Annotated in this window: 45 protein-coding genes and 1 tRNA gene (1 of these 46 running past the window's edge); 19 read left to right on the top strand and 27 right to left on the bottom strand. The window is 72.8% G+C overall.

Annotation, left to right across the window (positions count from 1 at the left end; genetic code table 11):
* Both Q4A22_RS09000 and Q4A22_RS08995 read left to right on the top strand, forming a co-directional pair.
* On the top strand, window positions 1–1,627 hold the 3' portion of the coding sequence (locus Q4A22_RS09000) for a biotin carboxylase N-terminal domain-containing protein (RefSeq protein ID WP_303178745.1). 179 nt of this gene lie to the left of the window's left edge; only the last 1,627 of its 1,806 coding nucleotides appear in the window; its start codon lies off the left edge, out of view; its stop codon occupies window positions 1,625–1,627.
* Between the two features lie 237 nt (window positions 1,628–1,864).
* Entirely contained in the window at window positions 1,865–3,274 is a 1,410-nt protein-coding gene (locus Q4A22_RS08995) for an MFS transporter (protein ID WP_303178743.1), read from the top strand.
* Window positions 3,275–3,375: 101 nt separating this feature from the next.
* Here the strand turns inward: Q4A22_RS08995 and Q4A22_RS08990 are convergent, their stop codons facing one another.
* Complete coding sequence (locus Q4A22_RS08990) at window positions 3,376–4,800, bottom strand: NAD(P)H-quinone dehydrogenase (RefSeq protein WP_303178798.1); 1,425 nt, start codon at window positions 4,798–4,800, stop codon at window positions 3,376–3,378.
* Window positions 4,801–4,873: 73 nt separating this feature from the next.
* Here Q4A22_RS08990 and Q4A22_RS08985 point away from each other — a divergent pair, with 73 nt between their 5' ends.
* Window positions 4,874–5,689, top strand: coding sequence for a purine-nucleoside phosphorylase (locus tag Q4A22_RS08985; protein WP_303178740.1), 816 nt, complete (start codon window positions 4,874–4,876; stop codon window positions 5,687–5,689).
* 136 nt (window positions 5,690–5,825) lie between these two features.
* A complete protein-coding gene (locus Q4A22_RS08980) occupies window positions 5,826–6,260 on the top strand; it encodes a hypothetical protein (protein ID WP_303178737.1) in 435 nt (144 codons plus the stop codon).
* Window positions 6,261–6,444: 184 nt separating this feature from the next.
* On the opposite strand, the gene Q4A22_RS08975 is transcribed toward Q4A22_RS08980, so the two are convergent.
* From Q4A22_RS08975 to mfd, 4 genes are all read right to left on the bottom strand, one after another.
* Window positions 6,445–6,624, bottom strand: a complete 180-nt coding sequence (locus tag Q4A22_RS08975; RefSeq protein WP_303178735.1) for a hypothetical protein — start codon at window positions 6,622–6,624, stop codon at window positions 6,445–6,447.
* Window positions 6,625–7,460: 836 nt separating this feature from the next.
* Window positions 7,461–8,936 (bottom strand): sugar nucleotide-binding protein, encoded by a 1,476-nt coding sequence (locus tag Q4A22_RS08970; RefSeq protein ID WP_303178732.1) that lies wholly within the window; start codon window positions 8,934–8,936, stop codon window positions 7,461–7,463.
* Complete coding sequence (gene rfbB / locus Q4A22_RS08965) at window positions 8,933–9,931, bottom strand: dTDP-glucose 4,6-dehydratase (protein WP_303178730.1); 999 nt, start codon at window positions 9,929–9,931, stop codon at window positions 8,933–8,935. Before rfbB ends, Q4A22_RS08970 begins: the two co-directional genes overlap by 4 nt.
* A gap of 196 nt (window positions 9,932–10,127) precedes the next feature.
* Window positions 10,128–13,919, bottom strand: coding sequence for a transcription-repair coupling factor (gene mfd / locus Q4A22_RS08960; protein ID WP_303178728.1), 3,792 nt, complete (start codon window positions 13,917–13,919; stop codon window positions 10,128–10,130).
* A gap of 173 nt (window positions 13,920–14,092) precedes the next feature.
* Here mfd and Q4A22_RS08955 point away from each other — a divergent pair, with 173 nt between their 5' ends.
* Window positions 14,093–14,932, top strand: coding sequence for a uroporphyrinogen-III synthase (locus Q4A22_RS08955; RefSeq protein WP_303178727.1), 840 nt, complete (start codon window positions 14,093–14,095; stop codon window positions 14,930–14,932).
* Here Q4A22_RS08955 and Q4A22_RS08950 read toward each other — a convergent pair.
* Both Q4A22_RS08950 and Q4A22_RS08945 read right to left on the bottom strand, forming a co-directional pair.
* Window positions 14,905–15,672: a sirohydrochlorin chelatase gene (locus tag Q4A22_RS08950; RefSeq protein ID WP_303178724.1), complete on the bottom strand. Its 768-nt coding sequence runs from the start codon at window positions 15,670–15,672 to the stop codon at window positions 14,905–14,907. The genes Q4A22_RS08955 and Q4A22_RS08950 overlap by 28 nt on opposite strands.
* A 52-nt stretch (window positions 15,673–15,724) precedes the next feature.
* Window positions 15,725–16,762 (bottom strand): glycosyltransferase family A protein, encoded by a 1,038-nt coding sequence (locus Q4A22_RS08945; RefSeq protein ID WP_303178720.1) that lies wholly within the window; start codon window positions 16,760–16,762, stop codon window positions 15,725–15,727.
* A gap of 268 nt (window positions 16,763–17,030) precedes the next feature.
* On the opposite strand from Q4A22_RS08945, the gene Q4A22_RS08940 reads away from it, so the two are divergent.
* From Q4A22_RS08940 to Q4A22_RS08925, 4 genes are read left to right on the top strand one after another with little or no spacing between them, the layout of a single operon-like run.
* A complete protein-coding gene (locus tag Q4A22_RS08940) occupies window positions 17,031–17,699 on the top strand; it encodes a YveK family protein (RefSeq protein WP_303178718.1) in 669 nt (222 codons plus the stop codon).
* Window positions 17,696–18,991, top strand: coding sequence for a glycosyltransferase (locus Q4A22_RS08935; RefSeq protein WP_303178717.1), 1,296 nt, complete (start codon window positions 17,696–17,698; stop codon window positions 18,989–18,991). Before Q4A22_RS08940 ends, Q4A22_RS08935 begins: the two co-directional genes overlap by 4 nt.
* A complete protein-coding gene (locus Q4A22_RS08930; RefSeq protein ID WP_303178715.1) occupies window positions 18,988–20,376 on the top strand; it encodes a hypothetical protein in 1,389 nt (462 codons plus the stop codon). Before Q4A22_RS08935 ends, Q4A22_RS08930 begins: the two co-directional genes overlap by 4 nt.
* A 41-nt stretch (window positions 20,377–20,417) precedes the next feature.
* Window positions 20,418–21,503, top strand: a complete 1,086-nt coding sequence (locus Q4A22_RS08925; RefSeq protein ID WP_303178713.1) for a glycosyltransferase — start codon at window positions 20,418–20,420, stop codon at window positions 21,501–21,503.
* Between the two features lie 112 nt (window positions 21,504–21,615).
* Here the strand turns inward: Q4A22_RS08925 and Q4A22_RS08920 are convergent, their stop codons facing one another.
* The 3 genes from Q4A22_RS08920 to Q4A22_RS08910 are packed head-to-tail and all read right to left on the bottom strand — an operon-like array spanning window position 21,616 to window position 26,571.
* Window positions 21,616–23,232 (bottom strand): lipopolysaccharide biosynthesis protein, encoded by a 1,617-nt coding sequence (locus tag Q4A22_RS08920; protein ID WP_303178712.1) that lies wholly within the window; start codon window positions 23,230–23,232, stop codon window positions 21,616–21,618.
* 7 nt (window positions 23,233–23,239) lie between these two features.
* On the bottom strand, window positions 23,240–25,090 hold the full coding sequence (locus Q4A22_RS08915; protein WP_303178711.1) for a hypothetical protein: 1,851 nt from the start codon (window positions 25,088–25,090) through the stop codon (window positions 23,240–23,242).
* 35 nt (window positions 25,091–25,125) lie between these two features.
* Window positions 25,126–26,571, bottom strand: coding sequence for a glycosyltransferase (locus Q4A22_RS08910; protein ID WP_303178710.1), 1,446 nt, complete (start codon window positions 26,569–26,571; stop codon window positions 25,126–25,128).
* Between the two features lie 370 nt (window positions 26,572–26,941).
* Between Q4A22_RS08910 and Q4A22_RS08905 the strand changes: the two genes are divergently transcribed.
* The gene (locus tag Q4A22_RS08905; protein WP_303178709.1) at window positions 26,942–27,442 is read left to right on the top strand and encodes a DUF2505 domain-containing protein; all 501 of its coding nucleotides are present in this window, start codon (window positions 26,942–26,944) and stop codon (window positions 27,440–27,442) included.
* Between the two features lie 110 nt (window positions 27,443–27,552).
* A complete protein-coding gene (nhaA, locus tag Q4A22_RS08900; RefSeq protein WP_303178707.1) occupies window positions 27,553–28,848 on the top strand; it encodes a Na+/H+ antiporter NhaA in 1,296 nt (431 codons plus the stop codon).
* Window positions 28,849–29,023: 175 nt separating this feature from the next.
* On the opposite strand, the gene pth is transcribed toward nhaA, so the two are convergent.
* Window positions 29,024–29,611 carry an aminoacyl-tRNA hydrolase gene (gene pth, locus Q4A22_RS08895; protein WP_303178705.1) on the bottom strand — a complete coding sequence of 196 codons (588 nt, stop codon included), beginning with the start codon at window positions 29,609–29,611 and terminating at the stop codon, window positions 29,024–29,026.
* Between the two features lie 181 nt (window positions 29,612–29,792).
* On the bottom strand, window positions 29,793–30,437 hold the full coding sequence (locus Q4A22_RS08890; RefSeq protein ID WP_303178703.1) for a 50S ribosomal protein L25/general stress protein Ctc: 645 nt from the start codon (window positions 30,435–30,437) through the stop codon (window positions 29,793–29,795).
* 571 nt (window positions 30,438–31,008) lie between these two features.
* On the opposite strand from Q4A22_RS08890, the gene Q4A22_RS08885 reads away from it, so the two are divergent.
* Window positions 31,009–32,487, top strand: a complete 1,479-nt coding sequence (locus Q4A22_RS08885; RefSeq protein WP_303178701.1) for a sugar transferase — start codon at window positions 31,009–31,011, stop codon at window positions 32,485–32,487.
* A 352-nt stretch (window positions 32,488–32,839) separates the two neighbouring features.
* The gene (locus tag Q4A22_RS08880; RefSeq protein WP_303178699.1) at window positions 32,840–34,510 is read left to right on the top strand and encodes a GH25 family lysozyme; all 1,671 of its coding nucleotides are present in this window, start codon (window positions 32,840–32,842) and stop codon (window positions 34,508–34,510) included.
* 194 nt (window positions 34,511–34,704) lie between these two features.
* On the opposite strand, the gene Q4A22_RS08875 is transcribed toward Q4A22_RS08880, so the two are convergent.
* From Q4A22_RS08875 to Q4A22_RS08860, 4 genes are all read right to left on the bottom strand, one after another.
* Window positions 34,705–35,685 carry a ribose-phosphate diphosphokinase gene (locus Q4A22_RS08875; protein WP_303178698.1) on the bottom strand — a complete coding sequence of 327 codons (981 nt, stop codon included), beginning with the start codon at window positions 35,683–35,685 and terminating at the stop codon, window positions 34,705–34,707.
* Between the two features lie 56 nt (window positions 35,686–35,741).
* Window positions 35,742–37,217, bottom strand: coding sequence for a bifunctional UDP-N-acetylglucosamine diphosphorylase/glucosamine-1-phosphate N-acetyltransferase GlmU (gene glmU / locus Q4A22_RS08870; RefSeq protein WP_303178696.1), 1,476 nt, complete (start codon window positions 37,215–37,217; stop codon window positions 35,742–35,744).
* Window positions 37,218–37,281: 64 nt separating this feature from the next.
* A tRNA-Gln gene (locus Q4A22_RS08865) sits at window positions 37,282–37,353 on the bottom strand.
* A gap of 72 nt (window positions 37,354–37,425) precedes the next feature.
* On the bottom strand, window positions 37,426–38,154 hold the full coding sequence (locus Q4A22_RS08860; protein WP_303178695.1) for a hypothetical protein: 729 nt from the start codon (window positions 38,152–38,154) through the stop codon (window positions 37,426–37,428).
* A gap of 170 nt (window positions 38,155–38,324) precedes the next feature.
* On the opposite strand from Q4A22_RS08860, the gene Q4A22_RS08855 reads away from it, so the two are divergent.
* Complete coding sequence (locus Q4A22_RS08855) at window positions 38,325–40,205, top strand: ABC-F family ATP-binding cassette domain-containing protein (RefSeq protein ID WP_303178694.1); 1,881 nt, start codon at window positions 38,325–38,327, stop codon at window positions 40,203–40,205.
* Between the two features lie 9 nt (window positions 40,206–40,214).
* On the opposite strand, the gene Q4A22_RS08850 is transcribed toward Q4A22_RS08855, so the two are convergent.
* The 6 genes from Q4A22_RS08850 to Q4A22_RS08825 form a co-directional block, all read right to left on the bottom strand.
* Window positions 40,215–41,258, bottom strand: a complete 1,044-nt coding sequence (locus Q4A22_RS08850) for a GTP-binding protein (RefSeq protein WP_303178692.1) — start codon at window positions 41,256–41,258, stop codon at window positions 40,215–40,217.
* Between the two features lie 145 nt (window positions 41,259–41,403).
* Window positions 41,404–42,042: a diguanylate cyclase gene (locus tag Q4A22_RS08845; RefSeq protein WP_303178691.1), complete on the bottom strand. Its 639-nt coding sequence runs from the start codon at window positions 42,040–42,042 to the stop codon at window positions 41,404–41,406.
* Between the two features lie 55 nt (window positions 42,043–42,097).
* On the bottom strand, window positions 42,098–42,412 hold the full coding sequence (locus tag Q4A22_RS08840; protein ID WP_303178690.1) for an antibiotic biosynthesis monooxygenase: 315 nt from the start codon (window positions 42,410–42,412) through the stop codon (window positions 42,098–42,100).
* A gap of 36 nt (window positions 42,413–42,448) precedes the next feature.
* On the bottom strand, window positions 42,449–43,528 hold the full coding sequence (locus tag Q4A22_RS08835; RefSeq protein ID WP_303178687.1) for a 4-(cytidine 5'-diphospho)-2-C-methyl-D-erythritol kinase: 1,080 nt from the start codon (window positions 43,526–43,528) through the stop codon (window positions 42,449–42,451).
* Entirely contained in the window at window positions 43,525–44,442 is a 918-nt protein-coding gene (gene rsmA, locus Q4A22_RS08830; protein ID WP_303178685.1) for a 16S rRNA (adenine(1518)-N(6)/adenine(1519)-N(6))-dimethyltransferase RsmA, read from the bottom strand. The genes Q4A22_RS08835 and rsmA overlap by 4 nt, the downstream gene beginning before the upstream one ends.
* 54 nt (window positions 44,443–44,496) lie before the next feature.
* The gene (locus Q4A22_RS08825) at window positions 44,497–45,498 is read right to left on the bottom strand and encodes a TatD family hydrolase (protein WP_303178683.1); all 1,002 of its coding nucleotides are present in this window, start codon (window positions 45,496–45,498) and stop codon (window positions 44,497–44,499) included.
* Between the two features lie 158 nt (window positions 45,499–45,656).
* Here Q4A22_RS08825 and Q4A22_RS08820 point away from each other — a divergent pair, with 158 nt between their 5' ends.
* Genes Q4A22_RS08820 through Q4A22_RS08810 form a run of 3 tightly spaced genes read left to right on the top strand, consistent with a single transcriptional unit; the run spans window position 45,657 to window position 50,598 of the window.
* Window positions 45,657–46,607, top strand: a complete 951-nt coding sequence (locus Q4A22_RS08820) for a MoxR family ATPase (protein ID WP_303178796.1) — start codon at window positions 45,657–45,659, stop codon at window positions 46,605–46,607.
* Window positions 46,604–48,013, top strand: a complete 1,410-nt coding sequence (locus tag Q4A22_RS08815; protein WP_303178682.1) for a DUF58 domain-containing protein — start codon at window positions 46,604–46,606, stop codon at window positions 48,011–48,013. Before Q4A22_RS08820 ends, Q4A22_RS08815 begins: the two co-directional genes overlap by 4 nt.
* Entirely contained in the window at window positions 48,010–50,598 is a 2,589-nt protein-coding gene (locus Q4A22_RS08810; protein ID WP_303178680.1) for a DUF3488 and transglutaminase-like domain-containing protein, read from the top strand. Before Q4A22_RS08815 ends, Q4A22_RS08810 begins: the two co-directional genes overlap by 4 nt.
* Before the next feature lie 146 nt (window positions 50,599–50,744).
* On the opposite strand, the gene rsmI is transcribed toward Q4A22_RS08810, so the two are convergent.
* Window positions 50,745–51,632, bottom strand: a complete 888-nt coding sequence (rsmI, locus tag Q4A22_RS08805; RefSeq protein ID WP_303178679.1) for a 16S rRNA (cytidine(1402)-2'-O)-methyltransferase — start codon at window positions 51,630–51,632, stop codon at window positions 50,745–50,747.
* Window positions 51,633–51,753: 121 nt separating this feature from the next.
* Between rsmI and Q4A22_RS08800 the strand changes: the two genes are divergently transcribed.
* Window positions 51,754–53,379 carry a dolichyl-phosphate-mannose--protein mannosyltransferase gene (locus tag Q4A22_RS08800; RefSeq protein ID WP_303178678.1) on the top strand — a complete coding sequence of 542 codons (1,626 nt, stop codon included), beginning with the start codon at window positions 51,754–51,756 and terminating at the stop codon, window positions 53,377–53,379.
* On the opposite strand, the gene Q4A22_RS08795 is transcribed toward Q4A22_RS08800, so the two are convergent.
* The 4 genes from Q4A22_RS08795 to Q4A22_RS08780 are packed head-to-tail and all read right to left on the bottom strand — an operon-like array spanning window position 53,363 to window position 56,615.
* The gene (locus Q4A22_RS08795) at window positions 53,363–54,070 is read right to left on the bottom strand and encodes a TIGR01906 family membrane protein (protein ID WP_303178676.1); all 708 of its coding nucleotides are present in this window, start codon (window positions 54,068–54,070) and stop codon (window positions 53,363–53,365) included. The genes Q4A22_RS08800 and Q4A22_RS08795 overlap by 17 nt on opposite strands.
* Before the next feature lie 8 nt (window positions 54,071–54,078).
* A complete protein-coding gene (locus Q4A22_RS08790) occupies window positions 54,079–55,332 on the bottom strand; it encodes an Ig-like domain-containing protein (RefSeq protein WP_303178675.1) in 1,254 nt (417 codons plus the stop codon).
* A 54-nt stretch (window positions 55,333–55,386) separates the two neighbouring features.
* Window positions 55,387–56,040, bottom strand: a complete 654-nt coding sequence (locus tag Q4A22_RS11850; RefSeq protein WP_368410627.1) for a DUF3499 family protein — start codon at window positions 56,038–56,040, stop codon at window positions 55,387–55,389.
* Between the two features lie 5 nt (window positions 56,041–56,045).
* Complete coding sequence (locus Q4A22_RS08780) at window positions 56,046–56,615, bottom strand: WhiB family transcriptional regulator (RefSeq protein ID WP_303178673.1); 570 nt, start codon at window positions 56,613–56,615, stop codon at window positions 56,046–56,048.
* 232 nt (window positions 56,616–56,847) lie between these two features.
* On the opposite strand from Q4A22_RS08780, the gene Q4A22_RS08775 reads away from it, so the two are divergent.
* Complete coding sequence (locus tag Q4A22_RS08775; RefSeq protein ID WP_303178672.1) at window positions 56,848–57,561, top strand: TIGR03089 family protein; 714 nt, start codon at window positions 56,848–56,850, stop codon at window positions 57,559–57,561.
* Window positions 57,562–57,671 lie beyond the last annotated feature (110 nt).

Here is a 57,671-nt window from a genome sequence, read left to right as displayed (position 1 = left end):
CGAGGCCTACTCCCTGGGCGGGACCACCGCCGCGGACTCCTACCTGCGCATCGACAAGGTGCTCGACGCCGCCCGCCGCTCCGGCGCGGACTCCGTGCACCCCGGCTACGGCTTCCTGTCCGAGAACGCGGAGTTCGCCGCGGCCGTGATCGCCGCCGGGCTCACCTGGATCGGTCCCCCGCCCGCGGCCATCGCCCAGCTCGGTGACAAGGTGGCGGCCCGCCACATCGCGGAACGCGTGGACGCACCCCAGGTCCCCGGCACCGCGGACCCGGTGAGCTCCGCACAGGAGGTCCTGGACTTCGCGGACCAGTACGGGCTGCCCATCGCCATCAAGGCGGCGTTCGGCGGCGGCGGGCGCGGCATCAAGGTGGTGCGCGAGCGCGAGGCCATCCCGGAGCTCTACGAGTCCGCCGTGCGCGAGGCCACCGCGGCGTTCGGTCGCGGCGAGTGCTTCGTGGAGCGCTTCCTGGATGCGCCCCGCCACGTGGAGACCCAGTGCCTCGCGGACCGCTTCGGCAACGTGGTGGTGGTCTCCACGCGGGACTGCTCCCTGCAGCGGCGCAACCAGAAGCTCGTGGAGGAGGCCCCCGCGCCGTTCCTCACCGAGGAGCAGAACCACCGGCTGTACGAGTCCTCCAAGGCGATCCTGCGAGAGGCCGCGTACCAGGGCGCCGGCACGTGCGAGTTCCTGGTGGGCCAGGACGGCACCATCTCCTTCCTGGAGGTCAACACCCGGCTGCAGGTGGAGCACCCCGTCTCGGAGGAGGTCTCCGGCCTGGACCTGGTCCGCGAGCAGTTCCGCATCGCCCGCGGCGAGGCCCTGGGCTACGACGACCCGCAGATCCACGGCCACAGCTTCGAGTTCCGCATCAACGGCGAGGACGCCGGGCGCAACTTCATGCCCTCCCCCGGAACCCTCACCACGTTCACCATGCCCTCGGGCCCCGGCGTGCGCGTGGACTCCGGCGTGGAGGCCGGCGAGACCGTGGGCGGCAGCTTCGACTCCATGCTGGCCAAGCTCGTGGTCACCGGAGCCACCCGCACGCAGGCCCTGGAGCGCTCCCGCCGGGCCCTGCAGGAGATGACCGTCGAGGGCATGCCCACCGTGGTCCCGTTCCACCGCGCCGTGGTCTCGGACCCCGCGTTCGCCACCCCGGACGACACCCCGTTCACCGTGCACACCCGGTGGATCGAGACCGAGTTCGACAACCGGATCGAACCGTTCTCCGCCGCCCCCGAGCCCGCCGGGGACGAGCCCGAGCGGCAGAGCGTGGTGGTGGAGGTGGGCGGCAAGCGCCTCGAGGTGGTGCTGCCCCAGCTCGCGGGGGCGGCCCGTCCGGCCGCCGCGGCCACCAAGCCCCGCAAGCAGCGCTCCGCGCGCGGCGGCTCCGCGGCACGCGGCGCCTCCGGGGACTCCCTGACCTCTCCCATGCAGGGCACCATCGTGAAGATCGCCGCCGCGAACGGGGACCACGTCTCCGAGGGCGACCTGGTCGTCGTGCTCGAGGCCATGAAGATGGAGCAGCCCCTGACCGCCCACAAGTCCGGTGTCCTGCAGGGCCTGGACGTCTCCGAGGGGGACACCGTCTCCGCGGGCACCGTGCTGGCGAGCATCACCTCCTGAGCCCTCGCCCCCACTCCCCTCACCGCGGACGCCGTAGACGCTGAGGACACCGCAGGGCGCCCAGAGGCCCCGGAGCACCGACCCCGGTCGGAAGGCTCCGGGGCCTCTGCCGTGCCGTGGGCGCCCCGTTCTCGGGGCGTCACGGTGTCTCACGAAATGAGACGGGAAGTTCACCATGTGGTCAGACCCCTCCTATCGTTGAGAAGTTCTCTTATCCGTCGTCCTGTGAGGTGCACCATGTCCACGCCCGCATCCGCCGCGGAAGCCGCTCCGCCCGCGGCAGTCCCCCGCGTCCCCCGGAGCCGGGTGATTCTGGCATCCCTGGTGGGCACGACGATCGAGTTCTACGACTTCTACGTCTACGCCACCGCTGCCGTGGCCGTGTTCCCCGCCCTGTTCTTCACGGGCAACGACGACACCGCCAAGCTGCTGGCCTCCATGGCCACGTTCGCCGCGGCGTTCTTCGGCCGGCCCATCGGCTCCGTGATCTTCGGCCACTACGGTGACCGGATCGGGCGCAAGGCCACCCTGATCGGCGCCCTGCTCACCATGGGCATCGCCACGTTCCTGATCGGCGTGCTCCCCACGTACTACCAGATCGGAATCTGGGCTCCGCTGGTCCTCACCCTCCTGCGCTTCTGCCAGGGCGTGGGCCTGGGCGGCGAGTGGTCCGGGGCGTCCCTGCTGGCCACCGAGTACGCGGAGGAGGGCAAGCGGGCACGCGCGGCCATGTGGCCGCAGCTGGGTGCCCCGTTCGGGTTCATCCTGGCCAACGGCTTCTTCCTGCTGCTCACGGTGCTCATGCAGTTCGGCACCGCGGGCCAGGGCCTCGGCACAGACCACCCCTTCCTGGTGTGGGGCTGGCGGATCCCGTTCCTGGCCTCCGTGGTGATCGTGCTCCTGGGCCTGTGGGTGCGCGTGAAGCTCGAGGAGACCCCGGTCTTCAAGCAGGCCGAGCAGCGCGGCGAGAAGGTCCAGGCACCGGTGCTCGCCGTGTTCAAAACCTCGTGGGTGCAGATCGTCCAGGGCACGTTCATCATGCTGGCCACCTACGTGCTCTTCTACCTGATGACCGCGTGGGTGCTCTCCTACGGCATCGGCAAGCCCGCCGCCGGCGGTCTGGGCATCCAGTACCGCACGTTCCTGGTGCTGCAGCTGCTCGCCGTCCTGCTGTTCGCCGCCATGGTCCCGGTCTCCGGGTGGCTCGCGGACCGCTTCGGGCGCCGCTCCTCGCAACTGGTGATCACCGCGGCGATCCTGGTCTTCGGTCTCGCATTCGGCCTCATCATGGACCCCGCGCTCGTGGGCACGGGTGAGAGCGCCTCCCTGGTCCGGGTGCTGGTCTTCCTCACCGTGGGCATGACGCTCATGGGCCTGACCTTCGGCTCGATGTCCGCGATCCTGCCCGAGCTGTTCCCCACCAACGTGCGCTACACCGGCTCCGGGATCGCCTACAACGTGGCGTCCATCCTGGGCGCGGCCATCACCCCGTTCATCGCCGTGAAACTCAATGCGAGCTTCGGCGTGGGCTCGGTGGGCCTGTACCTGTCCTTCGCCGCCGTCATCACGCTCGTGGCCCTGTGGTTCTCCCCCGAGACCCGCCACGTGGACATGCACACCGTGGGCTCCCGCCCGCTCGCGGACTGAGCCGGTCCCGCCCGCGCACGACGACGCCGCGGTGACCTCCCGTGCGGAGGGTCACCGCGGCGTCGTCGTGCCCGCGGCCCGCAGGCCGGGGCGCCCGCCGGTCAGCGGTGCACGTGCAGCCGGCGCGCGGCCTCCGCGATGGTGCCGGAGAGGGAGGGGTACACGGCGAAGGTGTCCGAGAGGTCGTCCACGCCCAGGCGGTGGGTGACCGCGAGCGCGATCGGGAAGATCAGCTCGGAGGCCCGCGGGCCCACCACCACGCCGCCCATCACGGTGCCGCTGCCGCGGCGGGCGAAGATCTTCACGAAGCCGTCCTCCACGGCCATCATCTTGGCGCGGGGGTTGGTGGAGAGGTCCATGGTCATCCCGGTGAACATGGTGGGGTCCGCCTCCACGTCCGCCTGGCTGATGCCCACGGAGGCGATCTCCGGGGAGGTGAAGATGTTCGAGGCCACCTCGTCCGTGCGCAGCGGGTGCACGGTGTCACCCAGGATGTGGGCCACGGCGATGCGGCCCTGCATGGCGGCCACGGACGCCAGCGGGAGCACGCCCGTGCAGTCACCGGCGGCGTAGATGCCGGGCGCGGTGGTGCGCGAGACGGTGTCCACGCGGATGTGGCCGCTCTCGCTCATGGCCACACCGGCCTCCTCGAGACCCATGTCCGCGGTGTTGGGGATGGAGCCCACGGCCAGCAGGCAGTGCGAGCCGCGGATCTTGCGGCCGTCCGAGAGGGTGACGCGCACGCCGTCGCCGGTGTTCTCCACGGCGTCCGCGCGGGAGCGGGAGAGCACCCGCAGGCCGCGGCGCTCGAACACGTTCTCCAGCACCCGGGCCGCGTCCGAGTCCGAGCCCGGCAGCACCTGGTCGCGCGAGGAGATCAGGGTGACGTCCGAGCCCAGGCCGTTGTACGCGGAGGCGAACTCCGCGCCGGTGACGCCGGAGCCCACCACGATCAGCTTCTCGGGGATCTCGGTGAGCTGGTAGATCTGCTTCCAGTTGAAGATCCGCTCACCGTCCGGCTTGGCGGTCTCCAGCTCGCGCGGGTGCGCGCCCACGGCCAGGAGCACCACGTCCGCCGCGAGCTCGTAGGGCTCGTCGTCGGAGGGCTCCACGACCACCGTGTGGCGGTCCACCAGCCGCCCCCGGCCCGGCACCACGCGGACACCCACGCGCTCCAGGCCGCGCTTGATGTCCCGGGACTGTGTGGCGGCCAGGCGCAGCAGCCGCACGTTGACGGTGTCCAGGTCCACGCGGAGGTTGTTCAGCTCCTCGGTGGCGTCGAGGTCGTCACCCACGTGCACGCCCAGGTCGTGGGCGGACGCGAAGCGGTTCATGGTGTCCGCGGAGGCGATGAGCGTCTTGGACGGGACCACGTCCGTGAGCACGGCGGACCCGCCCATGCCCTGCTCCTCCACCACGGTGACGTCCGCCCCGAGCGACGCCGCCACGAGAGCGGCCTCGTAGCCACCGGGGCCGCCGCCGATGATCACGAGCTTCTGGTCCGCGAATTCCCTCTGCACAGTCATGTCAGCCATGCGGCCCAGCTTAGCCGGGCGCACCCACACGCAGCGCTCGCGCGAGCTGTCCTACAGTGGGGCCATGACCACCACGGCAGAGACCACGGACCCCTTCGAGACGGCCCGCCGCGCCGCGGACACCCTGCGCGAGCGCACCGGGGTGGCGGAGCACCGGATCGCCCTGACACTGGGCTCCGGCTGGGGCGGGGCCGCGGACCTGCTCGGCGAGACCGTGGCCGAGGTCCCCGCCCAGGAGATCCCCGGGTTCTCCCGTCCCGCTCTGGAGGGCCACGGCGGCACGCTGCGCTCCCTGCGGCTCGCGGACGGCACCCACGCCCTGGTGATCGGGGCGCGCACCCACTTCTACGAGGGCAAGGGTGTGCGGGCGGTTGCCCACGGGGTGCGCACCGCCGCGGCGGCCGGGGCACGGACCATGATCCTCACCAACGGCTGCGGCGGACTGAACCCGGAGTGGGGCCCCGGCACCCCGGTGCTGATCGGCGACCACCTCAACCTCACCGCCCGCTCCCCCCTGGAGGGCGCCACGTTCGTGGACCTCACGGACCTCTACTCCCAGCGGCTGCGGGACGTGGCACGCGCGGTGGACCCCTCCCTGGACGAGGGCGTCTACGCCCAGTTCCCCGGTCCCCACTACGAGACCCCCGCCGAGGTGCGGATGGCCAGGGTGCTGGGGGCGGACCTCGTGGGCATGTCCACCGCACTGGAGGCGATCGCCGCGCGGCACGCGGGGCTGGAGGTCCTGGGGATGTCCCTGGTGACCAACCTCGCGGCCGGGATCGGCGGGGAGCCCCTCTCCCACCAGGAGGTGCTGGAGGCCGGCCGCGCCGCCGGCCCGCGCATCTCCCGGCTGCTCGCGGAGATCGTGGCCCGCCTGTGAACCGCACCTGCACCGGGTCCGTCGCGCGGGCCGCACGACGGTCCGACGACGGAATGTCACCAAGTGCCGGTGCAACCCACTAGACTGGCACCACGACAGTACTGGGCCCGCCACGGCGGTCTGAAAGGGTGAACTCATGGTCAGAAGAGCAGAAGCCGAGACGCACGCGAGCCGTCAGCACTCCGCCGGACACACCGCGGAGGACGGCAGCCACGCCGCGCGGGGCGAGCACACCAGCCGCAGCGCGCACCAGTCGCACGGCCGCCGGATGCCCCAGTACTCGGGCGAGGGCCAGGTCGTGCAGAACGCCATCCTCTTCGGCGGCGGTCTGATCACCATCCTGGTGAGCCTCTGGCTGTTCAGCTCCTACCCCGAGAACTGGTTGTGGATCTTCCTCGGCATCCTGGCCTACGGTCTGGCCCTGATGGTCCCCACCCTGTTCCTCAACGGCAGCACCGCCACGCACTCCACCGGTGGCACGGAGACCACCCTGGACCTGCCGCGTGACGCCTCCCAGATGGCGCAGCGCGCCGTGGGCTCGGGCGAGCAGAAGCAGGACCGCGCCGTCTGACCCGCACCCCACTCCTCGAAGAGCCCCGCTCCGTCCCCGTGACGGGCGGGGCTCTCGCGCATCTGGCCGACGGGTAATGGCCTGGATTCTCATCTCACGCCGAAACATGGTTCTTATATGCAAGCCGCAGGGGGTCGCCCTCACATTCCCGTACGCGACGGCGGCCTGCTCATGAGCCGCACATCTAGTTCTTTGAACTCCGGTAAATATGCACCAGCGCCGGGGTGACGCCGATGATGAACAGCGCCGGAACTGATAGCTGGACCCAGGTGGGCGTGGCTCCTCCGCCCAGGACAAGCCCAAGGGCGAACGCAGCCACCAGGGGGAAGATGAAGACAAGTTTCGGCGGTTTTTTTGATTCCATCTCTTTTAGTTCTCCTTGCCTCGGTAAGGGAGGGGCCTTGTTCGCCGCACTCAGCGTCAGCAACAACATCGCGGGGAACACATCTCTTTGCTCCGTCGTTGCGTCTCCCAAGGGGTGCGTCTTCTATCCCCCTGACGTTCTGGATTGATCAATTCCCGCCACCAGAGTTTGCACCTGTGCAGCCAAAGTTATGATCCCGCGCATTTAGCATGCATTTCCTACAAATGCCGTGCTTTACGGCAAGTTCAGGAAACGACATGCAAGTTGAAGTAGATCATGAATGGTGCGCCGATCACAATAACAGCACAAATTCCTATCTGATATTTCAGAGAATTTAACCCCATAAATTTTCCACCGTTCTTCTGATGCTCTTTTGGCAGCCCACCCTTCTTCAGAGCAATAGTATTTCGCACAATAACGAATACGGAGAAAATTATGAGGGCTGCAAGAAAAACAATATTTAAGGATTTCAATTTTGATCCCTCAGGAATGGTCGCGGAATGAAGGCTTCATCCCCGTACGAATCTCAGCCTTCGGTGCAGACGGCGGAGTCATGTCCGGCCAGCGGGTCGTTCTCCAGGCGCGCGGTCGTCCCGGCTGCTCGAACATGGGGAGCCTCCCATCAATGGAAATAGCAGTGACCCGAGAGTAGCCCCCACCTGCCTCGAAAACATGAAAATCGATGATATGCATCACTCCGAGATGCCATGTTGCGGCATTTTCGTACCGAGGTGGGGCGGCCTTACACCCGGAGCTTTTGCGCACACTCCATCAGTGGCTCTTGCCTGGACGACCAACGACCGCAGACCCCTCGCAAAGATTTTCTCGTCCGGGAACTACTTCGGCTCTTCCCCCGAAGCGCCAGTGGGGCGTGGCCCCTCGAGCACCGCGACCGCCTCGCGGGCCACTGTGCGACTGTCCCGCGGGGTGAATCCCGCATCCAGGACCGCGGAGATGTCCAGCACGCTGTTCACCGGCCGCGGCGCACCCCAGTCCTGTCCTCCCCCGTACTCGTCGGTGCTCACCGGGGCGACCCGGTCCGGGTCGTAGCCGAGGTCCTCGAAGACCCATCGGGCCACGTCCGCCCACGTGCACGGCTCTCCCGAGCCCGTGAGCTGGTAGGTCCCGTACGGGGCGCCGGAGTCGATCAGGTGCAGCGCTCCCGCCGCGAGGTCCGAGGCTGCGGTGAGTCTCCCGTGCTGGTCGTCCACCACCCGCGGGTCCATGTCTCGAGCGGCCAGCTTCGCCATGGTCGCCACGAAGTTCTTCCCCTGGCCGACCACCCAGCTGGTGCGCAGCAGGTAGTGCCGGGGGCACGCCCGCACCGCGGTCTCCCCGGCGGCCTTCGACTGCCCGTACACGGACAGCGGCGCCACGGGATCCCCCGGGGCGTAGCAGGAGCCGAGCGGCAGGGCGCCGTCGAACACGTAGTCGGTGGAGTAGTGGACCAGGGTGGTCCCGGCACGGGCGCAGGCCGCGGCGAGCGCTCCCACCCCGGTGGCGTTCGCGGCCCACGCGGTGGCGCGACCCCTGGGGGTCTCGGCGTCGTCGACAGCCGTGAAGGCGGCCGCGTTGACCACCGCGCGGTAGCGGCGCAGGGCATCCCCCGAACGGATCTCCCCGGGCCAGGAGGCCGGGTCCGCGAGGTCCAGCTCCGTGCGCGTCCACGCGGTGAACGGCACGCCCCGCTTCGAGAGCAGGGCGGTCAGCGCGAGGCCCACCTGGCCGTGGGCACCCAGCACGAGGACCGGCGCGGGGGCCAGCGGGGCGACGTCGGCGAGCGCGGGGTGCGCACGGTCCTTGGCGGAGAGCTCGGCCTGAGTGAGCGGAACGGGCCACTCGATGCCCAGCTGCGGGGCCCCGAGGTTCACGAAGGAGTACTCCGCCACGGCGTCCGCGGACCAGTGGTCCGTGACCAGGTAGGTGTAGGCGGTGGCGTCCTCCAGCGTCTGGAAGGCGTTGCCCACGCCGCGCGGCACGAACACCGCGGTGCCGGGCGTGACCTCGTGTGTGACCACGGTGCCGAAGCCCGGCCCCTCCCGCAGGTCCACCCAGGCCCCGAAGATCCGGCCGGTGGCCACGGAGACGTACTTGTCCCACGGCTCGGCGTGGATCCCGCGCGTGGTGCCGCGGGAGCCGTTGAACGAGATGTTGTTCTGCACGAAGGAGACATCCGGCAGACCCGCGGCCACGGCCTTGGCACGCTGCCAGTTCTCCTTGAACCACCCGCGGGCGTCCCCGTGGACCGGCAGGTCCACCAGCAGCAGCCCGTCGATCGCGGTGGTCCGCACGGTGACGTCCTGAGCGCTCACTGTCCCGTCCTCTCGTAGGCCGCCTCGGTGGCGGCCTTGACCGGTTCCCACCAGTCGCGGTGCTCGGTGTACCAGGTGATCGTGTCCGCCAGACCGGCGGTGAAGTCCGTGAATTGCGGCTGCCAGCCGAGCTCCGCGCGGGTGCGGGAGCCGTCGATCGCGTAGCGGCGGTCGTGCCCGGCACGGTCCGTCACGTGGTCGAAGGCGTCCTCGGGCTCGCCCATGAGCCGCAGGATCTCCCGCAGCACGGTGAGGTTGTCCCGCTCCCCATCCGCGCCCACCAGGTACGTGCGCCCGGGCTCCCCGGCCTCCAGGATGCGCATCACCGCGGCCGAGTGGTCCGCCACGTGGATCCAGTCCCGCACGTTCGCCCCCGCGCCGTACAGCCGGGGCCGCTGCCCCGTGAGCACGTTGGTGATCTGGCGCGGGATGAACTTCTCCACGTGCTGGAACGGGCCGTAGTTGTTCGAGCAGTTGGACAGCGTCACCTCCAGCCCGAACGAACGCGCCCAGGCGCGCACCAGGTGGTCCGACGCCGCCTTGGTGGCCGAGTACGGACTGGACGGCCGGTAGGGGGTCTCCGCCGTGAAGCGCTGGGGATCGTCCAGGGCCAGGTCCCCGAAGACCTCGTCCGTGGACACGTGGTGGAACCGGGTCCCGTGGCGCCGTGCAGCCTCCAGAAGCGTGTAGGTGCCCACCACGTTGGTGCGCAGGAACGGCTCGGGGTCCCGCAGGGAGTTGTCGTTGTGGGACTCAGCGGCGAAGTGCACCACGGCGTCCGCCGCACCCATGAGGTCGCCGACAACGCCCGCGTCCGCCACGTCCCCTACCACCAGTTCACAGCGGACCGGGTCCGCCTCAGCCAGATTGGCGCGGTTGCCCGCGTAGGTGAGGGCGTCCAGCACCGTGACGGTGTGCTCCGTGTGCGCCAGGACGTGGTGCACGAAGTTGGCGCCGATGAACCCGGCGCCGCCGGTCACGAGGAGGTGTCCCATGATTGTTCATCCTACGGGCACATGGTGGCCCACAATCGACGCACGCCCCGGGACCGGGACGGGGCCCGCGCCGGGCAGGGCCCCATGCCGAGGCGGGCGCGCGCCGGAACCGGATGGGCACCGCACCGGGGAGACCCGCCCGCCGGGGTGACCCCCGTTCGGGGCGGACCTCCCGTGACCGGGGTGCCCGGACCGCTCAGCCCCGCGCGGCGGCGTCGCCCGTTGTGGCCGGGGCGGCGCCCGCCCCGGCCGCACCGGCGGTCTCCGGGACAGGGAAGACCGCGTCCAGCACCTCGCGGGTCCAGGCGAGGATGTCCCCGTCCACGAGGTCCTTGCCGCCGATGCGCGCCGTCTTGGGCTTGGGCACCAGGGCCATGCGGACGTCCGTGCCCGGCACCGGCCGCAGCTGCGCCCCCGGGTACATGCGCGTCAGGCGCATCTCGCGGGACTCGGTGAGCTCGGCGGGTGCGAAGCGGATCATGTTCCCCTGCGTGGCCACGTCCGTGAGCCCGGCCGCGCGCGCCCGGATCCGCAGCCGCGCCACGTCCAGCAGGTTCTGCACCGGGGTGGGCATGGGGCCGTAGCGGTCCGTGAGCTCCTCCCCGGCCTCCGCGACGGCCTCCTCCGTGGCGGCGTTCGCGATGGTGCGGTAGGCCTCCAGGCGCAGCCGCTCGCCGGGGACGTAGTCGTGGGGCAGGTGGGCGTTGACCGGCAGCTCGATCTTCATCTCCGCCGGGCCGGTCTCCTGGTCCCCGCGGTACTCGGCCACGGCCTCCCCCACCAGGCGCAGGTACATGTCGAAGCCCACCCCGGCGATGTGCCCGGACTGCTCACCGCCCAGCAGGTTGCCCGCGCCGCGGATCTCGAGGTCCTTCATGGCCAGCTGCATGCCGGAGCCCAGCTCGTTGTGCGCGGCCACGGCCTTGAGCCGCTCCAGGGCGGTCTCGCTGAGCGGCTTCTCCGCGGGGTACAAGAAGTACGCGTACGCGCGCTCCCGCCCGCGGCCCACGCGCCCGCGCAGCTGGTGCAGCTGGGAGAGCCCGTAGCGGTCCGCGTGGTCCACGATCAGCGTGTTGGCGTTCGCGATGTCCAGGCCGGTCTCCACGATGGTGGTGCAGATCAGCACGTCGAACTTGCGCTCCCAGAAGTCCACGATGATCTGCTCCAGCCGGGACTCGCCCATCTGCCCGTGGGCCACGGCGATCCGCGCCTCAGGGACGAGCTGCGCGAGCTCCTTGGCGCGGGCCTCGATGGTGGAGACCCGGTTGTGGATGAAGAACACCTGGCCCTCGCGCATGAGCTCGCGGCGCACGGCGGCGGAGACCTGCTTGTCCGTGTAGGGCCCCACGTAGGTGAGCACGGGGTGGCGCTCCTCCGGCGGGGTGGCCAGCGTGGAGGTCTCCCGGATGCCCGTCATGGACATCTCCAGGGTGCGCGGGATCGGGGTGGCGGACATGGCCAGCACGTCCACGTCCGTGCGCATGGCCTTGAGCTTCTCCTTGTGCTCCACGCCGAAGCGCTGCTCCTCGTCGATGATCACCAGACCCAGGTTCTTGAACTGCATCTCCTTGCCGAGCAGCCGGTGGGTGCCGATCACCACGTCCACCGCGCCCGTGCGCAGCCCCTCCATGGTGGCCTTGGACTCCTTGGCGCTCTGGAAGCGGGAGAGCGTGGCCAGGCGCACGGGGAAGCCGGAGAAGCGCTCCGCGAAGGTCTCCGTGTGCTGCTGCGCGAGCAGGGTGGTGGGCACGAGCACCGCCACTTGCTTGCCGTCCTGCACGGCCTTGAACGCGGCGCGCACCGCCACCTCGGTCTTGCCGTAGCCCACGTCCCCGGAGATCAGCCGGTCCATGGGGATGGGCCGCTCCATGTCCGCCTTGACCTCGTCGATGGTGGTGAGCTGGTCCGGGGTCTCGATGTACGGGAACGCCTGCTCCAGCTCCCGCTGCCACGGGGTGTCCGGGCCGAAGGCGTGGCCCTTGGACGCCATGCGGGCGGAGTACAGCCGGATCAGCTCGTTGGCGATCTCCTTGACGGCCTTCTTGGCGCTGCGCTTGGTCTTGTTCCAGTCCGCACCGCCCATCTTGGACAGCGACGGCGCCTCCCCGCCCACGTACGAGCTCACCTGGTCGAGCTGGTCCGTGGGCACGAACAGCCGGTCCCGGGGCCCGTTGCGCTTGGAGGGCGCGTACTCCAGCACGAGGTACTCGCGCACGGGCTTGGGCTGGCCCGGGCGGATCATGGCCCCGGCGATGGGCCGCTGCACGAGCTCCACGAACTGTCCGATGCCGTGCTGCTCGTGGACCACGTAGTCGCCCTTCTGCAGGGACAGGGGGTCCACCTGGTTGCGCTTGCGCCGCTGCGGAAGCTTGCGCTCCGCGCGGGTGTCGTAGGTGGTGGAGCGGCCCAGCACGTCCGCCTCCGTGAGCAGCGCGGTGCGGGTGGCCTCCAGCACGAAGCCGCGGCCGGCGCGCGCGGTGGTCAGCTCCACCAGACCGGGCTGCGGCACCTCGGTGATCGTCTCGAACCGGGACGCGGGGACCTCGGCGCCCTGCAGCAGCTCCGTGAGCCGCTGCAGCGGCCCGGGCCCGTCCGTGACCAGCACGATCCGCCAGTCCTCGCGCGCCCGCTCCCCCAGGAAGGCCAGCACGGCGGGGACGTCCCCGGAGAACCGGGTGGGTTCGCGCGCGGTCACCGTGAGGGTGTCCGCGTCCGTGTCCGCGAGGCGGACCTCCTCGTCGGAGGTCTCGGCGTCCACCTGGGAGGCGGTCACGGCATTGACGTTCAGCCCGGTGACGGACCACCAGCCCACGGAGCGCTCCAGTGCGAGCTCCCGCACATCCGCCACGGTGTGGAAGGAGCCCGCGGCGAGGGTGCGTGAGGCGCCGTCGTCCGCGTCCAGGGCGGCGTCCAGGTCCAGGGGCGCGTCGCTGCCGCCGGAGGCGGAGTCCCACGCGGCCATGAGGAACTCCTCGTTGGTGGCCACGAGGTCGTGGGCGCGGGCCCGGACCTTCTCGGGCTCCAGCACCACGGTCATGGAGCCCTCCGGCAGCAGGGACACCACCTGGACCATCTCGTCCGCGAGCAGCGGGGCCAGGGACTCCATGCCCTCCACGTACTGGCCCCCAGCAATGCGCTCGAGCATCTCCCGTCCCCCGGGCAGCTGGTCCTTGAGCTTGGCGGCCCGGGACTGCACGGACGGCGTGATGAGCAGCTCGCGGCACGGCGGGGCCACGACCACCGAGGGGTGCTCGGCGGTGGTGAGGGTGCGCTGGTCCGCCACCGCGAACCACCGCATCCCGTCCAGCTCGTCCCCGAAGAACTCGGCACGCACGGGGTGCTCCGCCGTGGGCGGGAAGACGTCGATGATCCCGCCGCGCACGGCGAACTCCCCGCGGCGGGTGACCATGTCCACGCGCGAGTACGCGGCGCCCGCGAGGTCCGCCACGAGGCCCTGGAAGTCGTAGTCCTCCCCCGTCCGCAGGACCACCGGCTCCATCTGCCCGAGTCCCGCCACCACGGGCTGCAGCACGGAGCGCACGGGAGCCACGACCACGCGCAGCGGCTGCTCGGACGGGTCCCCGTGCTCCAGCCGGCGCAGCACGCTCAGCCGCTGCCCCACGGTGTCGGAGCGCGGTGACAGCCGCTCGTGGGGCAGGGTCTCCCAGGAGGGGAAGTTCGCGATCTGCTCCGCCGGGAGGTATGCGGCCAGCCCGGCCACCAGCTCCTCGGCCTCACGGCCCGTGGCGGTGACGGCCAGCAGGACGGGCCCGGCGGCGTCGTCCGCGCCGTCCCCGGCGGGCGACGCCGCACCGGCGCCGTCCGCGAGACCCGCGGCGATCTGCGCGAGCACGGGGGCGCGCAGCCCGTCCGTGGCGCTGATGATGGTCTCCGCCGAGCGCTCCGCGAGCGGGCGCCCCGCCTGGGTGCGGATGTTCGCGAAGCCGCGGTCCTCGGCGAGCGCGGTGAGCAGACCGGTCAGGGACATGGGTGGGAGGCTCCTGGGGAGTGGGGTGCGGGTTCCGTGGGCGCGGGGGCCGGGTCCGCCGCCCGCGTGCGCGGGGCGGACCGATCGGGCCCCAGCCTACTCGGGGCCTCGGACACCGCCTTGGACACGCTGCCGAGCGGCGGGCGGGGGCGCGGTGCTCCTACGCTGGGGGCATGAGCGCTCCGCAGAACCCCGTCCTGTCCGGCACCACCGTGGCCGTGACCGCCCACCGCCGCGCCACGGAGCAGGGGGGTGCGTTCGAGCGCCACGGGGCACGCGTGGTCTATGCCCCCGCGCTGAAGCTGACGCCCACGGACGAGGACGACGCCGTCCTGGCCGCCGCGCGCGAGACCGTCGCCGCCGCGCCGGGCACCGTGCTGGTCACCACGGGCTACGGGCTCACACGGTGGCTGTCGGTGGCCGAGGAGCACGGGCTGCGCGAGGAGCTGCTGGCCGCGCTGCGGGCGAGCACGGTGCTGGCCCGCGGCGCGAAGGCCAGGGGGCAGCTGCAGGCCCTGGAGATCCCGTGCGCGTACACGGGCTCCTCCGGGCGCACCGCGGAACTCGTGGACCGGGTGCTCGCCCAGCCCCCGGCACAGGGCCCGGTGACGGTGCAGGTGCACGGGACCACCGACGAGGAGCAGCTCGACCGGCTGCGCGCGGCGGGCCTGGAGCCCCGCGTGGTGGCCCCCTATCAGTGGGCCTCGGCGGACGAGGGCTCCCGCCTGGCCGGTCTGGTGGCGCAGATCGTGGCCGGGGACGTGGACTACGTGACCTTCACGGCGGCACCCGCCGTGGACGCCCTGTTCGACGCCGCCCGCTCGCGCGGTGCGTACGACGCCCTGCTCGCGGCGCTGCGGGACGGCCGGTGCACCCCCGTGGCCATCGGCCCGGTGTGCGTGCAACCCCTGGAGGAGGCGGGCGTCCACGGCGCGGTGGTCCCCGAGCGGTTCCGGCTCGGGGCCATGGTCCGGGCCGTGTGCGATCACGCCGCGGGCGGCGCCTGCCGGTAGTGCTCGGTCACGAGCTCCCCGAGCTCGGGCGGGACCTCCCCGGGATCCACCAGCAGGGGCTGGGCGACCACGTCCGCACCGGCGTCCAGGGTGCGGCCGTGGAAGAAACCCGGCGCCAGGAGGTACGGAGCGAGCAGGACCCGGCCGGCGGCGTCGTCCGCGGAGGGCTCGGGCAGACGCGCGATCTCCGTGCGCGCGGCGGCCACCGCCTGCGGCAGCGTGGGCTCGGCGGCGGAGAGGTAGGCGGTGCTCACGGGGTGGCCCAGCTCCGCCGCGAGCAGCCGCGCCACCGCCTCGCAGTCGCGGCCCGCGCGCGGGTCCGAGGATCCCGCAGAGACCATGACCACGCGGTCGCGCTCCCCCAGCTCCGGCGCGTCCGTGGCACGCAGTGCCTCCGTGAGCCGCCGGGCCAGGACCACCGCCAGCCGACGGTCGGGGCCCAGCGCGGCGGCCACGCGGTGGTCCGGAGAGGCCTTCACCGCGCGCGCCATGTCCACGAACACGTGGTACCCGGCGGAGAGCAGCAGCGGCACCACCACGGCGTCGCGCCCCGCGAGCTCGCGGGTGCGGGAGTCCAGGTCCGGCTCCTGGACGTCCACCCAGGTGTCCACCACGGTGGTGTCCGGCAGTGCGTCCCGCACGGCCGCCACGAGGGCCGCCACGGCACGCTGGCCGCGCGGGTCCCGCGTGCCGTGGGCGCACGCGAGCAGGACGGGTGAGGAGTCCTCGGAGGTGTTCACCCCTCCATTGTGGCCGCTGCCCGGTGTCCCCGCACGCGTCGCCGCACAGGGGTCAGCGGCGCATCGCGTCCGTGTAGCCCACGCTGGCGTCCACGGACCGCTGGCGGGACTCCAGCCACCGCATGCCCCCGGGCAGCCCCGCGATCCTCGCCTTGAGGGTGACCCGCCGCTGGCTGGGCATCATGCGCGCGGCCATCTGCAGGTGGCGCCTCGCGTCCTCCCTGCGGCCCTCCCGCATGGCCTGCTCCGCGTTCGACGCCGCCGCGAGCGGGGAGCCGTTCCGCAGCCGTCGCAGGAGCTTCTCGCGCTCCTCGGGGCTCAGCTCCTTCTCGAAGCGCGCGAGGGTCTTGCGCAGCGCCATCTCCTCCCCCGCGCCCATCCGGTCCCGCTGCGACTGCATGGACCCGCCGGACCAGGCGAGGACCGAGGTGACCTGCTCCACCCGATCGAAGCGCCACCCGCTGTACACGGCGCGCAGCCACAGCTCCCAGTCCTCCACGAACACCTGTTCGGGGTCGAACACCCCCACCTCGTCGAAGAAGCTGCGGGGGAACAGCCCGCTGAGGCTGCCGATGTTGTACTCGAGGATCACGCTGCGTTGCTCCTCGCGGCCGGGCATGCGCTCGCGGTAGACGGGACGGTCCGCGTTGATGCCGGACGGGGTGCACTGCCAGGCGTTGGCGTAGACCACGGTGCGCTCCCCGCCGGGGTTCGCCCGCACCTCGCGGTAGCGGTCCAGGAGGGTCTCCAGGTGGTGCGGAAGGAGCTCGTCGTCCGCGTCCAGGAAGGTCACGAAGTCCCCGCTGACCTCTTTGAGAGCCGTGTTGCGGGCCGCGCCGCAGCCCGCGTTGGGCTGGGAGAGCACGCGCACCACCCGGTCCGGGCGGGAGACGGCCTCGTAGCCCGCCAGCACCTCACGGGTGCGGTCCTGGGACCCGTCGTCCACCACGAAGACCTCCACCCGCGGATGGGTCTGGCGCAGCACGCTGCTGATCGCCTGCCCCACGATGTCCTGACCGTTGTAGACCGCGATCACCACGCTGATCAGCGGTGCGTCCTGTGCTGCGCCCTCGGCCGTGTGCTCTGCCATGTGTCCCCCCGTGCTGCCGGCGTGCCACGCCGGTGTCCGCGCACGGCCTGCTTCGACGGCCGCGCGATGCCTGTCCAAGTGTAGGAACGCCCGGGTGGCGTCCAGCGCCGTTTTCGTCCACACAACGGGGCACGTTTGTCCCGAAAACACCGTTTTCGCCCTCCGGCCCGCGCGCCGCTGACTAGAGTTTTCCCGTCATCACCGGCACAAGGGGGTTGCCGCGTGCATCCGGGCACCACCGGACGATGCGATGTTCAAGGGGAGAGTTGTGAATCTGAGTCAGTATGCGCGCTGCCTGCGGCGCCTGTGGTGGATCGTGGTCCTGACCACCGTCCTCGGCGCCGTGGCCGGCGCCCTCTCGGCCGTGGCCGTGCCGAAGTCCTACGAGTCCCAGGCGCAGGTCTTCGTGAACGTGGCCAACCCGCGCTCGGTCACAGACCTGCAGATGGGTGAGCAGTTCGCGGTGGCACGGGCCGGCTCCTACGCCAAGGTGGCCACCACCAGCTCCGTGCTCCAGCCCGTGGTGGACGAGCTCCACCTCTCGCAGACCCCCGAGCAGCTCGCGCAGTCCGCCGTGACCGCCACGAACGAGCCCAACACGGCCATGATCACCATCACGGCCACCGGCTCCTCCGCGCAGCAGGCCGCAGACATCGCCCAGTCCACCGCGGAGAGCCTGGTGCGCCAGAGCCAGGACCTGGAGACCATTCCTCCCGCCACGGACGGGGGTGCGCCCGCCCGGGTCAAGCTCAACGTGGTCCAGACCGCCGCGGTCTCCCCGGGCCCCGCCGGCCCGTCCCCCGCGGTGAACACCGCTCTCGGGGCACTCGTGGGGCTCATCGCGGGTCTGCTCCTGGTGCTGTGGCGGGGTTCCCGGGCGCGGTCCCAGGCCGCCGGCCACCGCCGCGCCGGGACCGTGGAGGGGGACCACCGATGAGCACCGAGAACCTCGCCAGCAGCACCGTCCGCACCACCGCGCGGGACGTGGTGGTGGTGTGCCCCACCGAGTACGGGGGGCAGCTGGAGCACGCCGCGGACCTCGCACTCGCACTGGACGACAGCCCGGCGGTGCGCCGCGTCACGCTGGTCTCCCGCCGCGGGGCACGGTCCTACCTCGGGTGGGACGAGCAGCACCCCGTGCGCGTGGTCGAGACGGTCCCGCCGCGCCGCACGGGCACGCCGTCCTCCCGGGCCGCCGCGGTGGCCCGGGCCGGGCTGCAGGTCCTGGACCTGCTGCGGGAGCACGTGGCGGTGCGCCGCGCGGCGCAGCAGGCGGGGAGGGACGCCGTCGTCGCCCTGGACTCCACCAAGTACCCGGCTCCCGGGCTGCTGCGGGCGCACCGCACCCAGCGCACGGTCGTCTTCGTGCACAACGCGCAGCCGCACTTCGACCTCGGCTCCGCCTCCGCACGGGAACGCGTGCTCATGTGGCTGGAGCACTCGTGCGCCCGGCACGCCGACCGTGTGGTCACCCACGGTGCCGAGCAGGGGGAGATCGTCCGCGGCTACACCGCCCGGCCCGTGAACGCCGTGGACCTGCCCGTGTCCTCGCGCCTGGACGGTGACCCCGCCGGCGAGAGCTCCCACCGGGAGTCCCCCGCCCACGAGCCGTACGCCCTGTGCCTCGGCGAGGTGCGCGCCAACAAGGGGATCGAGCTGGCCATGGACGCCGCGGGGCACGCCGGAGTGCCGCTGCTGGTGCGCGGTGCGGCGGAGAGCCCCGAGCTCGGCCAGGACCTGCTCCGGCGGGCCGCACAGTACCCGAGCGTGGACTTCGAGGACCGGTTCCTGTCCCGGGACGAGTTCGCCGCCCACCTGCGCGAGGCCGCCGTGATCGTGCTGCCCTACACGCACTTCGACGCCCACTCCGGGGTGCTCGCCAAGGCCATCGGCACCGGCACGCCCGTGGTGGCCTCGGACCTCGCCTCGCTGCGCGCGCAGGCGGGAGACTTCCCCGGCTTCGTGGGGGTGGACGTCCACGACCGTGACGCGTTCGGTGCGGCCCTGCGCGCCGCCTTCGACGCCGCCACGTCCGACGACGCCGCCCGGGTCGCCGGCACACGGGACGCCGGCACGCCGGACCGCGGCGCCGCAGACCCCCACGCCGACTGGTGGCCCTCCGTGGCCGCCGTGCTCGGCACGAACACCGCCACCACGCCGCGGCCCCGCCGGGGCACCGGAGACGGTGCCGCGGCCCACGGGCACCGGGACGCAGCGGACCACTCGTGAGCTCCGCCGCCGCCCCCGCGCCCGCACGCGGTCGCCACGCGGCCGCGGTGCGTAGCTCGGCGTCCGCCTCACGCCGCCGCGAGCGGCGCGCCGGCCTCGCCGGGGCACTGCGCGCCACACCCGGCACCCGCCTGGACCGGGCGCTGTCCGGCGCGCTGCTGGTGCTCTCCGCCCTGCCCTACGCCGCCGTCCCGCTGGGGTCCAACACCAACCTGCCGCTGTCCAGCGTGGTGTCCGTGGTGCTCGTGCTGCGCTGCGCCCGGCACATGCCCGTGATGTGGACCGCCCTGCTCGTGGGCGCGGTGCCGTTCTTCGCCTCGGCCGTGCGCATGTTCCTGACCCCCGAGCCGCTGCAGATCCCCGGGTCCATCACGTGGCTGGTGTTCACCCTCCCGTTCGCGGGCACGGCCGCGGCCGTGATGTTCCTGGGGCCCCGGGCCATCGCCTGGCTCAGCTGGACCGTGCTGCTCTCCGCCGCGTTCACCCTGGTCCAGAAGTACGTGTTCCTGGACGCCCTGGGGGTGATCCCCTTCGAGTCCCTCTACAGCCTCCCCGGCTACGCGAACGTGTCCGACTTCAGCGAGACCTTCCTCACCTACGTGCGACGGCCCTTCGGACTGTTCCCGGAGACCTCCTTCATGGTGGGCTCCCTGTCCCTCATGGCCATGGCCCTGGTGGTCCTGGTGCGCCACCACCGGACCACCATGACCCCGCGGGACGTCCTGTCCCTGGCCCTCGTGCTGTGGGCCGTGGCGATCTCCGGCTCCGGCGCCGCCGTGGTGGTGCTCGGAGTGGTCATGATCGCCGCCGTGGCGCCGTACGCGGTGCGCCGCGCGTGGGCCGCCGTCCTGATCGTGCCGCTCGGCCTCGCGGGCGCCGTGTTCGTGGGCCTGGGCGTGCTCCAGGACCGGCAGGACTCCTTCAACTGGTCCTGGGCGGACCGCGGGTCCTCCCTCACGGCCGGCGTCCGCTACCTGCTCTCGGATCCCGTCACGTTCCTGTGGGGCGTGGGCCGCGGCAACACCAACGCACTGTTCCTGACCGGGCGGATGCCCCTGGGGGACCTGCAGCACTACAACCCGCTGCCGGACATCTACTCCGTGATCGGGCGGGTGCTCCTGGAGAGCGGCATGGTCTTCGGCCTGGCGCTCATGGCGTGGATGGCCGTGCTGTGCCTGCGCTCGGGGGGACGCAACCCCCTGTGGCTCGGGGCGTGCACCCTCCTGGTGTGGCTGGTGGTGGCGGGCGCCACCACCAGCTACGACTCCGCGTTCTGGGTGTGGGGCACCGCCGGTCTGTGCCTGGGCCTCGAGCTCACCAGGGGCGAACGGGCCACCGCCGCCCAGGACGCCCCGCTGCCTGGCACGCCGCCGCCTCCCGCGTGAGCACCGAGAATCCACCGACCGCCACCAGAAAGGACCGCCGCGTGCGCGTTCTCCACATTGTCAACGACGCCGAGACGGGCGGGGCCCAGACGCTCATCGAGCAGCTGCTGCTTGCCCGGCAGCCCGAGGACGAGGCCCACCTGCTCGTGCTCCTCTCCCCCGGCGGCCTCTCCCCGCGGCTCGAGGTGGCCGCCACGAGCACCACCTACGCGGGGATGACCCGCCGTTCCGTGGTGCCCGCCGCCGCCATCCGCGAGATCCGCCGTCTCGTGCGGGAGCTGGGGATCGACGTGGTGCACTCCCACCTGCACCAGTCGGACCTGCTCAACGCGATCACCCCCCACGGCGCGGTGCGCGTCTCCACCCTGCACTCCAGCCTCAACGTGGCCTCGGGCTCGGTGGCCGGCGTGGTCTGGAAGCTCGTGGCCCGGCTGTCCACCCGCCTGGACGCGGTGGTGGCCTGCTCCCGCTCCGCCAAGAACTTCGCCGTGGACTTCGGGTACCGCTTCCCGGCGGACCGGATCCGGCTGATCCACAACGGGACGGTCACCGCGGCGGCCCCCGTGCCGGAGCCCGAGGGCCCTCCCGTGGTGCTGCACCTGGCCCGCTACGCCGAGGCCAAGGACCACCCCGTGCTCTTCCAGGCCTTCGCCCGGGTGCTGCAGACCCACCCGGAGGCGCAGCTGGTGTGCGCGGGGCACCTGGTGGACGACGACAACACCGAGCTCACGGACGAGCTGCACCGCCTCGGCATCCGGGACAGCGTGCGCCTGCTGGGGTCCGTGGGTGACGTGCGGTCGCTGATCCGCTCGGCCCACGCGGTCGTGTTCTCCAGCAACCACGAGGCGCTGCCCATGGCCGGCATCGAGGCCCTGAGCGAGGGGGTCCCCGTGGTCACCACGGACACCGGGGACGCCGAGGTGCTCGCGGTGGAGCGCGAGTCCGTGGTCCCGGTGCGCGACCCGCAGGCGCTCGGGGACGCCGTGAGCCGGTACCTCTCCCTGCCGCGGGAGCGGCGCGCGGACGTGCGGCGGCGCAGCTGGGAGCTGGCGAGGGAGCAGTTCGACGTGCAGCGCACCTCCGAGCGCTACCGCGAGCTCTACCGGGAGCTGCTCGGGGCCCGCTGAGGCCCGCCGCCCGCACCGCGGGCGCACCCACCGAACGACGACGCCGCCCGGGTTCCGGGCGGCGTCGTCGTTGCGTGCGGGGGGTCGGCCCCTGTGCGCGCGCTCTGGCTCCTCAGGAGGTGCGCCCGGCACCTCCCCCGGTGCCGGCGTCCGGCTCCGAGGTGGCGGCGGCTCCCACGGGTGCGAGGCCCACGGTCTCGGCGGCCTCCGCGGCCTCGTCCGGAGCCGCACCGCCCTCGTTGATGGCCCGGTCACGGCGTCGGATGATCCGGAACGCCCCCAGGAACACCGCCCCGAGCACCACGGCGCAGACCGCGATGGTGGGGATGGGGGGCAGGACCCTGCCCAGGGCCGTGAACGCGGCCACCGCGACGGCGGCGCCCGCGGTCATCAGCGCCCAGGTGCGCACGAGCCCGGCGGTGACGCCGCTGGGCTCGGCGCGCTCGCTGAAGAGGACCTGCACCGGCACCGCGAGCAGCAGCGGCCCCACCGAGGCCAGCATCACGAGCTGGAGGTCCCCCGTGGTGGCCGCGAGCCACACGGCGGGAAGGGTCACCACGAGGGTGGCCAGGCTGATCAGGGAGGCGAGCAGGGGGCTGCCCCGCAGGGTGAGCACCAGGTTCGGGACCTGGCCCAGCGCCTCCCCCAGCACGCCCACGACCACCATGGCCAGGGCGGGAGCCGCGAACGCCATCGGATCGCCCAGCCACACGGTGAGCAGCTCCGTGGGGATGGCCAGCAGAGGCACGCTGAGCAGCAGCCCCACCAGCAGGGAGATGGTGGTGGCGGTGCGGATGTGCTCCGCGGCCTGCGCACCCTGCGACTTCTTGATGGGGTACGCGAACGGCAGGGAGATCCAGCTCACCACCAGCCGGGAGCTCTGGAACACCCGCATGAGGGCGCCGAAGGCCGTGGCCGCGTGCAGGCCCAGGGCTGGGCCCACGATGAACAGGGGCAGCTGGTACACGCCCAGCAGGGACAGCGAGCCGATCGAGAGCACCGAGGACATGCGCAGCAGGGGCCGCCCCTGCTCCCGCCACGCGCCCGGCAGCGTCCGGGGCACGCCGAAGCGGCGGTGGACCCCCCAGAAGCAGACCAGCGGCGGGATCAGGATGGAGACGCACTCCACGAGCACCAGCGCGATCAGACCGCCGTGGAGGGGGATCAGCAGGGCATACCCCGCACCCCTGGCGAAGATCGAGACCACCGCGGCCTTGCGCTCGATGTCCGGGCGGTTCAGTGCCCACAGGATGGAGTTGCAGGCACGGCCCAGCACGGAGAAGAACAGGGTGAACCCGGCCGCCAGCAGCAGCGGGACCACCGCGTGGCGATCCTGCTCGGGCACCTTCACGGTGGTCAGGTACAGCGGGAACACCGCGAAGTAGACGGCGGTGAGCGCCACCGCCAGCACCAGGAACACGCCCAGCGCCACTCCCACGAAGCTCCTCCGCCGCTCATGGTGGGCGGCGTCGTCGGGCAGGTCCGTGAGGGTGCGCACGATCCCCGTGCCCAGGCCGAAGTCGGACATCGTGAGCAGCTGGATGGCACCGAAGGTGATGACCCACAGGCCGTAGGAGTCCGACCCCACGATCGCAATCGCGAACGGGTACAGCAGCAGCAGGCCGAAGATGCTCGTGAACCCCGAGATGTAGTTCCACAGGATGTTGGTCCCCACGCGGGACGCGCCGGTCTCGGACGAGGTGGTGGACGCGGCGGACGAATCAGTCATAACCGGTTTACAGGGCCTTCCACTGGGTGAAGAGTTCATCGAGCTGGCGGGCGATCTCGTCCCGCGCGGTGCGGGAGAGGACCGAGTGGTCCACCCCGGCCACGGGCCGGTCCACGATGTGCCGGCCGCGCCGCTGCAGCCGGTTCACCGCCCGGTCCGCGGTGGTCTCGCGGTAGCGTGCCTCGTCCTGCGGGCCGACCAGCAGGACCACGTCCCGGTCCCTGCTCGCCCGGTCCAGGACGTGGTCCGGGATGGACGCCGCGGGGCAGCGTCCCATGAGGTTCCACACGCGCTCCGGGGTGTGGTGGTGCACCAGGGCGGAAGCCGTGCGGCGACCCTGCGTGAGCCCCTCCCGGGTCCACGTCCCGGCGTGGCCGAGCAGCCGTTTCACGGAGGCGGTGGCCGGGTGCGGGCGGGTGCGGGCGGGCTCGGCGCCCCGCGTGTCCGCGGCGGCGGCCCGGGCGCGCAGGGTGGCGTCCCCGTCGTAGCTGTGGCGCAGCTCGTCGAAGAACGCCTGACGCATCCGCCACTCGTTCTGGTTGATGAGGATCAGGGAGCGGGCCGCGATCCCCTCGGGCTCGCGCGCCGCCCGCAGGGTGGCCCACGCCCCCGAGCACAGGACCGTGGCCACCACGTCCGCCGCCGGGAACACCTCCGTGAGCCACTGCGCCTGCTCCCGCAGGGCCTGGGCGTTGAGGTAGCGGTAGGGGTTCGGGTCCCGGTCGGACCACAGCAGCGCGCGGTCCCCGGCGCCGTCGCGGTCCGCCCGCAGGCTCGCCACGCCCTGCCCCGCGAGCCTGCGGGCGGTCTCCGACCACAGCGCGGAGCCGTCCCGCGGCTCGGAGGCACCCGGGGCGAAGAACGTCACCGGCTTTCCCGGCCACGGGGAGATCGGAGCCCGCCCGGCGGCGACGCCGTCGCGGGCCGATTCACCGGACGCGCCCGGCGCGTGGGCCGCAGCCGCGGCGACCGGGCCGGTGAGCACCCCGGGGTACCCGCGCGGGGAGACCTGCACGATCTCCTCGGCGCACGCGACACCCCCCGGGGACTGGAACTCGTTGCGCGTGGGACCGCGGCCGTCACCCGTGAGGGGGTGCAGGGGTGAGCGGGGGAACCGCCACAGCAGGTCCTCGAGGACGTCGTAGTGCACCCGCACGTCGAGCGACTCCACGCCGTACATCACCTTGGCCCGCGGCTGGCTGGTCTCGCGGTAGACCTCCACGTTGGGGGGCAGCTCCCGCATCCTGCGGGGATCCGGCAGCCCGGCCAGACCGGCGGCCTGGTCCTCCGTGAGCCACAGGCCCATGAGGTCCACACCCTCGCCCACGGGGATCTCGGGCAGGGTGGCGCGGCGCAGCCGGGACCACTGGTTGACGAACGTGGCCCCGCCCACGGGCTCCCACGCGATCACGTGGTCGAACTCCTGCGCGATCCCCGCGAGCAGCGCCGCACCCACCCGGTACCCGATCGCGTGGACGGGCAGGTCCTGGACGCCGCACAGCTCACGCGCCTGGGCGGTGGCCGCCAGGATGTCCGAGCGCCACACCCCGGGCAGGTCGTCGGCGGGTGTGAGGGCGTGCGAGTCCCCCACCCCCCGGTAGGCCACACGGGCCACGCAGTAGCCGGCCCCGGCCAGGAGCATGGCCAGCTGGCGCACCGCCCGGTAGCTCTGCACGTGCTCGCGGCCCACCGGCGGCGCGATCACCACCAGCCCGCGGACGCGCCCGTTCTCCGGCGTGTGCACCCACGTGAACGTGGCGTCCGAGCCCATGCCCGTCCAGCACCCCGCGCCCAGCACCCCTGCGGGCCCCGAGCCGGTGGTGGGAACCACCGTCTCCTGCATCTGTGTCATGGTCATTGCTCTCTCCCCAATTCTCTCCCCGTTGCACGGGATCAGTGCGAGTCCGCCCGCTCCACGAGCGGCACCTCGACCCCGTAGATCTCTCCCAGTCGTTGCCGCTGGACCGTGTGGCAGTTCTCCCACAGCGCCGCGCGCGTCCAGCGCGCGATCTCGTCCCTCGTCCGTTCGTCCGTGACCTCGTCCCAGCGTCCGGCGACCTCCTCCGGCGTGTCCACGACGAGCGGCAGCCCCGCGTCGTCGAAGACCCGGATGCGTCGCACGATCACGGGGATGTCGTTGAGCGCGGCCTCGAGCACCGTCAGGGGGAAGCCCTCCCACCTGGCGGTGTGCAGGTACACGTCGGCGCGCCGCAGGTGGCGGCGGACGTCCTCCTGGCCCACCCAGCCCGTCACCTCCACACCGTGCTCGCGCAGCATCTGCGCCACCTGCTCGTCGCCCCCGCCGATCCACAGCGGGGTGATGTCGTGCCCCGCCGCGCGGATGGCCTCCACGGCCTGCACGAAGAACACGGGGTCCTTCTGCGCCGCCAGGCGCCCTGCTCCGGCGACCACGAGCCGCTCGCCCTTCGCGGGCCGTGCCCGCACCTCGCCGTAGGGTTCGGCGATGTTGGGCACGTACACGGTGTGCGGGGCGATGGGCCCCCAGTGGGCCACGTTGTTCTCGGCCTTGGAGCACCCGGCGAGGACGTCCGTGCGCGCGGCGAGCGCTCCTTCGAGCATCCAGTAGGCCAGGCGCACGGGCCGGGAGCGGTCCAGGCGCGAGAAGGACCAGGCGTGGGGCGTGTAGACCTGTTTGATCCCGCCCAGTGAGAGGTCCACGAAACGGTTCCGGACCAGCCGGTGCCCCCTCCCGCCGCTCCGGGGCCCGCCCGCGCGGGGGGCACCGGCGACGGCGGACGGACCGTTCCCGCCGCCGGGCAGACCGGGCTCCTCGGAGCGTTCCCCCGGGCGGACCGCGCGCAGCTGCATGGTGGACGGCGCGGCGCTCAGCAGGTCCCCCTGGCGCTCGGCCCGTGTGGTGGGCGCGTGCGGGGCGTTCAGCGGGGAGAGGGTGTCGCGGCGTCGGCGCGGGAGGTGGCCCACGGCCAGGCGCGCGTACACCCCGGCATAGCTGGAGTGCGAGTGGATGACGTCGGGCTTGACGTCCCGAATGGCCCAGCGGGTGGCCTTGATGTTGGCGAGGTGTCCCCCGGGAAGGGAGCGCACCGATGCAAAATCACCGTCCCAATGGGCGTCCAGGTTCACGGCCTCGGGGCGCAGGTGGCACAGCAGGTGGTGCTCGCACTCGGGGGTGGCACGGGCGTAGTCGCGCACGGCGGCGGCCACGCCGCCGCCGAAGGCCTCGACCACGTGCAGCACCACCCGGCGACGCGCCGTGGGCTCCGGAGCACCGGCCCGCGGGTCCTCCGCGGGGGTGGAACCCCACGTGGTGCGCTGGCCGGACCTCGGTCCGGACAGGCGTAACTGATGCAAAGACATGTTCCCCCAATGGCTGCGCTCCCGCGGTGGCACCCGCGGCACGACGATGGATGTGCGCGTCATCGCGCCCAGGGCGGGATCCCCATCCCGCCGAGCCAGGCCGTACCGCACCCGAGGACGCGGCGGCCGGTGATCAGTCTAGAGAGCCGACCGTGGCGGAACTTGCGTTCAGGCACATGATCCGTGCCCCTTCTTTGGCGGACACTGCCCGTGTGACGCGTCCCCCGCGAAGGCGGTGCCCCCTGCGGCGGGCACCCGGAGGGGTTGGCCCGCTCCCCCCGGGCCCCGCGACTACGATGGGCCCAGCACCCGCAACGGGACCACCACCCGACGGGCACCGACGAACCGGCACCGACCCCCGAGGAGCACCATGTCTGTCAACGCATCCACCACCATCAAGGCCCCCGTGGAGACCGTCGTGAAGACCTTCACGGACGAGGCGTTCGCCCGCCACGTCAGCGAGCTGGCCGGCACGCAGTTCGAGTCCTTCGAGGTCAGCGGGGACACCTCCACCGCCTTCACCGCCACCACCGTGCGCAGCATGGGCTCCGACAAGCTGCCGGACGCCGTGAAGAAGTTCGTGAAGAACGGCGTGAAGTTCACCCAGGTGGACACCTACGACGCCCCGGCCGCGGACGGCTCCCGCGCCGTGCGCTCGGAGATCAAGGCCGCGGGCATCCCCGTGGGCGCCACCGCGCAGCAGAGCATCAGGCCCATGGGCGAGTCCGAGACGTCCGTGGACGTCACCGGCGAGGTCCAGGCCAGCATCCCGCTGGTCGGCAAGAAGATCGCCGCGGCGGCCGAGCCCTACATCGGCAAGGCCCTGACCTTGCAGGCCCGCCAGGCGGAGGCCTGGATCGCCCAGCACTGAGACCGAGCACGGCACACGCGTGGCCGGGCGGCGCCGACGAGCCGCCCGGCCACGCGCCGTTCCACGAACCTCACGGGCCGGACGACCGGCCCAGATGGGAGACACCCGACGTGACCACCGACACGCCGCCATCCACCAAGCCCGGCGCATCCGTCGCCGCGTTCCTGCGCCGGGACACCACCGGCGGCCTGCTGCTGCTGATCGCCATGGTCCTCGCCCTCGTGGTGGCCAACTCCCCGTGGGGGGACGTCTACTTCGGGCTCCGGGACGCCAAGCTGGGCCCCGGGGACGTCCCCGGCCTGGAGCACACCGTGGGCCACTGGGCCTCGGACGGACTGCTGGCCATCTTCTTCTTCCTCACCGGGCTCGAGCTGAAGACCGAGTTCGTGGACGGGGAGCTGCACAACATCCGCAAGGCCGTGCTGCCCGTGGTCGCCGCGTTCGCCGGCGTGCTGGTCCCGGCGCTGATCTTCCTGGCCGTGAACCTGACCACCGGGGCTGAGACAAGCGCGCTGCACGGCTGGGCGATCCCCACGGCCACGGACATCGCGTTCGCGGTCTCCGTGCTGGCGGTGGTGGGCTCGTCCCTGCCCGTGGCCATGCGCACGTTCCTGCTCACCCTGGCGGTCGTGGACGACCTCATCGCCATCGTGATCATCGCGTTCGTCTACACCGAGAGCGTCAAGTTCCCGTTCCTGCTGGGCGCGGCAGTGCTGCTCGCCGTGTTCTGGGTCCTCACGCACCGCTTCATGGGCTTCTTCATGGCCAAGCACTGGGCCGCCTGGGCGATTCTGCTGCCCATCGGCGTGCTCACGTGGTGGCTCGTGTACGAGTCCGGGATCCACGCCACGATCGCCGGCGTGCTGCTGGGCTTCATGGTTCCCGTGCTGAAGCAGACGCCGCGGGTGATCCGCCGCGAGGACCCTCGCCTGGGCCTGGCCCCGGCCCTGGAGCACCGCTTCCGGCCGCTGTCCAACGGCCTGGTGATCCCGGTCTTCGCGTTCTTCTCGGCCGGCGTGGCCGTGGGCGGCTGGGAGGGCATCTCCTCCGCCGCCCGGGACTCCGTGGCCCTGGGCGTGACCGCCGGGCTGGTCTTCGGCAAGCCCATCGGCATCTTCGGTGCGTCCTGGCTCATGGATCGCTTCACGTCCGCGGAGAAGGACAAGGACTACACGTGGGGCGACATGCTGGGGCTCACCCTGCTGGCGGGCATCGGCTTCACTGTGTCGCTGCTGGTGGCCGAGCTCAGCTTCGGCGAGGGCAGCCCCCACGGGGACCACGCCAAGGTGGGCATCCTGTGCGGCTCGCTGATCGCGGCGGTCGTGGGTGGCGTGGTGGTCACCCGCAGCAACCGCAAGTACAAGAAGATGCGCGCGGCCGGCCAGGACCCGGACACCCTCGACTGATCCCCGCCCTCCCGCACGACGACGGCGCCGCCCCCGGTTCTCCGGGTGCGGCGCCGTTCTCGTGGGCCAGCCCCGGGCGAGCCGCCCGGCGTGGTGGGCGGGGGGGGGGCCGGCGCACAGACGGTCGCGCGGCGTGGCGGTCAGATGTCCCGAAGCGCCCGGGGGCGGCGGGGGCTCACCCGGGGTTGCGGGCGTGGAAGTGCTGCTGGGCGGCCAGGAGGTCCTGCTCGGTGAGCATCTCCACGGCGTCCGCGGCGTCCGAGACCAGCAGGGGCAGCTCCTTGGCCTCCGCCCCCGTGAAGCGCCTGAGCACCCAGTCCGCGGTGTCCATCCGCCCCGGGGGTCGGCCCACGCCCACGCGCACCCGCACGTAGTCCTTCCCGCCCATGGCCTTGGTGATGTCGCGCAGCCCGTTGTGCCCGCCCTCGCCGCCGCCGCGCTTGAGCTTCACCGCACCGAAGGGCAGGTCGATGTCGTCGTGGACCACCACGAGCTCCGGCAGCCCCAGCGAGTAGTAGGAGGCCAGCGCGCTCACCGGCCCGCCGGAGAGGTTCATGTAGGTCAGCGGCTGGGCCAGCACGAGCCTCGGAGAGCCCGGCCGCATGCGCGTCTCCGCGACCACCGCGCGGGCCCGGTGCGCGGAGAGCTTCGCCCCCGCGCGGGAGGCCAGCTCCGCCACCACCGCGGCGCCGATGTTGTGCCGGGTCCCCGTGTACTTCTCGCCCGGGTTGCCCAGGCCCACCACCAGGGTGCGATCCGTCATGCCGTGCTCCTCGTCCGCGGCCCTCGTGGAACTCCCCCGGTGGCCGCTCTCGTGTGCTCGTGCCGCGCCGCCCGCGCGGGGCGTGGGCCCCGGGGACGACGACGGCGGTGGGGCGCCTCGCGCACCCACCGCCGCTCGTCGACCGGTCACGTCACGGGAGCGTGCGCGACCGGTGCGGGAATCACTCGTCGTCCGAGGACTCCTCGGCGCTCTCCTCGGAGGACTCGCCCTCGGACTCCTCGCCCTCACCCTCGGACTCGGTCTCGGGCTCCTCGCCGAGGTCCTGCTCGATGGGCTCGGAGACGTTGACCACGAGCAGCTCGGGGTCGGAGACCAGGGTGACGCCGGAGGGCAGCGTGATGTCCTTGGCGTAGACGTGCTCGCCGGGCTCCAAGCCCTCGATGTCCACCTGGGCGTGCTCGGGAACCTTGAGGGCGTCGGCCTCGACGACCAGGACGTTCTCCTCCACGTTGTGGATGGCGGTCGGGGCCACCTCGCCCTCGACGGTCACGGGGATCTCGACCTCGACGCGCTCGCCGCGGCGGACGGTCAGCAGGTCGATGTGGAGGATCTCGGGGCGCACGGCGTGGCGCTGGATCTCCTTGATCATGGCCAGGTGTCCCTCACCGTCCACGTTGATCTCCAGGACGGCGTTCGGGTTGCGGGAGGCCAGCATCATCTCGTGGCCGGGAAGGATCACGTGCAGCGGCTCGGCGCCGTGGCCGTAGATGACCGCGGGGATCTGGTCGTTGGCGCGCACGCGGCGGGCGTAGCCCTTGCCGAAGTCCGTGCGCAGGGTTGCGGGGATGGTGACGATGTCCACCATGGTGGTTCTCCTTCGATCGCGGGTCAGTGTGGTTACCGCCGGACCGTTCGGAGCTGCTGTGCCGGGTCTCCCGCTGCGGGGAGGAGCACCACTCCGGACGGCCTCCGACCGACGTGGTGCGGCACCCCCGTTCGCGCGCCCGCCCGGGACCGGGGTCCACCGGTGCGCGGCGCATCTCAAGGATCCACAAGCCGTCGTCGATAACGGGGCGCTCGCGCGCCCCCTCGCCTTGGCAACCGGGCCACGATACCACGCGGGGGTGCGCGGGCGGCGTCGCCCGCCGGAGGCGCGACCGGCCCCGGGGCGGGCCACGAACCGGGTGACAGGTGACCCCCAACCGGACCACGGGAGGCGCCCGCGGCGGCCGGGACGTGTCCCCAGATTGGTACCAAATCATGCATTTCGACAGGATTGCCGCAGGTGAGGAGGTATCTTGGGGTCTCAGCGGGCGTGAATCTCGGGGGAGATGAACACCGTGGTGCGGGACCGCCTCTGACTCGGTCCACCGCACCCGAGCGGGCGCGTGGGGCGTTCCGCGTCGAACGGTTTTTTGGGGGAAGGTTCGTCGACCGTGTTCAAGCAGGCCACTCACACACACCACCACGCCTCGTGGCGGCGCAGCTACCAGCGGGAGCTGCGCGCCTACGACGCACTCTCGCTGCTCGTGGCCCTGACCATCGCCCAGGCCCTGCGCTTCGGGTGGCTGGAGGGGCTGCTGCACCTGGAGAACCTGCCCGTGCCGTACTGGCTCGTGGGCCTGCTGCTCGCTGTCCTGTGGTGGAGCTGGCTCGAGCTGCGCGGCACCCGCGAGGTGCGGCTGATCGGCAACGGCACGGAGGAGGCCAAGCAGCTGGTCACCGCGTCGCTCACGCTGTTCGCGGCGATCGCCATCGTCTCCTACGCACTGAACGTGCCCACCGCCCGCGGCTACATCCTCTTCGCGCTGCCCCTGGGAACCGTGGCCCTGCTCGTGGGGCGAATGTGGGCGCGGCGGCAGCTCATGCGACGCCGCGCGAACGGGCAGAACATGTCCCGCACCATGGTGGTGGGCCGCTTCCCCGGTGCGGTGGAGCTCGTGGGTGAGCTGCAGAGCCGGCCGGACGCGGGCTTCGACCCCGTGGCCGTGTACATGCCCACCTCCCACCACAGGCTTCCGCAGACCCTGGAGTCCGTGGAGCTGCCCGTCAACGCCCTGGCGGCCCAGGAGCGGCCCAGCGTGCAGGACATCCTCCGGGCGTGCCGGGAGCACGACGTGGAGACCCTCGTGCTGGCCGCCTCCGTGCCGCTGACCACCACGGAGATCCGGCACCTGGGCTGGGCACTCGCGGACGAGCGGATCCGGCTCGTGATGAACACCGGGCTCACGGACGTGGCCGGGCCGCGCATCCACACGCAGCAGCTGGCCGGGCTGCCCCTGATCCACGTGGCCACGCCGCGGTTCACGTGGGCCAAGAAGCTCGTCAAGCGGGTCATCGACATCGTGGGCTCGCTCACCGCGCTGATCCTGCTCTCCCCCGTGATGCTGGTCCTCGCCGTCCTGGTCAAGGCGCACGACGGCGGCCCCGCCCTCTTCGCGCAGGAACGGGTGGGCATCGACGGCACCCGGTTCAGGATGCTCAAGTTCCGCTCCATGTACGTGGACGCGGAGGAGCGCAAGGCCGCCCTCGCGGCCACCAACGAGTCGGAGGGCGGGGTGCTGTTCAAGATGAAGGACGACCCCCGCGTGACCCGGCCCGGCAAGTGGATGCGCCGCTACAGCCTGGACGAGCTGCCCCAGTTCATCAACGTGCTCAACGGCACCATGTCCCTCGTGGGTCCGCGCCCGCCGCTGGCCAGCGAGGTGGACAAGTACGAGCAGCACGTCTACCGCAGGCTCCGGGTGCGCCCGGGGATCACGGGGCTGTGGCAGGTGTCGGGGCGCTCCGACCTGGACTGGAACCAGACCGTGCGCCTGGACCTCTACTACGTGGAGAACTGGTCCCCCGTGCAGGACCTGGTGATCATGCTGCGCACCGTCCGCGCGGTGTTCGCCTCCGACGGTGCCTACTGAGCCGCCGCACAGCGCTCTCCCACGGGCCGCGCACCTCATCGTGAGGTGCGCGGCCCGTTCCGTTCGTGCCCCTCCAGTCCGGGCCTTCTCCAGCCCGCCCCCCTCCCGTCGCACCCCCCAGCTATGGCCCCGGGCTCCCTCCCAGGCGCCCCTCTCCCCTGGTGGAGGTGCTGCGCGGTGCCGCGATATCAAATCGTTTTCTTTCGGAAATTGAACGGAGATCCACGTCAGCACGGGAACAAACCCCTGAAATTCGCCGCGAACACCTACACTTTCCAGTGCGTCCCCCCAGGCTGCTTCCCTTCCCCCGTACGGAGCGGTCTGTTCCCCCCAACGCAGTAAGGCTCCCCGTATGACCTCCCCCCGAAAGACAGTGCTGCCCGCCGCCGTGACCGCGGCCGTGCTGGCGTTCACCACCTTCCTCCCCGCCGTGGCGAGCGACGACCCGCACCAGAACCTCAATCCCCGCAAGGGCGACGTGGTCTCCGTGGAGACGAAGGAGCTCGCCACCGTCGCGGAGGATCCCGAGCTCCCGGCCGCTCCTCCCAGGACCGGCGACAAGAACCCCGGCGCCACCATGGGCCAGAAGATGAAGTCCATGGCGGAGACCACCAAGCTCTCCGCCGCCTCGGAGAAGGAGCTCGCGAAGGTCGAGTCCACCGTCCTGGGCGACGACGCCGCCTCACCCAGCCCGGCGCCGTCGGGCACCGCGTCCGGAAAGGCCACCCCCGGGTCCTCGGAGAGCGCGTCCGCACAGGCCGCCGCCCCGAACGGCGTGGGGCCCGCGGGCTCGATGTCCCTCGTGATCCGCGCGGGCACGTGGCGGCCCGCGGGCATCGCCGGCATGGACGTCTCCGGCTGGCAGGCCGCCGTCAACTGGAGCGCGGAGTACGCGAACGGCGCGCGCTTCGCGTACGTCAAGGCCACCGAGGGCATCGGCTACCGCTCGGAGGCGTTCAACGACCAGTACACCGGCTCCTACGCCGTGGGCATGAACCGCGGGGCCTACCACTTCGCCCTGCCGAGCCAGACCACGGGTGCCGAGCAGGCGGACTTCTTCGTCAACAGCGGCGGCGGGTGGTCCGCGGACGGGCGCACCCTGCCCGGCCTGCTGGACATCGAGTACAACCCGTACGCCTCCCTGGGCGACACCTGCTACAACATGTCCGCCGCGCAGATGAACGCGTGGATCAGATCCTTCTCGGACCGGTACAAGGAGCGCACCGGGCGCCTGCCCGCGATCTACACGACCACCGACTGGTGGTCCACGTGCACGGGCAACACCTCGCAGTTCAACAACCAGCCCCTGCACCTGGCGTCCTACAGCACGGTGACCCCCACCTGGATGCCCAACGGGTGGACCGGCTACGACCTGTGGCAGTTCTCGGACAACGGTCCGTTCTCCGGCGACTCCAACGTGTACGCGGGCTCCTGGGCGCAGTTCCAGTCCCTGGCGTCCTCCGCGAACTACAACCCCCTGGGCGGGCGACCCAACGGCTACACGGTCTCCGGCGGCATCGGCACCGTGTACCGTGCCACCGGCGGGGAGGCCCGCTGGGGCAGCCCCGTGAGCGGCGAGCGCGCGGCAGGGTACGGAGGCCGGTACCAGCAGTTCTCCCGGGCCGGGGTGCTCTCCACTGCCTACTGGCACCCCAGCACCGGCGGACACATGCTGGCCAACCGTGGCGCCATCGGCCAGAAGTTCCTGGGCGCAGGCAGCGAGTACGGCTACGGATTCCCCAGCACCGAGGAGCGCACGATCACCGGCGGCGCCTACCAGGTCTTCCGACCCACGAACGGGCGCACCACCAAGGTCATGTGGACCTCCGGCACGGGCGCACACGCCATCAAGGAGCAGGGAGCCATCGGCAAGCGGTGGGCCCAGGGCGGCCAGGAGCGCGGCATGGGCTTTCCCACCACGGACGAGTACCGCTCCGGCAACGAGATCCGGCAGCAGTTCTCCAAGGGCTACATGATCGGCTACAACACCACCACGGGGGCCGTGCGCGTGGTGCGCGGGTGACCCACCGGCCGTCCTCCCCGTGACGCGCCGACGCGCCACGGGGAGGACGGCAACGGGCCGCCCGCGTCCTGCGACGCGGGCGGCCCGTTGCCGTGAGTGGTGTGCCCCCCTCAGCTCAGTGCTCCGGGGTGTCCCCGCAGCACCACGCCCCAGGAGGGGTCCCCCTGCGGTGCAGCTCCGGAGGGAGCCTCGTCTCAGGAGCGGCCGTTGAACAGGCTCGTGACCGAGCCGTCCTCGAAGACCTCCTGGATGGCGCGGGCGATCAGCGGGGCGATCGAGAGGACCGTGAGGTTCTCGAACAGGTTCTCGTCGGGCACCGGCAGGGTGTCGGTCACGACCACCTCGTCCGCGCCGCACGTGGCCAGCCGCTCCACGGCGGGCCCGGAGAACACGGCGTGGGTCGCGGCGATGATCACGTTCGTGGCGCCCTGGTCCTTGAGCACCTGCACGGCGCCGGTGATGGTCCCGCCGGTGTCGATCATGTCGTCGATCAGCACGCACGTGCGGCCCTGGATGTTGCCCACGACCTCCTTGGAGACGGCCTGGTTGGGCACGGTGATGTCGCGGGTCTTGTGCACGAACGCCAGGGGCGCTCCGCCCAGGCGCTCGGCCCACTGCTCGGCCACGCGCACGCGCCCGGTGTCCGGGGACACCACGGTCACGTTGTCCACGTCCACCACGGAGCGGACGTAGTCGCTGAGCAGCGGGATGGCCATGAGGTGGTCCACGGGGCCGTCGAAGAAGCCCTGGATCTGCGCCGTGTGCAGGTCCACGGACATGATCCGGTCCGCCCCTGCGGTCTTGTACAGGTCCGCGATGAGGCGGGCGGAGATGGGCTCACGGCCGCGGTGCTTCTTGTCCTGGCGGGCGTAGGGGTAGAACGGGCTGACCACGGTGATGGACTTGGCGGAGGCCCGCTTCAGGGAGTCCAGCATGATCAGCTGCTCCATGAGCCACTGGTTGATGGGTGCGGGGTGGGACTGGATCAGGAACGCGTCCGCGCCGCGCACGGACTCCCCGAAGCGCACGTAGGTCTCGCCATTGGCGAAGTCGTAGGCGTCGGTGGGAACCAGCTCGGTGCCCAGCTCACGGGCGATGTTCTGCGCGAGTTCGGGGTGCGCCCTGCCCGAGAGCAGAACCATCCGGTTCGAACCCGTGTTGGTGATGCCGGTCATGTGAACTCGCTTTCTCTGACGTGCTTGGGGTTGCTGCTCGCGTGCCGCGCCCGGGTTCAGGCGCCGGTGCCGCGCTCAGGTTCTTGGGCGGCCTCCGCCGCGCGGGCCGCGGCCGTGCCGGGCCGGTGCTGCTGCACCCACCCCTCCACGATGACCTGCCTGCCCTCGGTGAGCACGAGCGCCCCGGCGGGGACGTCCTTGCGCACCGTGGTCCCGGCCCCGGAGTAGGCGCCGTCGCCCACGGTCACCGGGGCCACGTACATGTTGTCGGAGCCCATGCGCACGTGGTCCCCCACGGTGGTGTGGTGCTTGTTCACGCCGTCGTAGTTCACGAACACCGAGGCGGCGCCGATGTTGGAGTTCTCACCGATGGTGGCGTCCCCCACGTAGGACAGGTGCGGGACCTTGGAGCCGCGCCCGATCGTGGACTTCTTGGTCTCCACGAACGTGCCGATCTTCCCGTCCTCCCCGAGCACCGTGCCCGGGCGGAGGTACGCGAAGGGGCCCACGCTGGCCCCGGCGCCCACCTCGGACTCGCTGCCGTGGGTGCGCACCACGGTGGCGCCCGCACCAACGGTCACGTCCGTGAGGGTGGTGTCCGGGCCCACGACGGCGTCCTGGGCCACCCGGGTACGTCCGTGCAGCTGGGTGTTGGGCAGCACGGTGGAGTCCGCCGCGAGCTCCACGGTGTCGTCGATCCAGGTGGTGGCGGGATCCACCACGCCCACCCCGTTGCGCATGTGGGCCTCCACCGTGCGCTGGTTGAGGTAGCGGCCCAGGGCGGCGAGCTGGACGCGGTCGTTGGCGCCCTCAAGCTCCATGTAGTCCGCCATCTTCAGGGCGTCCACGCGGTGGCCGGCCTCCCGGGCCAGGCGGGGCACGTCCGTGAGGTACTTCTCGGCCTGGGCGTTGTCCGTGTCCACCCGGGACAGGGCCTCGCGCAGCACGCCGGCGTCGAACGCGAAGATCCCGGAGTTGACCTCGGTGACCGCGCGCTCGGGCTCGGTGGCGTCCTTGAACTCCTTGATCTCCGTGAACCGGCCCTGCTCGTCCCGCAGGATCCGGCCGTACTTGCCCGGCTCGGGGTGGTCCGCGGTGAGCACCGTGACGGCGTTGCCATGCCCGGTGTGGTGGGCCACGAAGGCGCGCAGGGTGTCCGCGGTGAGCAGGGGGACGTCCCCGTAGGTCACCAGGACGGTGCCGGTGACGGGCGCGGCGGCGTCGAGCACCGCGAGACCCGCGTCCACGGCGGAGCCGGTACCGGGGACGTCCGACTGGTCCGCGGTGAGGACCTCGGGCGCCACCCGGGCGATGTGCTCGGCCACGAGGTCGCGCTGGTGGCGGATCACGGCCACGATGCGCTGCGGCTGCAGCTCCCCCGCGACCTTCAGCGCGTGGGCGAGCATGGAGCGCCCGCCGATCTCGTGCAGGATCTTGGGCGTCCGGGACTTCATGCGGGTGCCTTTGCCCGCTGCCAGGACGATGATCGCGGCGGGGCTCTCCCCGGGTGCGGCGGTGTCGACGGTGCTCACGGGCCAGACTCCTCTGGGTGCTCGTGAGGCGGTGGTGGCCATCTGCGCCTCGATGTGTCGTGCGTTCCGCCACTAGGACTCGAACCTAGACTCACGGCTCCAAAGGCCGGTGTGCTGCCAATTACACCATGGCGGAGCGTTGCCACCCGTGGGCGCCAACTGGGACGCGCGGCCGTGGGCGCGCGAAAAATCACTGTAGCACCTGGGATCAGCGGCTCAGCACGGCCGTGAGACGCCCCTCGGAGAGGTCCTCCGCCCAGCCGTCGAGGGTGCGTTCGAGCTCTGCCGCGGTGCGCTCGTCGAGGCCCCGGACCACCACCGGGGCTCGGGTGGCGAGGCGCCGCACGCAGCGCCACGCGGCGTCGTCGGACTGGCCTGCGGCGCGGGAGCGAGCCACGTCCCACGCCACGGTGGTCACGGCCGGGGAGGTCACGTCCAGGGTCCCCTGCTCGTGCTCGCGGTCCAGCAGGGACAGCAGCATGGACACCTCCTCCACCGCGGTGGCGTTCTGCACCGCCAGGCGCACGCCGTGGTGGGAGGCTGCCTCCGCGAGCGCGGCGAGCATGGAGTACAGCCGCTGCCGCTGCCGCCCCCGGTGGGAGACACCGCCCAGCGCCAGGACGAGCAGCTCCGCCCCCACTCCGCGGCACAGCTCGAGGGCGTCGTCCACGGCGGCGATCACGCCCTCGTCGGGGATGTCCTCGTCCACGGCCACCGGTGCGCGCAGCAGCAGCGGTCCGGCACCCGCCTCGCGCAACGCCCGGCCCGCCTGGCGCCGCACCTGCGTGCCCATGTGGGAGCCCAGCGGGCGGTCCGCGCTCACGGTGATCTCCACCGGCCCCGGGTGCTCACGCACGCGGGCCACGGCCGTGGCCAGGTCCTGGGGTTCGTCCAGCACGGTTCCCGCGCCCTGCGGCTGCGCACCTGTCTCCTGCATACCGGCCAGTCTCCCACGCCCCGCGGGATCCCCGCGCGCCGTCGGCCGGCGCTTCGCCGGCAGGCGAGGCACGCGACGGTGCCGCGGTGCCGGCCAGGCGGCGTCGTGGTGCCCCGCACCCGGGGACGACGCCGCCCGCCCGGGTCCACGCACGCTTGTATCCTTGGCGGGTGGCTCATCTGATCGGCGGAGAAAACCTGCACCTGGAGTACCCCACCAAGACCGTGTTCGACGCGGTGACGGTGGGGATCAACGAGGGCGACAGGATCGGCATCGTGGGCCGCAACGGGGACGGCAAGTCCACCCTGATGCGCCTGCTCGCGGGACGGATCCGCCCGGACTCGGGGCGCGTGACCGTCCGCTCGGGAACCACGGTGGGCATGCTGGACCAGGCGGACACCCTGGACCCGGAGCAGACCGTGGGCCACGCCGTGGTGGGGGACGTCCCCGACCACGTGTGGGCCGCGGACCCGAAGGTGCGGGACGTGGTGGAGGGACTGGTCTCGGACGTGGACTGGGACACCCCCGTGGGCCAGCTCTCGGGCGGGCAGCGCCGCCGGGTGGCACTCGCCGCGCTGCTCACCGGGGACTGGGACGTGGTCTTCCTGGACGAGCCCACCAACCACCTGGACGTGGACGGCATCACGTGGCTCGCGAAGCACCTGAACTCGCGGTGGTCGCGCACCTCCGGCGCGCTGGCCGTGGTCACCCACGACCGCTGGTTCCTGGACGCGGTGTGCACCGACACGTGGGAGGTCCACGACCGCACGGTCGAGCCCTTCGAGGGCGGGTACGCCGCGTACGTGCTGCAGCGCGTGGAGCGGGACCGCCAGGCCGCCGTGGTGGAGCAGAAGCGGCAGAACCTCATGCGCAAGGAGCTCGCGTGGCTGCGCCGCGGCGCACCGGCGCGCACGTCCAAGCCCAAGTTCCGCATCGACGCCGCCAACACCCTGATCGAGGACGTCCCCCCGCCCCGGGACTCGGTGTCCCTGTCCCGCATGGCGGTCTCCCGCCTGGGCAAGGACGTGGTGGACCTGGAGGACGTCTCCGTGAGCTTCCCCTCCACGGACCCGGCCCACCCCGGGGACACCCCGGTGCTGCGGGATGTCACCTGGCTGATCGCCCCCGGCGAGCGCACGGGCATCCTGGGCGTCAACGGCGCCGGGAAGTCCACCCTGCTGGGCCTGGTCACCGGGGACGTGCAGCCCACCTCCGGGCGGGTCAAGCGCGGGAAGACCGTGAAGATCGCCACCCTCACGCAGCAGCTGGCCGAGCTCGCGGACGTCGCGGACGAGCGCGTCTCGGACGTGGTGGCCCGGAAGAAGACCTCCTACGTCACGGACGGCAGGGAGATGACGCCCACCCAGCTGCTCGAACGGCTCGGCTTCAGCTCCGCGCAGCTGAAGACCCCGGTGAAGGACCTCTCCGGCGGGCAGAAGCGGCGCCTGCAGCTGCTGCTGATCCTGCTGGACGAGCCCAACGTGCTGATCCTGGACGAGCCCTCCAACGACCTCGACACGGACATGCTCGCCGCCATGGAGGACCTCCTGGACACCTGGCCCGGCACGCTGCTGGTGGTCTCCCACGACCGCTACCTGCTGGAGCGCGTCACGGACCAGCAGTACGCGGTGGTGGACGGCCGCTTCCGGCACCTGCCCGGCGGCGTGGAGGAGTACCTGAAGCTCTCGGCGTCCTCCGCGTCGGGCTCGGCCGCCGGCTCCACCGGCGCGTCCAACCCGCTGTCCGGTGGCACCGCCTCCTCCGGCGCGGCCGGCACCTCGGCCTCCTCCCCCGCGGGCGACGCCGCCGCGTCCCGCCCCGCACTCGGCGGCGCCGAGGCGCGCGCGGCCCAGAAGGAGCTCGGCGCGGTGGAGCGCAAGCTGCAGAAGCTCCAGCGCGAGGTCGAGGACCTGGACACCACCATGGCCGCCGCCGACCCCTCGGACTTCGAGGGACTCGGCAAGCTCGCGGCGCAGAAGTCCGAGCTGCAGGACCAGGTGGACGAGCTGGAGCTGCGCTGGCTCGAGCTCGGCGAGGCGCTGGAGCAGTAGCGGCCGGACTCAGTCCGTGCGGTCCGCCACCGTGGGCCACGCCGGGAAGGGGTCCGGGAACCGCGACCACGCCGCGGGACCGGCGGCGAACTCGTCGTCCGTCAGGGCGGCGTCGTCGAGCGCGGCACTCAGTGCCGGGGCATCCAGGTCCAGGCCGATGATCCCCAGGTCCTGTCCGAGGGCCAGCAGCTCGTCCCCCTGCCCCGTGTCCTCGTCCCGGGCGAGCGGCGAGAACGAGATCATCCGGCCCACGTGGTCCCAGCGCGCGGTGACGTGCGGGCGCGTGGCCAGGCGGCAGAAGCCCGCCGAGCGCAGCACCGTGCCGAACTCGCCCGTCTCGATCCGGTGATCCAGCAGCCGGGCGAGCCTGCCGGGGTGCAGGGGGCGGACGTTCTCGTGGCGCACGGCGCACACCCGGGGGTCCGTCATGTGGGGGTCGTGCTCGCCGTTGAGCAGGGTGACCCACCCGGCGCGCTCCTGGGCGACGTCGTAGGGGGTGCCGCCCGCGAGTGCGGCCGCAACCCACGTGTCCGCGCCACCACGGTGCAGCTGGACCCGGGCACGGGGGGCGAGGTGGCTGAGCAGGGACATGGTGGTGGACAGCTGCGGGGTGTCCACCACCTCCCAGTTCACCAGCACCACCACGGAGGCGAACTCCACGCCCAGCACGTTCAGCAGGGCCCGCGCGGTGTGGCGCCACCAGGCGGGCGGGCCGGCGGGGCGGAGCACACAGTCCTCGCGCTGCAGGTCCTGGAGCAGGTGCGCGGCGTCCACCACGCACACCACCCCGGTGAGCACGGCCCCGGACCCGGCGCCAGCGGTGGCGCCGATGAGCTCGGTGACGTCCGTGTGCTCGGGGAACTCCACCAGCGCACCCGCGGGACGGGTGCACCACGGGACCAGGCCCAGCGCCTCCGCGACGGGGTCCGCAGCGAGGGCGAGGCGCTGTGCGGGGATGAGCATCCGGCGGGTGCGGCGCGCGACCTCGCGCGCGAAGTGCGAGCGCTCGGGCGGGCAGGCGCCCACCACCGCCACGACGTCGACCGAGTCCATGGGTGCCTCCTGCGTGCTGGGTGGACGGGACCGTTCCCGCCACTCGGGGCTACATGATAACCATTCTCATAACGCTTCTGCACGCGGCACGGGCACGGCCCCGTCCGAAGAGGATCCGGACGGGGCCGCGCTCAGGGCCAGGGACTCACTCGCTCCAGCCGTTGCCCCGGATGATCTCCACGAAGTCGTCCCGCTCGAACCCGGGCTCGAAGTGCTCCAGCACGTCCGCGTTCATGGTCCCGAACGTGGAGCCCGGACGGTGCGCCATCCCGTGGTGGAACGCCGTGAGGATCCGGTTCTTGAAGTCCGGACGGGGGTGGGCCGCCACCACCGCACGGCGCTGCGCCTCGGACACCTCGTCGAAGTGCATCCCCAGCACGTCCGTCTCCACACCGGCGCTCACGAGGGCGACCTCGGGTGCCATGAACTCGGGGATCCCCGGTGTGGTGTGCAGGGCGATCCCGAGCCACGCGCTGTGCGCACGCTCCCGCGAGGTCCCGCGCTCCATGAGGAACTCGAAGACCTCGTTGGCGCCGTCCACCTCGAAGCGCAGGGTGGAGTCCTTGTGGTCCTCGGTGAGACCGCGGTCGTGGAACATGGCGCCCGCGTAGAGCAGCTCGTGGTCCACGCTCAGCTCCTGCGCCTGCCCGATCAGTGCCCCGAAGAAGAACACGCGGCGCGAGTGGTGGTACAGCAGGTCGTCCTCGGTGTCCCGCACGTACTCGGTGATGTCACGGGTCAGGGTGGTGTTCGGGACGGTGATCCCTGCGACGGTGTCGCTCATGGTGTGCTCCTTGGCTGGGATGGTCCTGCTCGGTTGGGGCGGGGTGGGCGTCCGGTCAGTCCTGGGCGTCGAGGTCCACGACCTCGAACTCCAGCAGGGACGCGCCGGTGGCCACGGGCTTGCGGGCGGCGCCGGGGGCGCTCGCGTGGGCGGCCTTGGCGTTGCCGTCCCGCCACGCCTCGAAGTCCTCCTGGGTGGCCCACGTGGTCACCACGAAGTAGCGGGTCTCCCCCGCCGTGGGCCGCAGCAGCTGGAACCCCTCGAAGCCGGGTTCGCCGTCCACCGCGTGCCTGCGCGCGGCGAAGCGGGCCTCCAGCTCGTGGCCCGAGCCCTCGGGCACCTCGATGGCGTTGATCTTCACGACGGACATGTCAGCCTCCTGGTGGATGCGGTGGTGCATCCCACTCTAGGCCCGGTCCCCGCCGCGGGTGCAGCCGTCCGTCTCCACCCGCGCACCGGGCACCGGCCCGGTGACGGCCAGGGCGTGGTGGCCCTCCCCCGTCAGCTCCGCGGCCAGGCGCGCGGCCGCGTCCGCCGAGTCCGCGAGGAAGCACACCGTGGGCCCCGAGCCGGAGACCCACCCTGACAGCGCACCGCGCGACGTCCCCAGCGCGAGCACGGCCCTCAGCGCGGGCAGCAGTTCCACGGCGGGTGCCTGGAGGTCGTTGCGAATCCGGGTCGCCAGGGCGTGCGGGTCACCGGCGGCGAGCGCCGCGAGTGCCCCAGCGGGCACCGGGTCCGGCCCCGCGGCGGTGCCGACGGACTGCGCCCCGAAGGTGGCGTCGTCGGCGTCCGCCTCGACCCCGTGCGCATCGGCACCTGGGAGACCGACCTTGTGCGCGGTGTCCCACGCGCGGTAGACCGCGGGGGTGGACAGTCCCCGGTCCTGGGGCACGAAGACCAGGTGCAGCGCGTCGGCCGCGGCCACGGGCTCCAGCTCCGTGCCGGTCCCGCGCCCGATCGCCGCGCCGCCCAGGAGCATGAACGGCACGTCCGCGCCGAGGCCCGCCCCGAGCCGTGCGAGCTCCGCCGCGGACGACGCCGCCGTGCCCGACTCCCGCGCCAGCAGCGCGTCCACCGCCACGAGGGCCGCGGCGGCATCCGCGGAGCCGCCACCCATGCCCCCGGCCACCGGAACGGCCTTGCCGATGCGCAGTGCCAGGTCCGCGGCGGCAACCCCCCGGGCCTCGCACACCGCACGGGCGGCGCGCACCGCGAGGTTCGTGGCGTCCAGGGGGATGTCTGCGAGCCGGGCGGCCCCCGACTCGACCATCCGGGCGTACCCGCTGCCGGGGGCCGGCTCCACCGTGACGGTGGTCCCGGACCCGGGCCGTCCCGCGGAGACGGCCACGGTCTCCCGCAGGTCCACCGCCAGGAACAGGGTCTCGAGCGGGTGGTACCCGTCCGGGGTGGGGGTGCCCACGTGCAGCACCAGGTTGGTCTTGGCCGGGGCGCTCGCGGTGACCCTCTCCAGGGTGTGGCTCACGGCCGGCTCCCGGCGGGGTCCGGGTCCTCCGGGGCGGGATCCGCCGCCACGGCGTTGGCCGCCTCCGCGATGCGTGCGAAGTCCGCGACGGCCAGCTTCTCCCCGCGCTGGGCCGGGTCGATCCCGGCCGCCCGCAGGATCACCTCGGCACGCGCCCCGGAACCGGCCCAGCCGCTCAAGGCCGCCCGCAGGGTCTTGCGCCGCTGCGCGAACGCGGCGTCCACCACGGCGAAGGTGGGCAGCCGCAGGCTTTCCGGAACCGGCGGCTCCCGCCGCTCGAAGCGCACCAGCCCGGACGCGATCTTGGGGGCGGGCCAGAACACGTTCTTGCCGATCACCCCGGCCTTGCCCACCGACGCGTACCACGAGGCCTTCACGGACGGCACCCCGTACACGCGCGAGCCGGGGCCTGCGGCCAGACGGTCCGCGACCTCCTCCTGCACCATCACCAGGCCGTGGCGGATGGTGGGGAAGGCCTCCAGGATGTTCAGCAGCACGGGCACCGCCACGTTGTAGGGCAGGTTCGCCACCAGTGCCGTGGGCGCGGTGCCCTCGGGAAGCTCGCGCACGCGGGCGGCGTCGCCCTCCACCACGCGAAGCCGGGACACGGCGTCGGGGAAGAAGCGCGCCACGGTCTCCGGCAGCTGCCGTGCCAGGGGCGGGTCGATCTCCACGGCCGTGACGGACGACGCCGCCGCCAGCAGTCCCAGCGTGAGCGACCCCAGACCGGGGCCCACCTCCAGGACGTGCTCCTCCGGGGACAGCCGCGCCTCCGCCACGATGCGGCGGATGGTGTTGGGGTCGATCACGAAGTTCTGGCCCAGGGTCTTGGTGGGGCGGATCCCCGCGGTCTGGGCGAGGTCGCGGATCTCCGCGGGGCCCAGGAGCGGTCCGGCCGTGCTGTGCTCGGTCACCGGACAATCCTACGGGGACGGCGGCGGGACCCCGGCCGGACGCGGAGCACCCCCTCAGAACTCCCCGTACACCGCCCGCGAGTTCTCCCTGATCCGCCGGCACAGCACGTCCAGGTCCGTGTCCAGGATCCCGGCCATGGCCCGGACCGTGTGGTTCACCATGTAGGGGGCGTTGGGCCGGCCCCGGAACGGGTGGGGCGTGAGGAACGGGGCGTCCGTCTCGCACAGCACCAGCGCCGGGTCCGCAACCCGCAGCGCCTCCTGCAGGGCCTTGGCGTTCTTGAACGTCACGGTGCCCGCGAAGGACATGTACCAGCCGTTCTCGTTGCACACCCGCGCCAGCTCCGGGTCCCCGGAGAAGCAGTGGAACACGGTGCGTTCCGGCGCCCCCTCGTCCCGCAGGATGCGCAGCACGTCCTCGTGGGCCTCGCGGTCGTGGATCTGCATGGCCAGCCCGTGCTCCTCGGCCATGCGGATGTGGGCGCGGAAGGACTCCTCCTGCGCGGCGAGCCCCTCCTCGGGCGTCTGGACCCGGTCCATGCCGGTCTCGCCCACCGCACGCACGCGGTCCTCCCCGGCGAGCGCGGCGATGGCCGCCAGGGCGTCGTCGAGCTGCCCGGCGGCCGCGAGCACCGGCGCCTCGTTGGGGTGCAGCGCCACGGCCGCGAGCACCCCGGGGACGGCCTGGGCGGCCGCCACGGCGAAGCGCGAGGACTCGACGTCGCACCCCGCCTGCACGAGCCCCGTCACCGAGGCGTCCGCCGCCGTGGCCACCGCGTCCGCCACGGAGACCCGCACCAGCCCGTCCTGCATGTCCAGGTGGGTGTGGTTGTCCACCACCGGGGAGGGCAGCGGCTCGGGCAGGGGCGGGAACACCAGGTTGCGCCTCTGGCCGTGGACGTCCGTGGCGGCCCGCCGCTCGGTGCCCTCGCCGTTCGGGGCATCGGCCGCGAGCGCGTACTCCTCCGGGCGGTAGGCCGCGGGGGTCTCACCGACCACAGGCTCGGGGCGCTCGCCGGGGTTCCACAGGGACTCGCTCAGGGGTGTCTCGATCACGCCCCCACGATAGGCGACGACGCCGCCCGCCCGGCCCCGCGGAAGCACGCCGGAGCACGCGCACCCGGCCACCGGCCCGTCGATGCACGTCCGCCCCGGGTTTCCTGAGAACATGGTGAGCAGCACCCCCACCCCCCCTGCCCGTGAGACGAGGAATGATGGAGCAGTTCGCCGCCCGCACGAAGGCCGTCCTGGATCGCATGAACGCGGTCATCGACGGCAAACCCGCCGAGACCCGCACCGCGCTGACGGTCCTGCTGGCCGGTGGCCACCTGCTGGTGGAGGACGTCCCCGGCGTGGGCAAGACCATGCTGGCGCGCACGCTGGCGGGGGCGATCGGCGGGTCCGTGAACCGCATCCAGTTCACCCCGGACCTGCTGCCCACGGACATCACGGGCGTCTCCGTGTTCGACCAGGCCCGCCGGGAGTTCGAGTTCAAGCCGGGCCCGGTGTTCGCGAACGTCGTGATCGGCGACGAGATCAACCGCGCCTCCGCGAAGACCCAGTCCGCGCTGCTGGAGGCCATGGCGGAGGGCCAGGTCACCGCGGACGGCACCACCCGCCGGCTGCCCACCCCCTTCATGGTGGTCGCCACGCAGAACCCCGTGGAGATGGACGGCACGTTCCCCCTGCCGGAGGCGCAGCGGGACCGGTTCACGGCCCGGATCTCCATGGGCTACCCGGACGCGGACGCGGAGGTGGCCATGCTCGCCGAGCACGGCTCCGGCTCCCCGCTCACTGGCCTGGAGCCGGTGCTGGACGTCCAGCAGGCCGCCGCCCTCGTGCGCCACGTGGCCACGCTGCACGTCTCCGGGGCGGTGCGGCGCTACATCGTGGCCCTGTGCCGCGCCACGCGCACCCACCCCCACCTGCGCCTGGGCGCGAGCCCTCGCGCCGCACTGCAGCTGCAGGCCACCGCCCGCGCGCAGGCGGCCCTGGCGGGCCGGGACCACGTTCTCCCCGACGACGTGAAGGACGTCGCCGTCCCCGTGCTCGCCCACCGCCTCATCCTGGAGCGGCGCTCGGGCGCGGACAGCGCCCAGGACATCGTGCGCACCGTGCTCGACGACGTCCGGGTCCCCACCGAAGACGCCCCCCAGTCCCGATGAGGGCCCCCGCTCCCACGGCGCGGGTGGACTCCCGCGCCCGGTTCACGGTGCGCGGCTGGTGCTTCCTCGCGGCCGCGGTGCTGTCCCTGGCCGCGGCCACGTGGCTCGGGCGCAAGGACGTGCTCGCGCTGTCCCTGTTCCTGGGCGCGGTCCCGCTGCTCTCCGCGCTGGCCATGTGGCTGGTCACCCCGCGCGTGCTCCTCAAGCGCTCCGTGGACCCGCCGCTGGTGCCCCTCGGCGACGCCGCCCAGGTGGCGCTGCGCGTGCGGCGCCGCCCGGCCTTCGGGCGCTCCCGTCCAGCCGGTGCCACGAGCGCCGAGCGCGCCGCGGTGGACGTGCACGAGACGGTGGACCCGCTGCTGGGACGGGACCAGGACGTCTCGGTGCCCGTCTCGGGGGTGCCGGTCACGTACACGGTGCGCCCGCGGCGTCGGGGGATCCACGAGCTGGGTCCCGCCACGGTGCGCGTGAGCGACCCGTTCGGGGTGGTCACGGAGCTGCTGGACGTGGCCGAGCACACGTCCCTGCACGTGGCTCCCGACCCGCAGGAGCTCACCGAGCAGCCGGTGGTCCTGCACCGGGAGAGCGGCCGGGACCCCTCCCGCCGAGCCCAGCCCCAGCCGGGTCCTGACAACGTGTCCACCCGCGAGTACCGCCACGGCGACCCCATGCGACGGGTGCACTGGGCGGCGTCGGCCCGGCACGACCGCCTCATGGTGCGCCAGGAGGACCCGCGCAGCACGCGGCGCACCGTGCTGGTGCTGGACGGCGTGGACCAGCACTGGCCCGGGGAGCGGGTGTGGGCCGGCGTGCTGGCCTCGACCCACGAGTTCGAGTGGGCGGTGGGTGCCGCCGTGTCCGTGGTGGAGCACCTCACGCGCCGCGAGACCGTGGTGTACGCGCTGGACGACCAGGGCCGCGCGCTCCCCCGCGGGGACGCCGAGCCCGCGGAGCTGCGGGACACCGCGGTGGGGGACGCCGCAGCCACCGAGGTGGTCCACGGGCTCGCCCGGGTGGCGCTGACCGCGCGGCCCGAGCCGGAGGTGGCCTCCGACCCGCTGACCGCCCGCCTGGAGCGGGAGGGGCTCTTCCACCCCGTGCTGCTGCTCACCGGCGCGCTCCCCGCGGCGGCGGCGCGCCGGTACGTGCAGACCTTCACGGGCAGCGCTTCCTGCGCCGTGGTGATGGTGGTCCACGCCCCGCTCGCGCGCCCGGAGGCCGCGGATGTCTTCGACGCCGCGGGCTGGTCCGTGGTGCTCGTGAGCCGCTGGACGGACGTGGACGCCGCGTGGCTGGCCGTCACCACCGGCGGCTCCCTCATGGCCCCGCCGCCCCCCGAACCCGGAACCCCCCAGCTGAGCATGGACGACGTCATGGGCCGCACACGACGGAGGACCACCGCATGAGCTCCCCCGAATCCCCCCGCCGCTCCCCGTGGGACCGCGGCTCCGAGGCGCCCGGTTCCGGCGTGCCCGACTCCCGGTCGTCCGACCCCCGCATCACCCCTTCCGGGACGTCCTCGTCCGACGCGGGTGCTCCCGTGGGGAGCACCGGGGCCACCGCAGCGTCGGCCCCGGGAGGCACGAGCTCCTCCGGGCCCGAGACGCGTTCCGCGGGCACCGCACCCGCCGAGCCGCGCGCCACGACCGCTCCGCCGGCGGCGGGCACCGCCCCCGCACGGCGTGGCCGGGTGCTGCCCCGTCCGCGCGTGCTGCCCCTGAGCCTGCTCCTGCTCGCGGCGACCGCCCTGGGCTGCGTGGGCCTGGGGAGCGCGCTGAGCGGGCTGTGGTGGCTGCCGCCCGTGGCCGCCACCGTGGTCACCGTGCTGCTCGTGACGAGCGCGGCCCGGTGGCTGCGGCTGCCGTCCGCGCTGGTCACCGTCCTCGGGCTCGCGGCCCTGCTGCTCGCGCTGACCGTGGTGCACCTGCACGGCTCCGCGCTGCTGGGCTTCGTCCCCACCAGCGGGACCTTCACCGCGGCCGCCGAGCTGTGGCGCGCCTCCGCGGACTTCGTGGGCAGCAACGCCGCACCGTACGGCCGGGACCCCGGTCTCGCGTTCGTGCTGTGCGCCCTGGTGGGCCTGGTCACGGTCTTCATGGAGACGGTGCTGGTGGGCCTGCGGCTGGCCGGGCTGGCGTGCCTGGGCGTGCTCGCACTGCTGCTCGTGCCCGCCCTCACCCTGCCGGGCAGCGTGTCCGCGGTGGGTCTGGCGGCGGCGTCGCTCGCGGCCCTGGGGCTGCTCGCGGGCTCCCGTGTCTGGGGTGCCACCCGGGACCGGCGCACCGCACCCGCACCCGGGGGCGTTCCCCGGGCGCTGGTGGTGCTCGCCGGGGTGCTCGCGGTGGTGCTGCTGGTCCCCTCCGTGATCCCCGGCTTCTACAACGGCGCGTTCCCGCAGGGCAGCTCGCTCACCGCGCCGCGCGCCTCCGGGGTGGGCCCCCTGCGGGCGGTGGGCCAGGACCTGCGCTCGGCAGACCACACCCGCCGCTTCAGCTACACCACCTCGGACGGCCACGCCCAGTACATGCGCCTGCTCACGCTCTCCGACTTCTCGCAGGACGAGTGGTTCCCGGACACCCAGGACCTGGACGGGGACCTCTCCCGGCTCGCCGACGCCGCGCACGCCGCCGTCCCCCACGGCACGGAGGTCACCTCCAAGGTCACGTTCGACGACTACACCGAGCACTGGCTGCCGGCCCCCTACGCCCCGAGCGCGGTGGCCGGGCTGGGCGACGACGGCTGGGGCTTCGACCCGCACGACCTCTCCGTCCACAGCGCGGCGGCGGGAATGTCCGGGGCGAGCTACACCGTCACCTCCACCACCCCGCAGGTCACGGCGGACGCGCTGCGCCGGGCACCGTCCGCGGCGTCCGACGACGCCCTGGCCCCCTACCTGAAGCTGCCCGCCGACCGCCCGCAGTCCGTCGCGGACGCGGCCCGCCGCTTCACGGACGGCGCCCGCACGGACTACGACCGCGCGCTGGCCCTGCAGAACCACCTCCGCAAAGAGTTCCACTACGACGTCAACGCCCCACTCGCGCAGGGCTACGACGCCGGCGGTGCGGCGTCCCTGGAGAAGTTCATGAGCACCCGCGCCGGCTACTCGGGCCACTTCGCCCCGGCCATGGCGCTGATGGCGCGCGAGATGGGCATCCCGGCCCGCGTGGCGGTGGGATACCTGCCCACCACCGCGGGCACGGACGCGCAGGGTGCCACGTCCTTCCCCGTGGGCACCGGCGACTCCCACGCCTGGCCCGAGCTGTACTTCGAGGGGGTGGGCTGGGTCCGCTTCGAGCCCACCCCCGGGATCGCGGCCGCCCCGGACTACGCGCCGGAGAACGCGCCGGACGGCACCGGGCAGAACGGATCCGGGGGCGCCTCCGCCACAGCCTCCCCGAGCGCCGGAGCGAGCGGGACCCCTTCCACCTCGCCCTCAGGATCGCCTTCAGAACCGTCCAGCACGGCCCCGGCCACGCCCTCGGGGTCCCCGTCCTCGGGGCAGCCCGCACCGCCGGAGGACCGGAACGCGGCGGCAGCCGTCCCCTGGTGGGCGGTGGCCGGTGTGCTCGCCCTGGCGCTGGTGCTGCTGCTGGCGGCGCTGCCGCGGTGGCTGCGCGGGCGGCGTCGCGGGGCGAGGGTGCGCGCGATGCAGGACGCCTCGCTGCCCGCCCAGCGCCGCGCGAACGCCGCGTGGGGCGAGTTCTGCGCGCTGGCGGAGGACTACGGCGCCACGTCCCGGCCCTCCGACACGCCCCGGGTGCGCGCCCGCAGGCTCTCCGCGGGCATCCCGGCGGCCCACCCCGCGGTGGAGCGGATCCTCTCGGACCTGGAGACCGCGAGCTACGGCGCGCCGGACGCGCAGTGGCACCCGCGGGCCGCACCGGAGGACCTCGCCCGGGTGCGGGACGAGTTCCGCCACCGGGCGTCCCGCGGGCAGCAGTGGCGCGCCACGTGGTGGCCGGCCTCCCTGCGCCGCCACACCCACCGCTGACGGACGCACGACGCCGCCCGGGTTCTTCCGCGCACGACGGGACCCGGGCGGCGTCGTCCGGCTGGGCGGGCATCCCGAGCGCCCGGGGCGGCGGCGACGTCCCCCGGCCGCGGTGACCGGGCCGGGCGCAGGGTGCGTGAAACCTGTCAGTCCCGCGCGCGGGCGGCGATCACGGCGTCGTAGAGCCTGCGGGTGCTCACACCCCGCTCGCCGGCCACCTGCCGGGCGGCGGCCTTGAGCTTGATCTCGCGGGTGGCCACGAGGGCCTCGACCTCCGCGACGAGCTCCTCGGGCTCGGGTGCTGCGGCGGGGGCGGCCCCGTGGACCACCACCACGATCTCCCCGCGCACCTGGTTCCCGGTGGCCCACGCGACGAGACCGTCGAGGTCGTCGCGCAGCACCTCCTCGTGGAGCTTGGTCAGCTCGCGGCACACCGCGGCGCGCCGGTCACCGCCCAGGGCCTCCCGCAGGGCGGTGAGCATCTCGGCCAGCCGGTGCGGGGACTCGTAGAAGACCATGGTCCGGCGCTCGTCCCGGAGCTCACCGAGGTGCGCGGCGCGCTCACCCGCCTTGCGGGGCAGGAAGCCCTCGAACGTGAAGCGGTCCGTGGGCAGGCCGGAGACCGCGAGCGCGGCCAGCACCGCGGAGGGCCCGGGCAACACGGTGACCGTGAGATCCGCCTCCGCGGCGGCCCGCACGAGGGGGAATCCGGGGTCGGAGACCGTGGGCATGCCGGCGTCGGAGAGCACCGCCACGGTGCGGCCGCGCCGCACCTCGTCCAGCAGCTCGGCCGTGCGGGCGGCCTCGTTGTGCTCGTGGTGGGTCAGCACCCGGCCCGTGAAGGTGACCCCCAGCCCCGCGGCCAGGCGGTGCAGGGTGCGGGTGTCCTCCACGGCCAGGACGTCCGCGGTGCGCAGCACGTCCTTCAGCCGCTGGGAGGCGTCCGAGAGGTTGCCGATGGGGGTGCCCACGACCACCACGGCACCGCTGCCCTGCTCGGTGCCGTGGGACGGGGTGGAAGTCTGGGAGTTCACGCTCCCCACTCTACGAACCCCGTCCAGCCGGGTCACGCGCGGTGGCGCCGTGCACCGGCCGTGCGGGGCGCGTCCGGGTCGCCCCCAGGGCCCTCCCCGGCCCGCCACCTACCATGGGTCCGTGCCCTCCACAGTCCTCTCCCCCGCAGACCCCCCGTCCACGGACGACCCCACGCGCACCCTGAGCGAGCGCCTGCTGCCCGCCGTCACGCGGCTGCCGCGGTACTGGTGGGTGCCCCTGGCACTCGTCACCCTGCTGGGCGGGCTGCTGCGCTTCGTGGGACTGTCCTCCCCGCACGCCGTGGTCTTCGACGAGACGTACTACCTCAAGGACGCCTACTCGCTGCTGCTGCACGGCACGGAGCAGCAGTGGCCCACCGGCGCGGACGACGGCTTCGTCTCCGGCGCCATCCCGGACACCGAGGGCCATCCCGCGTTCGTGGTGCACCCGCCGCTGGGCAAGTGGCTGATCGCGGTGGGACTGTGGCTGTTCGGCGCGGACGACCCGTTCGGCTGGCGCTTCTCCGCCGCCCTCGTGGGCACCCTGTCCATCGCCGTTGTCTGGTGGGCCGGGTGGCTGCTCTTCCGCTCGGTGTCCCTGGCCACCGTGGCGGCCCTGCTCACCGCGCTGGACGGGCTGCACCTGGTGGAGTCCCGCCTGGCGCTGCTGGACGTCTTCCTCATGTTCTTCCTGCTGCTCGCGTTCGTCTTCGTCCTCCTGGACCGCGACGACGGACGACGCCGCCTGCTCGCCCGCATGGACGGCTCCGCGCTGGGACCGTGGCTGGGTGTGCGGTGGTGGCGGATCGCGGCGGGGGTCGCGTGCGGCGCGGCGGCGGCGGTGAAGTGGAACGCCCTGTTCTCCGTGGCGGCCCTGGGGATCCTCGTGGTGCTGTGGGACATGAACGCCCGCCGGGTGGCCGGGGTGCGGCGCTGGTTCACCGGCGCGGTGCTCAAGGACGCGCCGTGGGGCGTGGTCACCCTGCTCGGCGTGGGCACCGTGACGTACGTGCTCACCTGGTCCGGCTGGCTGCTCACGGACAGCGGCTACGACCGCAACTGGGCCGCCCTGAACCCCGGGGAGGGCCCGCAGTGGCTGCCCCCGGCCCTGCGCTCCCTGTGGGAGTACCACGTGGCGGCGTACTCGTTCCACACGGGCCTGGACGCCCACCACACCTACATGGCGGGCCCGGCCACCTGGCCGTTCATGCTCCGGCCCACGTCCTACTACTACGAGTCCCCCGGCGCGGGCACGGACGGCTGCACCGTGGACTCGTGCAGCCAGGCGATCCTCAACCTGGGCAACCCCGCCGTGTGGTGGGTGGGGGTCCTGGCGGTGCTGTTCGGGGTGTGGCTGTGGGCGGTGCGGCGCGACTGGCGCTTCGGGGCCCTGGTGGGCGTCTACGCCGCCGGGTACCTGCCGTGGTTCCTGTACCCCCACCGGACCATGTTCTTCTTCTACGCCCTGTCCTACTTCCCCGCCATGGCGCTGCTGGTCGCGGGGGCGGTGGGGGTGCTCACCGGAAGACTGGGGGTGCCGCGTGCGGGGGCCACTGCGGGCACGGTGGCCGCGGCGGAGCACGAGCACGTCACGGGACCCGTGTGGGCCCGGCGCTGGCGGATCGCCACCGCGGTGCTCCTGGTGCTGGTGGTGGCCCTCGCCGTGTTCTTCTGGCCGGTGTGGACCGCCCAGACCATCCCGTACGAGCACTGGCGCTGGCGGATGTGGTTCACGTCCTGGATCTGAGCGGACGCGCCCGCCGCCGGGTGAGGACCATGGTGAGCAGCGCCCCCGCGAGCGTGACCACGGCCACCGTCACGGCCGCGTCCACCCAGAACTGCGTGGGGTACAGCCGGATCAGGGTGTCCGAGACGCGGAAGGTCCACGTGCCGGAGCTGAAGAACAGCGAGTGGAACGCGGTGAAGAACCGCTCCCACCCGAGCAGACCGCCCACGGCCGCGCCCGCCAGCAGCGCCACCGTGAGCCACGACCCCGCGAACCACGCGGCGGCGGCGGTCCCCGGTGCACGGCGGTGCAACCACCATCCCGCCAGCATGCTCAGCACCAGCAGCACCACCGCGAGCAGCAGACCCCCGTGCAGCACGTGCTGCACGTCCGTCATGTGGGAGACCTCACCGGGGGTGAAGGCCATCCCGCCCTCCGGGCTCACCAGTCCACCCAGGTACTCGGGCGGTGCGAAGTTCATGACGTAGTCCAGCCCGTAGGAGCCGAACGTCATGCGCTCCCCCAGGTCCATCCCCCAGCGGTCCGCGGGGAAGCCCGGGCGGTGGTACTCGAACCACAGGAAGGCCGGAGAGGCCACGAGCCGCACCGCCAGGCCCAGCCACAGGACGGGCAGGGCCAGCGCCAGGAACACCTGCAGCACGCGCTGGAACGGGGTGGGGCGGGGCTTGCGAGCCGCCGTGGCGGAGCTCATAGCGGGCGTCACCAGTTCCCGTGCCAGTTCTCGTCCGCGTAGTGCGCGTACGGGATGTTCCAGTCGCCGTAGCCGTCGTCCGGGTTGGGCTGGGGGTAGTTGGTGTTGACCACCTCCACCATGTCACCGGGGCGGAACGTGTCGAAGATGTAGGAGGCGCCCTCCGGGGGCATGCCCACGCAGCCGTGGGAGATGTTGGCCACGCCCAGGTACGGCCACGCCGAGGGCAGCGCCTGGTGCACGAACTCCCCGCTCCAGGTCAGCCGGGACACGTTCGAGGCGTTGAAGGGCGGGTAGTAGTGCGAGTCCCCGGGCTGCAGGTGCAGCGAGGAGGCGTTGAAGGAGTAGGAGGCCGCCTGCTCCAGGATGACCTTCTTGCCCGTGGTGGAGGGCCACTCGGGGTCGCCCAGGGTCACGGGCCAGCTCCCGGTCTGCTTGCCGTCGACGTAGGCCACCAGGGTCTTGGTGTTGTTGTCCACGTAGGCGCGCTGCTCGGGGCCGGTCTTGAACGTCACGGTCTTGTCCCCGTTGCCGATCATCCCGTTGCCCAGGTCCGTGCCCAGGATGTTGGCGCTGACCTTCACGGTGGAGTTGGGCGTCCAGGTCTTCTCCGGGCGGAAGCGCAGCTTGGTGTCCGAGTACCACCGGAACTGCCCCTTCTCGTGGGCGCCGTCCACGGTGATGGCCTTCTCCACGGCGTCCCTGTTGGTGACGGGTTCGGAGAAGTTGAACTCCACCACCTGCCACACGCCGTAGGTCTGCCCGTCCTTCACGTTCAGGGCCACGTCCGCCTCGTGGGCGGCGTCCACCGTGGTGAAGGTGCTCTTCCCGGAGCGCTGCTGGTCCCCGTTGTGGGCGGTGTAGGCCACGGTGTAGGTCTGCTCGAACTCCAGGGGCGCGGTGGTCCGCCACTCGCGGTCGCCCTCACCCAGCTCGCCCGCGACCGTCTCGCCGGAGCCGGTGGCGGTGACCGTGACGTCCGAGAGGGTGCCGGTGTCCGCGTGGACCACCACCGGATCCGCCGGGTTCACCGCGGTGGCGTCCGCGGCGGGCCTCACGGTGGCCGCCGGTGCGGCGGTGGTGCCGTCACCCGAGGTGGCGACCGGGGAGCCCGAGGCGCCCGGGGCGGCGTCGTCGCCCCCGGAGCCGCAGGCGGTCAGGCCCAGCACGGCCACGAGGCCCAGGGACGTCAGGGCGGCGCGGGACCGGCTCACGGAGCGGGGCGGCGCGGCGGATGGGCGGGAGGGCAGCGAAGGCGTCATGGGAACCTCGTGGTGGGGGTGGTCAGCCGACCGCGTCCCCTCCGGCCCCGGTACTCACGGGCGGCGCCAGTGGGGCGTGCGCAGCTCGTCCGGGAGCGGTACGGAACGCGGGAGCGGCTCCGACTGCGTATTTGCGTTCGCAATTGAACGCGTCGGTCCAGGATACTCGCTGCCGGTGACGCGCTCGACGGCGCGCGGGGTGTCCTGCTCCGACGGCGCGTCCGCCACGGGGGCCGCGTCTCCTCGGGGAGCCGTGTCCCGGGAGGGAACGTGCCGGGAGGGCGCGGGGACGGTGCGGTCCGGCGTGGCGGCGGGGCGGTCCGTGCCGGGCGCGCGGTCGGAGTCGCGGGGGCCGCGGTAGGAGACGTCGCGCAGCACGCGGACCCCGTGGGCGGTCCCGGAGGGCGTCCCGTGCAGGCTCTCGGCAGCGTCCCCTGCCGTGGGGTCCCCCGCCGGGTGGGCCGCGCCGGGGGCGTCCCCGGAGCCCTCCCAGTCCGCCGCGGACTCCAGGCGCACCACCCGCCACCCGCGCGGGGCGGTGAGGGTGTCCGCGTGGACCGGGCACAGGTCGTAGGCGTGGGGCTCCCGGCGCGCGGAGAGCGGGCCGATCACCGCGGTGGAGTCGGCGTAGACATAGGTCAGGGTGCAGACCGCATCCCTGTTGCAGGTCTGCTTGGAGCAGGCACGGCCCGTCGCGGCGGGTGACACGGGGCTCAGCGTCCCCGGCGGCGCAGCCGGCGCCGCTCACGTTCGGAGAGCCCGCCCCAGATGCCGAACTTCTCGTCGTTGGTCATGGCGTAGTCCAGGCACTGCCCGCTCACCGGGCACGCCTCGCACACCCGCTTGGCGTCCCGGGTGGAGCCGCCCTTCTCGGGGAAGAACGCCTCGGGGTCCGTCTGGGCGCACAGGGCGTCGGTCTGCCACGCGAGCTCCCCCTCGGCATCTCCCTCGCTGACGGAGTACAGTCCGGCCACTGCCTGCCACACGGAGGCGTCCACGCCCTGGGCGTCGTGGGGCTCGGTCCCGGAGAGGTTCTGGGGGGTCTGGACGGGGGGTTCGGGCTCGCGGCGCCGCGGCCGGTCGGAGCGCAGCAGCACGTCACCGGCGACCTCGGGGTGGGCGGCCAGGAAGGCGGAGGCGAGGTCGTCCAGCGTGGTGACCCCGGCCGCACCGCGGGCCTGGTCCACGGGGTCCACGAACCAGTCCACGGGAACGGCTCCACCGTCCGCTTCGGGCTCCGAGTCCTCGCGACCGTCGATCCGGCGGCGTGCGGCCTCTCCCATGTCAGTCCTTCCGTCCACGCGTGCTGCTGTCTCGGTGCCCTCAACCAGCCCGGTTGTCCCGGCCGGGAGGGCGCGAACCGCGAGCGGATCCATGCTCCGCGAGCCGGGTGGACCCCCTAATTACACGCGTGTAAGTCGTGGGGAGTCAAGCCGAGTATCCTGGGGCTCCCGGGTGCCCCGGCGCGTCGTCCGCGGTCCCGGGGTCCCCTCACTTACCCTAAGGAGTTTCCGCGTGGGACGCACACCGAGAGACCTCGCGCAGGCCCTGGCGGCCCTGGCCCAGCGCCCCACCCCCGCCCTCGTGTGGCGCAGCGGCGCGGAGCGCGTGGAGCTCTCCGGGCGCGTGCTGGTCAACTGGGTGGAGAAGACCGCGGGACTGCTCGTGGACGAGCTGGACGTCACCGCCTCGGACCTGGTCACCGTCTCCCCCGTGCCGCACTGGCGTCTGGTGGTCATCGCCCTTGCCGCACTGCGGGTGGGTGCCCGCGTGGAGTTCACGCACCACCCCGAGCCGGACGCCGTGGTCCACGCGCAGCTGGAGACCGCACCGGACCACGACGCCGCCGCGCAGCTCACGCTCACCGTGGCCGCCGCCGCCCTGGCCTTCGCGTGCGCCGAGCCGGTGGCCGAGGGCGAGGTGGACTTCTGCGACGAGGTGCGGGGCATGCCCGACGTCTACTCGGGCTTCGAGACGCCGGAGCCCGAGGACGTGGCGCTGGGCTCGGGGACCACGCACGGGAACCTGCTGGCCGCTGCCGCGGCGGCCGCGCCCGGGGCGACCCCGGGGATCGTCCACCTGCCCCTGGCCGACGGCTGGGAGGACACCGAGCTGCTGCGGCTGCTGGGAACCGTGGTGGCAGGGGGTGCGGTGCTCGTCACCGCGCGCGCCGAGGACGCCACCCCGGACGTCCTCGCCCAGGAGCGCGCGGAGCCCGCGCGGGACTGAGAGGTTCCCCCGACCGGGTCCGACCCGACGGGTGGCACCGGGGGGGAGCAGGGCTGAGGCGCGCAGCGCCGGAGGCACGCCGGGTCAGAGGCGCAGCGGGTCAGGAGGCT

The sequence above is a fragment of the Kocuria sp. genome (assembly GCF_030530945.1).
In the GTDB taxonomy this organism is placed as follows: Bacteria; Actinomycetota; Actinomycetes; order Actinomycetales; family Micrococcaceae; genus Kocuria.
Note: the sequence above shows the minus strand (reverse complement) of the source record. Positions and strands in the feature narration are given on the sequence as shown.

What these genes read in the sequence shown, in the direction of transcription:
- Q4A22_RS08905 (WP_303178709.1), top strand. Translation starts at nt 26,942, where the DNA reads ATGTCTGTCAACGCATCCACCACCATCAAGGCCCCCGTGGAGACCGTC.
- pth (WP_303178705.1), bottom strand. Translation starts at nt 29,611, where the DNA reads ATGACGGATCGCACCCTGGTGGTGGGCCTGGGCAACCCGGGCGAGAAG.
- Q4A22_RS08990 (WP_303178798.1), bottom strand. Translation starts at nt 4,800, where the DNA reads ATGACTGTGCAGAGGGAATTCGCGGACCAGAAGCTCGTGATCATCGGC.
- Q4A22_RS08935 (WP_303178717.1), top strand. Translation starts at nt 17,696, where the DNA reads ATGAGCACCGAGAACCTCGCCAGCAGCACCGTCCGCACCACCGCGCGG.
- Q4A22_RS08955 (WP_303178727.1), top strand. Translation starts at nt 14,093, where the DNA reads ATGAGCGCTCCGCAGAACCCCGTCCTGTCCGGCACCACCGTGGCCGTG.
- Q4A22_RS08820 (WP_303178796.1), top strand. Translation starts at nt 45,657, where the DNA reads ATGGAGCAGTTCGCCGCCCGCACGAAGGCCGTCCTGGATCGCATGAAC.
- Q4A22_RS08920 (WP_303178712.1), bottom strand. Translation starts at nt 23,232, where the DNA reads ATGACTGATTCGTCCGCCGCGTCCACCACCTCGTCCGAGACCGGCGCG.
- Q4A22_RS08845 (WP_303178691.1), bottom strand. Translation starts at nt 42,042, where the DNA reads ATGAGCGACACCGTCGCAGGGATCACCGTCCCGAACACCACCCTGACC.
- Q4A22_RS08840 (WP_303178690.1), bottom strand. Translation starts at nt 42,412, where the DNA reads ATGTCCGTCGTGAAGATCAACGCCATCGAGGTGCCCGAGGGCTCGGGC.
- Q4A22_RS08980 (WP_303178737.1), top strand. Translation starts at nt 5,826, where the DNA reads ATGGTCAGAAGAGCAGAAGCCGAGACGCACGCGAGCCGTCAGCACTCC.
- Q4A22_RS08975 (WP_303178735.1), bottom strand. Translation starts at nt 6,624, where the DNA reads ATGGAATCAAAAAAACCGCCGAAACTTGTCTTCATCTTCCCCCTGGTG.
- Q4A22_RS08910 (WP_303178710.1), bottom strand. Translation starts at nt 26,571, where the DNA reads ATGTCTTTGCATCAGTTACGCCTGTCCGGACCGAGGTCCGGCCAGCGC.
- Q4A22_RS08790 (WP_303178675.1), bottom strand. Translation starts at nt 55,332, where the DNA reads ATGACGCCTTCGCTGCCCTCCCGCCCATCCGCCGCGCCGCCCCGCTCC.
- Q4A22_RS08780 (WP_303178673.1), bottom strand. Translation starts at nt 56,615, where the DNA reads ATGGGAGAGGCCGCACGCCGCCGGATCGACGGTCGCGAGGACTCGGAG.
- Q4A22_RS08860 (WP_303178695.1), bottom strand. Translation starts at nt 38,154, where the DNA reads ATGCAGGAGACAGGTGCGCAGCCGCAGGGCGCGGGAACCGTGCTGGAC.
- mfd (WP_303178728.1), bottom strand. Translation starts at nt 13,919, where the DNA reads ATGTCCCTGACCGGTCTGCTCACCGCGCTCGCCGAGGACCGCGGCTTC.
- Q4A22_RS08810 (WP_303178680.1), top strand. Translation starts at nt 48,010, where the DNA reads ATGAGCTCCCCCGAATCCCCCCGCCGCTCCCCGTGGGACCGCGGCTCC.
- Q4A22_RS08815 (WP_303178682.1), top strand. Translation starts at nt 46,604, where the DNA reads ATGAGGGCCCCCGCTCCCACGGCGCGGGTGGACTCCCGCGCCCGGTTC.
- Q4A22_RS08995 (WP_303178743.1), top strand. Translation starts at nt 1,865, where the DNA reads ATGTCCACGCCCGCATCCGCCGCGGAAGCCGCTCCGCCCGCGGCAGTC.
- Q4A22_RS08850 (WP_303178692.1), bottom strand. Translation starts at nt 41,258, where the DNA reads ATGGACTCGGTCGACGTCGTGGCGGTGGTGGGCGCCTGCCCGCCCGAG.
- Q4A22_RS08795 (WP_303178676.1), bottom strand. Translation starts at nt 54,070, where the DNA reads ATGAGCTCCGCCACGGCGGCTCGCAAGCCCCGCCCCACCCCGTTCCAG.
- Q4A22_RS08915 (WP_303178711.1), bottom strand. Translation starts at nt 25,090, where the DNA reads ATGACCATGACACAGATGCAGGAGACGGTGGTTCCCACCACCGGCTCG.
- Q4A22_RS08890 (WP_303178703.1), bottom strand. Translation starts at nt 30,437, where the DNA reads ATGGTGGACATCGTCACCATCCCCGCAACCCTGCGCACGGACTTCGGC.
- Q4A22_RS08880 (WP_303178699.1), top strand. Translation starts at nt 32,840, where the DNA reads ATGACCTCCCCCCGAAAGACAGTGCTGCCCGCCGCCGTGACCGCGGCC.
- Q4A22_RS08875 (WP_303178698.1), bottom strand. Translation starts at nt 35,685, where the DNA reads ATGACCGGCATCACCAACACGGGTTCGAACCGGATGGTTCTGCTCTCG.
- rfbB (WP_303178730.1), bottom strand. Translation starts at nt 9,931, where the DNA reads ATGGGACACCTCCTCGTGACCGGCGGCGCCGGGTTCATCGGCGCCAAC.
- Q4A22_RS08945 (WP_303178720.1), bottom strand. Translation starts at nt 16,762, where the DNA reads ATGGCAGAGCACACGGCCGAGGGCGCAGCACAGGACGCACCGCTGATC.
- Q4A22_RS08985 (WP_303178740.1), top strand. Translation starts at nt 4,874, where the DNA reads ATGACCACCACGGCAGAGACCACGGACCCCTTCGAGACGGCCCGCCGC.